Source organism: Adhaeribacter arboris (assembly GCF_003023845.1).
GTDB classification, from domain to species: Bacteria; Bacteroidota; Bacteroidia; order Cytophagales; family Hymenobacteraceae; genus Adhaeribacter; species Adhaeribacter arboris.
On the sequence record NZ_PYFT01000001.1, the window covers coordinates 3,335,644 to 3,393,314 of the forward strand.

Annotated in this window: 49 protein-coding genes, 2 tRNA genes and 3 rRNA genes (1 of these 54 running past the window's edge); 15 read left to right on the forward strand and 39 right to left on the reverse strand. The window is 41.3% G+C overall.

The features are described from left to right. The 4 genes from AHMF7605_RS13960 to murI form a co-directional block, all read right to left on the reverse strand. Window positions 1–935 carry the 5' portion of a complex I subunit 1/NuoH family protein gene (locus tag AHMF7605_RS13960; protein WP_106930283.1) on the reverse strand. Its footprint begins 169 nt before the window's first position, so only the first 935 of its 1,104 coding nucleotides appear in the window; the start codon lies at window positions 933–935; its stop codon lies beyond the left edge, outside the window. Between the two features lie 91 nt (window positions 936–1,026). Continuing rightward, window positions 1,027–2,247, reverse strand: coding sequence for a glutathionylspermidine synthase family protein (locus tag AHMF7605_RS13965; RefSeq protein WP_233219071.1), 1,221 nt, complete (start codon window positions 2,245–2,247; stop codon window positions 1,027–1,029). 17 nt (window positions 2,248–2,264) lie between these two features. Further along, window positions 2,265–2,879 carry a hypothetical protein gene (locus tag AHMF7605_RS13970; RefSeq protein WP_106930285.1) on the reverse strand — a complete coding sequence of 205 codons (615 nt, stop codon included), beginning with the start codon at window positions 2,877–2,879 and terminating at the stop codon, window positions 2,265–2,267. A 210-nt stretch (window positions 2,880–3,089) separates the two neighbouring features. Beyond that, window positions 3,090–3,905 (reverse strand): glutamate racemase, encoded by an 816-nt coding sequence (gene murI, locus AHMF7605_RS13975; RefSeq protein WP_106930287.1) that lies wholly within the window; start codon window positions 3,903–3,905, stop codon window positions 3,090–3,092. Window positions 3,906–4,145: 240 nt separating this feature from the next. Here murI and AHMF7605_RS13980 point away from each other — a divergent pair, with 240 nt between their 5' ends. Continuing rightward, window positions 4,146–4,550 carry an SPW repeat protein gene (locus tag AHMF7605_RS13980; RefSeq protein WP_106930289.1) on the forward strand — a complete coding sequence of 135 codons (405 nt, stop codon included), beginning with the start codon at window positions 4,146–4,148 and terminating at the stop codon, window positions 4,548–4,550. Window positions 4,551–4,692: 142 nt separating this feature from the next. Beyond that, on the forward strand, window positions 4,693–6,570 hold the full coding sequence (locus tag AHMF7605_RS13985) for an ABC-F family ATP-binding cassette domain-containing protein (RefSeq protein ID WP_106930291.1): 1,878 nt from the start codon (window positions 4,693–4,695) through the stop codon (window positions 6,568–6,570). Between the two features lie 136 nt (window positions 6,571–6,706). On the opposite strand, the gene AHMF7605_RS13990 is transcribed toward AHMF7605_RS13985, so the two are convergent. Next, window positions 6,707–7,387, reverse strand: a complete 681-nt coding sequence (locus AHMF7605_RS13990) for a hypothetical protein (protein WP_106930293.1) — start codon at window positions 7,385–7,387, stop codon at window positions 6,707–6,709. A 142-nt stretch (window positions 7,388–7,529) separates the two neighbouring features. Beyond that, window positions 7,530–8,282, reverse strand: coding sequence for a YebC/PmpR family DNA-binding transcriptional regulator (locus AHMF7605_RS13995; RefSeq protein ID WP_106930295.1), 753 nt, complete (start codon window positions 8,280–8,282; stop codon window positions 7,530–7,532). A gap of 220 nt (window positions 8,283–8,502) precedes the next feature. Here AHMF7605_RS13995 and AHMF7605_RS14000 point away from each other — a divergent pair, with 220 nt between their 5' ends. Then, window positions 8,503–9,966, forward strand: coding sequence for a DEAD/DEAH box helicase (locus AHMF7605_RS14000; protein WP_317046532.1), 1,464 nt, complete (start codon window positions 8,503–8,505; stop codon window positions 9,964–9,966). A 169-nt stretch (window positions 9,967–10,135) separates the two neighbouring features. Here the strand turns inward: AHMF7605_RS14000 and AHMF7605_RS14005 are convergent, their stop codons facing one another. From AHMF7605_RS14005 to AHMF7605_RS14020, 4 genes are all read right to left on the reverse strand, one after another. Next, window positions 10,136–11,074, reverse strand: a complete 939-nt coding sequence (locus tag AHMF7605_RS14005; RefSeq protein ID WP_106930297.1) for a 1,4-dihydroxy-2-naphthoate polyprenyltransferase — start codon at window positions 11,072–11,074, stop codon at window positions 10,136–10,138. A 14-nt stretch (window positions 11,075–11,088) separates the two neighbouring features. Next, a complete protein-coding gene (locus tag AHMF7605_RS14010; RefSeq protein ID WP_106930299.1) occupies window positions 11,089–11,703 on the reverse strand; it encodes a glutathione peroxidase in 615 nt (204 codons plus the stop codon). A 145-nt stretch (window positions 11,704–11,848) separates the two neighbouring features. After that, a complete protein-coding gene (argS, locus tag AHMF7605_RS14015; protein WP_233219080.1) occupies window positions 11,849–13,642 on the reverse strand; it encodes an arginine--tRNA ligase in 1,794 nt (597 codons plus the stop codon). Window positions 13,643–13,838: 196 nt separating this feature from the next. Beyond that, on the reverse strand, window positions 13,839–14,810 hold the full coding sequence (locus AHMF7605_RS14020) for an arginase (RefSeq protein ID WP_106930301.1): 972 nt from the start codon (window positions 14,808–14,810) through the stop codon (window positions 13,839–13,841). Between the two features lie 77 nt (window positions 14,811–14,887). On the opposite strand from AHMF7605_RS14020, the gene AHMF7605_RS14025 reads away from it, so the two are divergent. Next, window positions 14,888–16,285 (forward strand): type III PLP-dependent enzyme domain-containing protein, encoded by a 1,398-nt coding sequence (locus tag AHMF7605_RS14025; protein WP_106930303.1) that lies wholly within the window; start codon window positions 14,888–14,890, stop codon window positions 16,283–16,285. A 287-nt stretch (window positions 16,286–16,572) separates the two neighbouring features. On the opposite strand, the gene AHMF7605_RS14030 is transcribed toward AHMF7605_RS14025, so the two are convergent. After that, entirely contained in the window at window positions 16,573–17,088 is a 516-nt protein-coding gene (locus AHMF7605_RS14030) for a D-glycero-alpha-D-manno-heptose-1,7-bisphosphate 7-phosphatase (RefSeq protein WP_106930305.1), read from the reverse strand. 145 nt (window positions 17,089–17,233) lie between these two features. On the opposite strand from AHMF7605_RS14030, the gene AHMF7605_RS14035 reads away from it, so the two are divergent. After that, complete coding sequence (locus tag AHMF7605_RS14035; RefSeq protein WP_106930307.1) at window positions 17,234–17,965, forward strand: polyprenol monophosphomannose synthase; 732 nt, start codon at window positions 17,234–17,236, stop codon at window positions 17,963–17,965. Window positions 17,966–18,137: 172 nt separating this feature from the next. Further along, window positions 18,138–19,112, forward strand: a complete 975-nt coding sequence (locus AHMF7605_RS14040; RefSeq protein WP_106930309.1) for a TerC family protein — start codon at window positions 18,138–18,140, stop codon at window positions 19,110–19,112. A 189-nt stretch (window positions 19,113–19,301) separates the two neighbouring features. Here AHMF7605_RS14040 and AHMF7605_RS14045 read toward each other — a convergent pair whose 3' ends face one another. Next, a complete protein-coding gene (locus tag AHMF7605_RS14045) occupies window positions 19,302–20,522 on the reverse strand; it encodes a PQQ-dependent sugar dehydrogenase (RefSeq protein ID WP_106930312.1) in 1,221 nt (406 codons plus the stop codon). A gap of 404 nt (window positions 20,523–20,926) precedes the next feature. Continuing rightward, on the reverse strand, window positions 20,927–21,739 hold the full coding sequence (locus AHMF7605_RS14050; protein WP_146153586.1) for an alpha/beta hydrolase: 813 nt from the start codon (window positions 21,737–21,739) through the stop codon (window positions 20,927–20,929). A gap of 153 nt (window positions 21,740–21,892) precedes the next feature. Between AHMF7605_RS14050 and AHMF7605_RS14055 the strand changes: the two genes are divergently transcribed. The 5 genes from AHMF7605_RS14055 to AHMF7605_RS14075 all read left to right on the forward strand — a co-directional run bounded on the left by AHMF7605_RS14055 (window position 21,893) and on the right by AHMF7605_RS14075 (window position 27,043). Beyond that, complete coding sequence (locus AHMF7605_RS14055; protein WP_106930316.1) at window positions 21,893–22,597, forward strand: esterase family protein; 705 nt, start codon at window positions 21,893–21,895, stop codon at window positions 22,595–22,597. Between the two features lie 19 nt (window positions 22,598–22,616). Continuing rightward, window positions 22,617–23,636, forward strand: a complete 1,020-nt coding sequence (locus tag AHMF7605_RS14060; RefSeq protein WP_233219082.1) for an ATP-grasp domain-containing protein — start codon at window positions 22,617–22,619, stop codon at window positions 23,634–23,636. 164 nt (window positions 23,637–23,800) lie between these two features. After that, a complete protein-coding gene (locus AHMF7605_RS14065) occupies window positions 23,801–24,904 on the forward strand; it encodes a carboxylate-amine ligase (RefSeq protein WP_106930317.1) in 1,104 nt (367 codons plus the stop codon). Window positions 24,905–25,031: 127 nt separating this feature from the next. Further along, window positions 25,032–25,853, forward strand: coding sequence for a type 1 glutamine amidotransferase (locus tag AHMF7605_RS14070; RefSeq protein WP_317046533.1), 822 nt, complete (start codon window positions 25,032–25,034; stop codon window positions 25,851–25,853). Between the two features lie 2 nt (window positions 25,854–25,855). Then, window positions 25,856–27,043: a hypothetical protein gene (locus AHMF7605_RS14075; protein WP_106930319.1), complete on the forward strand. Its 1,188-nt coding sequence runs from the start codon at window positions 25,856–25,858 to the stop codon at window positions 27,041–27,043. Window positions 27,044–27,135: 92 nt separating this feature from the next. Here the strand turns inward: AHMF7605_RS14075 and AHMF7605_RS14080 are convergent, their stop codons facing one another. Beyond that, window positions 27,136–27,978 carry a phosphatase PAP2 family protein gene (locus AHMF7605_RS14080; protein WP_106930322.1) on the reverse strand — a complete coding sequence of 281 codons (843 nt, stop codon included), beginning with the start codon at window positions 27,976–27,978 and terminating at the stop codon, window positions 27,136–27,138. A gap of 332 nt (window positions 27,979–28,310) precedes the next feature. Between AHMF7605_RS14080 and AHMF7605_RS14085 the strand changes: the two genes are divergently transcribed. Next, window positions 28,311–29,033 carry a phosphatase PAP2 family protein gene (locus AHMF7605_RS14085; RefSeq protein WP_158267512.1) on the forward strand — a complete coding sequence of 241 codons (723 nt, stop codon included), beginning with the start codon at window positions 28,311–28,313 and terminating at the stop codon, window positions 29,031–29,033. A gap of 233 nt (window positions 29,034–29,266) precedes the next feature. Then, complete coding sequence (locus AHMF7605_RS14090) at window positions 29,267–29,536, forward strand: hypothetical protein (protein WP_146153587.1); 270 nt, start codon at window positions 29,267–29,269, stop codon at window positions 29,534–29,536. Window positions 29,537–29,620: 84 nt separating this feature from the next. Here AHMF7605_RS14090 and AHMF7605_RS14095 read toward each other — a convergent pair whose 3' ends face one another. Then, window positions 29,621–31,633 (reverse strand): biosynthetic peptidoglycan transglycosylase, encoded by a 2,013-nt coding sequence (locus AHMF7605_RS14095; RefSeq protein WP_233219090.1) that lies wholly within the window; start codon window positions 31,631–31,633, stop codon window positions 29,621–29,623. A 251-nt stretch (window positions 31,634–31,884) separates the two neighbouring features. Between AHMF7605_RS14095 and purB the strand changes: the two genes are divergently transcribed. Then, a complete protein-coding gene (purB, locus tag AHMF7605_RS14100) occupies window positions 31,885–33,234 on the forward strand; it encodes an adenylosuccinate lyase (RefSeq protein ID WP_106930328.1) in 1,350 nt (449 codons plus the stop codon). A 72-nt stretch (window positions 33,235–33,306) separates the two neighbouring features. Beyond that, complete coding sequence (locus AHMF7605_RS14105) at window positions 33,307–34,422, forward strand: glycosyltransferase family 9 protein (RefSeq protein WP_106930330.1); 1,116 nt, start codon at window positions 33,307–33,309, stop codon at window positions 34,420–34,422. Here the strand turns inward: AHMF7605_RS14105 and AHMF7605_RS14110 are convergent. From AHMF7605_RS14110 to ureA, 24 genes are all read right to left on the reverse strand, one after another. Beyond that, on the reverse strand, window positions 34,397–35,533 hold the full coding sequence (locus AHMF7605_RS14110; protein WP_106930332.1) for a glycosyltransferase: 1,137 nt from the start codon (window positions 35,531–35,533) through the stop codon (window positions 34,397–34,399). The genes AHMF7605_RS14105 and AHMF7605_RS14110 overlap by 26 nt on opposite strands. Beyond that, complete coding sequence (locus AHMF7605_RS14115) at window positions 35,526–36,512, reverse strand: glycosyltransferase family 2 protein (RefSeq protein WP_106930334.1); 987 nt, start codon at window positions 36,510–36,512, stop codon at window positions 35,526–35,528. The genes AHMF7605_RS14110 and AHMF7605_RS14115 overlap by 8 nt, the downstream gene beginning before the upstream one ends. An 8-nt stretch (window positions 36,513–36,520) precedes the next feature. Continuing rightward, window positions 36,521–37,057 (reverse strand): DUF4199 domain-containing protein, encoded by a 537-nt coding sequence (locus AHMF7605_RS14120; RefSeq protein ID WP_106930336.1) that lies wholly within the window; start codon window positions 37,055–37,057, stop codon window positions 36,521–36,523. A 25-nt stretch (window positions 37,058–37,082) separates the two neighbouring features. Continuing rightward, window positions 37,083–37,595 (reverse strand): DUF4199 domain-containing protein, encoded by a 513-nt coding sequence (locus AHMF7605_RS14125; protein ID WP_106930338.1) that lies wholly within the window; start codon window positions 37,593–37,595, stop codon window positions 37,083–37,085. Window positions 37,596–37,627: 32 nt separating this feature from the next. After that, window positions 37,628–38,917, reverse strand: a complete 1,290-nt coding sequence (locus AHMF7605_RS14130; protein ID WP_106930340.1) for a dihydroorotase — start codon at window positions 38,915–38,917, stop codon at window positions 37,628–37,630. Between the two features lies 1 nt (window position 38,918). Next, a complete protein-coding gene (locus AHMF7605_RS14135) occupies window positions 38,919–40,937 on the reverse strand; it encodes a BatA domain-containing protein (RefSeq protein WP_106930342.1) in 2,019 nt (672 codons plus the stop codon). A gap of 1,100 nt (window positions 40,938–42,037) precedes the next feature. Next, the gene (locus AHMF7605_RS14140) at window positions 42,038–42,283 is read right to left on the reverse strand and encodes a hypothetical protein (protein WP_146153588.1); all 246 of its coding nucleotides are present in this window, start codon (window positions 42,281–42,283) and stop codon (window positions 42,038–42,040) included. Window positions 42,284–42,476: 193 nt separating this feature from the next. Continuing rightward, window positions 42,477–42,588: ribosomal RNA gene (rrf, locus tag AHMF7605_RS14145) — 5S ribosomal RNA — on the reverse strand. Between the two features lie 123 nt (window positions 42,589–42,711). Further along, a 23S ribosomal RNA gene (locus tag AHMF7605_RS14150) occupies window positions 42,712–45,601 on the reverse strand. Between the two features lie 208 nt (window positions 45,602–45,809). Beyond that, window positions 45,810–45,883, reverse strand: a tRNA-Ala gene (locus AHMF7605_RS14155). A gap of 80 nt (window positions 45,884–45,963) precedes the next feature. Beyond that, window positions 45,964–46,037: transfer RNA gene (locus AHMF7605_RS14160), tRNA-Ile, on the reverse strand. Between the two features lie 197 nt (window positions 46,038–46,234). Continuing rightward, window positions 46,235–47,754 (reverse strand): 16S ribosomal RNA (locus AHMF7605_RS14165). Together the 16S, 23S and 5S rRNA genes with 2 tRNA genes alongside form the textbook arrangement of a ribosomal RNA operon. 1,037 nt (window positions 47,755–48,791) lie before the next feature. After that, a complete protein-coding gene (locus AHMF7605_RS14175) occupies window positions 48,792–49,301 on the reverse strand; it encodes a DUF2480 family protein (RefSeq protein ID WP_106930348.1) in 510 nt (169 codons plus the stop codon). Between the two features lie 21 nt (window positions 49,302–49,322). Beyond that, on the reverse strand, window positions 49,323–50,012 hold the full coding sequence (gene tsaB, locus AHMF7605_RS14180; protein ID WP_106933478.1) for a tRNA (adenosine(37)-N6)-threonylcarbamoyltransferase complex dimerization subunit type 1 TsaB: 690 nt from the start codon (window positions 50,010–50,012) through the stop codon (window positions 49,323–49,325). A gap of 240 nt (window positions 50,013–50,252) precedes the next feature. Next, window positions 50,253–51,023 carry an MBL fold metallo-hydrolase gene (locus AHMF7605_RS14185; protein ID WP_106930350.1) on the reverse strand — a complete coding sequence of 257 codons (771 nt, stop codon included), beginning with the start codon at window positions 51,021–51,023 and terminating at the stop codon, window positions 50,253–50,255. A gap of 91 nt (window positions 51,024–51,114) precedes the next feature. After that, entirely contained in the window at window positions 51,115–51,495 is a 381-nt protein-coding gene (locus AHMF7605_RS14190; RefSeq protein ID WP_106930352.1) for an SRPBCC domain-containing protein, read from the reverse strand. Window positions 51,496–51,532: 37 nt separating this feature from the next. Then, the gene (locus AHMF7605_RS14195) at window positions 51,533–52,234 is read right to left on the reverse strand and encodes an urease accessory protein UreH domain-containing protein (protein WP_106930354.1); all 702 of its coding nucleotides are present in this window, start codon (window positions 52,232–52,234) and stop codon (window positions 51,533–51,535) included. Between the two features lie 10 nt (window positions 52,235–52,244). Then, entirely contained in the window at window positions 52,245–53,054 is an 810-nt protein-coding gene (locus tag AHMF7605_RS14200; RefSeq protein WP_106930356.1) for an urease accessory protein UreD, read from the reverse strand. Next, a complete protein-coding gene (gene ureG, locus AHMF7605_RS14205; protein ID WP_106930358.1) occupies window positions 53,051–53,689 on the reverse strand; it encodes an urease accessory protein UreG in 639 nt (212 codons plus the stop codon). Before ureG ends, AHMF7605_RS14200 begins: the two co-directional genes overlap by 4 nt. Window positions 53,690–53,749: 60 nt before the next feature. After that, window positions 53,750–54,442: an urease accessory protein UreF gene (locus AHMF7605_RS14210; protein WP_233219098.1), complete on the reverse strand. Its 693-nt coding sequence runs from the start codon at window positions 54,440–54,442 to the stop codon at window positions 53,750–53,752. 7 nt (window positions 54,443–54,449) lie between these two features. Next, complete coding sequence (gene ureE / locus AHMF7605_RS14215) at window positions 54,450–54,965, reverse strand: urease accessory protein UreE (RefSeq protein WP_106930359.1); 516 nt, start codon at window positions 54,963–54,965, stop codon at window positions 54,450–54,452. Window positions 54,966–55,019: 54 nt separating this feature from the next. Further along, entirely contained in the window at window positions 55,020–56,741 is a 1,722-nt protein-coding gene (gene ureC, locus AHMF7605_RS14220) for an urease subunit alpha (protein WP_106930361.1), read from the reverse strand. Next, complete coding sequence (locus AHMF7605_RS30525) at window positions 56,738–57,112, reverse strand: urease subunit beta (protein WP_106930363.1); 375 nt, start codon at window positions 57,110–57,112, stop codon at window positions 56,738–56,740. Before AHMF7605_RS30525 ends, ureC begins: the two co-directional genes overlap by 4 nt. Before the next feature lie 15 nt (window positions 57,113–57,127). Then, on the reverse strand, window positions 57,128–57,430 hold the full coding sequence (gene ureA, locus AHMF7605_RS30530; RefSeq protein WP_106930365.1) for an urease subunit gamma: 303 nt from the start codon (window positions 57,428–57,430) through the stop codon (window positions 57,128–57,130). Window positions 57,431–57,671 lie beyond the last annotated feature (241 nt).

Below are 57,671 nucleotides of genomic sequence, written 5' to 3' on the forward strand. Positions count from 1 at the left end.
AAAAATCCCCAGCTAGTAGCTACGATAGTACCCGGAGTTCCGGTAGTCCAGGTGGCTAATTTTAACGGGCCCATATTGGGTAAAGGCGTATTCCAACTGCCTAAAAATAAAATAGTAGCTACCAGGCAAACCAGCACCATTAGGGTATATTCGGCTAAAAACAAAGCAGCAAACCGAAAACCAGAATATTCTACGTGAAAACCGGCCACTAATTCCGATTCCGCTTCCGGAATATCAAACGGCGCCCGATTACACTCGGCCAGCGAGGCGATGTAATAAATAACAAAACTGACGAGCAAAAACGGCATCCGGATTATGTTCCAGGTAGTAATTCCACCTACCGCCGTTACATCCACGTTTAAGGCTTTTAAGCCAAATAAATAATTCTTCTCGTTTTCCAGCCCGGCAAAATGATGGAGTAAAATTCCTTGCTGAAAACTTATTTCCTGCAAGTTCAGCGATTGGCAAATCATAACGGCGCTCAAAATAGCCAGCCCAGCTGGAATCTCATACGAAACAATTTGCCCCACCGACCGCATGGCACCCAGCACCGCGTATTTGTTATTCGAGCCCCAACCGGCCATGAGTAAGCCAATTACATCCAGTGACACGATGGAAAGTAAAAAGAAAATGCCAACCTCCGCGCCAGAAGAAATAATATCCGGCGAAACTGGCACCACGGCGAAACCGGCCAGTACGGCCGCAAAAATTATAATTGGGGCAATACGAAATAAATTTTTATCGGCGGTGGCAGGTACAATATCTTCTTTTTGCAGCAGTTTGAGTACATCCATTATAGCCTGAAACATGCCGTACGGACCAACTTCCGTTGGACCTAGGCGATCCTGAATAAAAGCCGCTACTTTACGTTCCGCGTAAGCCAGCGCAATTACCAGCCCCAAAATAACTACAATGCAAATAAGTAATGCCAGCATATTACTCCTACCAGAATAGCAGGCAAAGGTATTTCAAATATTATGAAATAAGAAACGCTTTATTACCGGATTGTTATGGACAGGATGTAAATTATCTGTTCACCTCCAGCAAATGCGGCAAAAATTGCGATAAATTGGTGATAATGCCTTTTTCGCGGCGCAGACCAATGGCGCAACCTTCTCCGGCCCAGAAAACACCGGACTGGTAAAAATTACCGGCCTCATCTTGCGGTAAATCTACCCAAGCCTGATATACTACCTTCTGGTTCCCGTACTCGCCTTCTTTCGTTTCCAAAATTCGCTGGTCTACTACTTGCACGTTCTGGCCTTCGCGGCCGAAAAAAGGTTTCCGGACGTATTTTCCTCTTATTGGTTCTAAGGAGGTCTCGAGTAAAAGGGGGTGGTTCGGATAAGCTTTCCAGAGCCAGGCCAGAAAACCTTTGCTTTGCCAGATCAAAGTATAGGCCGGATTAGCGACTACTACATTGCGGGTAAGAACCAAGCTGGCTAAATCTTCGGCGAGTTCCGGTTCTTCCCAGGCAATTTGCTCCCAGGGTAATAATTTAAAAATAAAAGGAAATTGCAACCACTCGTTTTTACCTACTTCGCCCCAAACGCCTCGTTCAGTTCCTTCAGTAGAAAAAGTCAATTCATCAATCGGGAATAAATAAGCATCAAAGCCGGCTTCCCGCGCCGCTTGGGCAATTACTTCGCAGTTGGTACGGTCTTCGGTGCTTTCGCCAATGTAAGTTAAGACCAGGTTGGGAGCTAAATCAGCACTTAAACTGCGCCAAGTGGCGAGTTGTTCCACCAAAGCTTCGTATAACCCCGAAGCTTGCGCCGCATCATTTTTACCGGCCGCGGCTAAACTGGCCCATTGCACTACTGCCGTTTCCGGAATAGAAGTAGCCGTATCGGCATTAAACTCCAGCAACTTGGGGCCTTGAGGAGTTTGCACTAAATCGAACCGACCATAAAGGTGCCAATGACGATCGTCGTTCCACGAAAGCCGGATAATTGGCCATAAATTTTCGGGAATATCTAAAATTCGCAGAAAGTCGTCGGGCAGATCATCTGGCACGGCGGCTACCATCATGTCGTATAATTGAGTAGCCGCATTGAGTAAAGCATCGGCTTCTGTTTCGGGTAATAATACGGCTTCACCGGGCAAATAATTAGCGCAACCTTCTTCCGTTACCCAGGTCCAACCTAAACCTTGCAGCACCGCATTTACATTACCTTGGTGGGTAATTACCCGTACCAAGTTATTATTTGAGTTCGATGGGGAAATTCCGGAAAGTAAAGTAGCCAAATTAAATTTTTAAAAGTTTAAGCCGAAAAACCACTCCGACGTCCGGAAAAATAACCGGACCGACCTTGCGGTGCCTGCGTTACGCTCCGGCTCCGAAACGCGCCGCTGCCGTAATAGCCTCCCCGACCGCCACTCTGTTGACGTTGCTGGTAAACACTGTTGCGCCAGCCGCTGGTACGGTTAAAGATCGAAGAATTAGCGTAATATGCCGGATTAGGCGATAACATCCTACCCGCCATGTACCCGATACCACTCCACATAAGGACATCCATCATCCCGAACCGATTCGTATTATTAGGATGCACCGAGGCGTACTCGTTCATGGCGCGTTGCAGCGGTTCGCCGGTAAGCGTATCTATTTTGCCATCGTAATGTTTTAAAATAGCCGCAACCTGACCTGCTCCGGCGGGACGTTCGTCGGTAACTTTCCAATTATTCGGGCTTGTTTCCGTCATTTCGGTAATAACGCCCTGGCTCAGGTTACTCGCCCCCGTCGACCAGTCACTGGAAGCTGTATCTTCGGCGGTATTGTTCGAGGAAGAATTACAACTGGCTAGTCCTAAACTGCTCGCGGCTGCCAAAATAAGCACGTTGCGCTTTAAATCCCCAATTATATGATAGCGTTTTTTCATGATATTTAGTCGATGGTAATTAGTCCACAGTCGATAGTCCACGAACATTTATTTTGTATACGTAAATTTTAACTTAATCAATACATATCTCCGCCTCTTTATTTACGTTGCCTTTTTCATCCTTGCTTAAATCTCTAGTCCATGAACCATGAACCAGCAATTCAACGGTGATTGAAGTCTGTGGACTATCGACCATAGACTGTGGACCAATTACTCCCACAGCGGGTAATGTTCCAGGTTTACTTCCCTTTCAAAAAATATTTTGGTAGATTCTTCAAAGGAGCGGGTAAAATCTGATACGTAAAATTCGTGTTCCTTTGCTAGTTTATCGGCGGCTAAATGGTTAGCTACCAGGAAAGTTTTCATGTGACCGGCTACTAATTCCGAGGCATCTACAATATCTACTTGCCCTTGGTAATACTCATTTATCTGATTTTTAATTAACGGATAATGGGTACAACCTAAAATAAGAGCTTCGATATTGGCCAAGGCCGGGTCAGAGAGATACTTAGCTATAACGCTCTCGCTGATATTGTTATTAAAAAATCCTTCTTCAATCATGGTAGCCAGCAAAGGCGTAGCCACCGATTGCAGGGATATATTTTTATCTAAAGCATCAATCTTCTTTTTATAAACATTAGAATGTACGGTTTGTTTCGTACCAATTAAGCCCACCGTTTTATTCGGGTACTTTTGCCCGATATATTCGATAACCGGATCAATTACGTTTAAAATTTTGGCTTTGCTGCCCACGTATTCCCGTACTAAATCATAAGCTGCCGCCGAAGCCGAATTACAGGCAATTAAAATAACTTTACACTTTTGCTGAATAAGAAGATTACAAATTTTAACGGAGTAAGCCTGAATAGCTGCCGTTGATTTATCACCGTAGGGTAAATGCGCGGTATCGCCGAAATAAATTAATTGTTCGTGAGGTAACAAGCGAGTAATTGCCTGGGCCATGGTTAAACCACCAATACCGCTGTCGTAAACCCCAATGGGTTGCTGTTTTAAATTTTGGCTCATAAAGCAAAATTACGGCAATTTGCGGAATTATCACTTGAATTACTCACGAGGCTGCAATCCGTAAAATATATAATTTATACACATACTTACGTATTTATACTTATATAACTTATTTTATACGTATAACCTTATAAATCTCTTTAACGCAATTTATTTTGCATTTTTAAACTTTAGCTTATTATAACCGTATATAAAACCAAATTGAAATAGTAGCTTTTTCCTAACAAACTAAACAAAACTATGAGAATCATACCAACCAGAATCCACGGAATTTTAGATTATTTAGTGGGAATTATTTTAATAGCTTCTCCTTGGGTGTTTGACTTTAATAACGGAGGCGCTGAAACCTGGGTACCCGTAATTGTAGGTATTATGGTGTTGCTGCAAACCATCATGACGGATTTTGAAGTAGGTATTATCCGGAAAATACCCATGGCTAGCCACCTGCGCATGGACTTATTTATTGGTCTGTTTTTAGCTGCTTCGCCCTGGATATTTAATTTCGACGAAGTTGTTTGGGAACCACACGTAATTTTCGGGGTATTCTCGATTTTAGCTTCTTTAATGACGCGCACCGTTCCTTCTACGGTAGTTAGTACTTCCAGAAATTCCGTAATGAACGACATGAACCAGAATCGGATGTAATTTTATTAGTTTCATTAATTGGTTTATTTTAAGAGCCGGCTATTGCCGGCTTTTTTTTGTTTCTGTATTTAGGGTTGGCTGATTAAGAAAAACCATTCCGTATAATCGAATGGCTTCCAAATCTTTCCGTTAAATTTGCATTATGAATTACTTATCCGCAGAAAATATTTCCAAAACATTCGCCGATCGTTGGCTTTTCCGGGAGCTAAACTTCGGTATTAGTAAAGGGCAGCGCCTGGCCCTGGTAGGCGTAAACGGTTCGGGTAAAACTACTTTATTAAATGTACTGGCCGGCAAACTAGCGCCTGATTCAGGTTCGGTGAGTGTCCGGAAAGAAATAAGAATTGGTTATTTAGGCCAGCAACCCGAGTTCGACGAAAATTTAACGGTACAGCAAACTTTGTTTTCGGGTCAGAACGAAATCATTGAAACGATAAGCCAGTACGAACGTTGTGTGCACCAGGATAACGCCGACCCCGACCAATTGCAGCGTTTAATGGAGCGCATGGAAGAATTACAAGCCTGGGATTACGAAGCCAAAGTAAAACAGATTCTGGGTAAATTTGGTATCACCGACCTGGAAAAAGAAATCCGGCATTTATCGGGGGGGCAAAAAAAACGAGTAGCTATGGCCCGGGTACTCATTGAAGAACCGGACTTGCTGATTATGGATGAGCCGACCAACCATTTAGATTTAGATACTATTGAATGGCTGGAGAACGTACTTTCGTCGCCGCAGCAAACTATTTTAATGGTTACCCACGATCGTTATTTTCTGGACAAAGTAGCCAACGAAATTGTAGAACTGGATCAAGGCAAATTATTTTCCTACAAGGGTAATTACGCTTATTTTATAGAGAAGAAAGCCGAACGTGAAATGCAACAGGACCTGGAAGTAGAAAAAGCCCGCAACCTGATGCGCAAAGAACTCGACTGGATGCGTCGCCAACCCAAGGCTCGTGGTACAAAATCTAAATCGCGCATTGATGCTTTCTACGATTTAAAAGAAAAAGCCAGCAGTAAAGTAACCCAGTCTCAGCTCGAATTGTCGGTAAAAACAACGCGGCAAGGCGGTAAAATCATTGAAGTCGAAAAGATTTCGAAGACCTACGGCGATAAAAAGATTGTTACCGATTTCTCCTACGTTTTTAAGAAAAAAGACCGGATTGGCATAATTGGCGAGAACGGCGCGGGTAAAACCACCTTCCTGAATATGCTAACCGGAAAAGTAAACCCGGATTCCGGCGAAATTGATCCCGGCCAAACTACCGTAGTCGGATATTATACCCAGGATGAGCTTACTTTTAAAGATGACCAACGGGTAATTGATATTGTAAAGGAAATTGCCGAAGTAGTAGAAATGGCGAACGGTGAAGTAATTACGGCCTCGCAGTTTCTGCAGCATTTTATGTTTCCGCCGGCGCAGCAGTATACTTTAGTGGGTAAATTAAGCGGGGGGGAAAAACGGCGCTTGCAGTTGCTCCGGGTACTCATTAAAAATCCAAACTTTCTGATTCTGGATGAGCCTACTAACGATTTAGATATTATTACGCTTAATATTCTGGAAGATTTTCTGTTACAATTTGGCGGCTGCTTGCTGATTGTTTCGCACGACCGGTATTTTATGGATCAATTGGTGGAGCACTTGTTCGTGTTTGAAGGAGAAGGTAAAATCCGCAATTTTCCGGGTAACTATACCGATTACCGCGAGTGGCTCGCTGAAAAGGAAAAAGAAGCCTCTAAGCCAATTGCCAAGTCACCCGGTGCTTCGTCGGCCGCCGTTGTTGCGCCAGCAAGCACCAAACGCAAAGCTTCTTATAACGAAAAACGCGAATACGAGCAATTAGAAAAAGAAATTCAGGAGTTAGAAACCGAAAAAGAAACCCTGGTAAACCGCATAAATAGTGGCACGGGTGATCATAAAAAAATAGCCGAAGATGCCGCCCGCCTGAAGCAACTAAACCAACAAATCGACTATAAATCGGAACGTTGGCTGGAACTCGCCGATTTAATGGATTGATATAAAAAGTAAAGCCGGAAAATTAGTTTTTCCGGCTTTACTTTTTAAACACCTTACTGTTTTTAATTCATTCTCATACTTTCAGGCAAAAACATTTAGTTTGAGGTATCAGGGGCAATACTAAAACAGATACTAGTTAGCCTTTAAAGTTATTATTTTCGTAGCTGAAGCTAAAACCTAATTTCTGACCCCGGCTTACCTGCTGGTTTTCCATTTTCTGCTTCACCGAAATCTTTTTAATATCTTCCAGGGCTGGCGCTATTAAATCGTTGTTCACGGAAGCAACCATGGCACTTTCTATGAATAAGCGTAAGGCTTTATTATCCACAATATTTTTGGCCATATCGGTATATTCCAAATCCAGTTCGCTAACGCCTTCCAGGTAAAAGTGATTTTCTACGTTAATCAGGATGCGGGCCAGTAAATAACCGGGGTCGTTCATCCGGTTATATTTAATCGAATCGGCCATGAAGTTATACGCCATAATGTGCCCGAAAAAACGCCGGCGAAAATCTTCTTCCACGTAATCGCTGCTCATTAATTCGTGATCATCCGGAAACGTAATAACATTTGAATGCATTACGAAAATGAGCAAATCGCCGGAAAACTTAATATGAAATTCAAATTCGTTGATATTTCGGTATTCAATTACCACGTTCGAATCTACTTCGGTAATTTTCTGACTTAATATTGCTACAATATCGGCGGCGGCCACCCGCATTTTTTCAAATACCTCTTGCGTATTCCGGTAAATGGTTTGTTTGGTAATTGATTTTTGCTTTAAGCCTTCAAATATTGCTTCGACTTTATCTTCCATATTCTTTCATTTTAGCCATTCCCGCTCCGGCAGAAACGTTACGTAAAATTTTAACTTCTTATGCGCAAATTTATTACTGATTATCTTAAATTCATTAATCCAAATTTGCAGCCAATTTTATGGTTTACCTCCTTATTCCATTTTACTCTTCTAGTTGCGCCAACTGCTCTTGATTTAACTCCAGGGTATGATATACTTTCTGCACATCATCATCGTCTTCGAGTACGTCAATTAGTTTAAGTACTTTTTTTAATGCTTCGTCGTCCAGAGCAATAGTTGTTTTCGGAATTCGCTGCAGTTCGGCGCTTTCTACTTCAAAAGATAAACTTTCCACTTTTTTCTGCAAGGCTCCGAAATCTTCCATGGCGCAATAAATGGTTATAAATTCATCTTCAAACAGCACTTCTTCCGCACCGGCATCAATTAAATCAAAAGTAAATTCTTCTTCGTCTAACGGATTCCCGGTTTGTTTTAATACAAATACACCTTTCCGGTCGAAGAGAAAATCCAACGATCCGGTTGTACCCAGCGCCCCGCCGTATTTATTAAATGCCGACCGTACACTGGCTACTGTCCGGTTTAAATTATCCGTCAGGCACTCTACACAAACCGCTACGCCATGCGAAGCATATCCCTCGTACGTAACTTCGGAGTAATTTGCCTCATCTGCCCCCGACCCTTTTTTAATGGCTCGTTCAATGTTATCTTTCGGCATGTTAACCGCTTTGGCGCTCTGAATAGCTAAGCGTAAACGCGGATTACCATCCGGGTCGGGGCCGCTTTCTTTTACTGCTACCGATATTTCTTTCACTATTTTCGTAAATATTTTGGAGCGTCTGGCATCCAAGGCTCCTTTCTTCCGCTTTATCGTTGACCATTTACTGTGTCCTGACATATTGCCTTTAACCTGTTTTTAATATTTAAACTTTGCCAATTTATTTAATAAACTTAGCAATGTAAAGAGGTTGTTGAAAGCTATTTATTATTACCAAGTTTACCTATTAATTACACAATTCTAAGTTCTCTGTAACGCGAATACTCCTTCATTTAAGCCATTAATGCCGCTAAAAATTACTATCTTTACTTTTTAAGACATAGAATTTGCTTGATATACAATGGATAATCAACCCGATAATCAACCTGTTGCAGAATCTACTTTTGATTCTTTTCAGTTACACGATGATCTGCTAGCTGGTATTGATGCCATGAACTTCCGGAAACCTACGCCTATTCAACAGGCCGCTATTCCGGTAATTCTGGAAAACCATGATTTAATTGCCTGTGCGCAAACCGGTACCGGTAAAACGGCTGCCTACGTTCTGCCTTTGTTAGATAGAATTTCGCACGCTAAGCACGACCATACCAGCACTTTAGTATTAGTACCTACGCGAGAGCTGGCCAAGCAGATTGACGACCAGATTGCCGGCTTTGCTTATTTTGTACCTGCTACCTCTATCGCCATTTACGGCGGCAACAAAGGCGAAAGCTGGGATCAGCAAAAAAAGGCAATTACCAGCGGTGCTGATATTATTATTGCCACTCCCGGCCGCTTAATTGCGCACATGAACATGGGCTACGTAAAATTTGATAAACTGGATTATTTGGTACTCGACGAAGCCGACAAAATGCTGGATATGGGTTTTATGCCTGATTTATTGCGTATTGTAAGCCAATTACCCGTTAAACGGCAAACTTTAATGTTTTCGGCTACTATGCCGCCTAAAATACGCGAACTGGCCCGTAAAATTTTACAGAATCCTACTGAAATTAATTTGGGAATTTCCAAACCCGCAGAAGGGATTGACCAACGCATGTATCTGACCTACGATAAACAAAAGCCCAAACTACTTGAACATTTACTGAAAGATTTAACTGTGCAGAGTATGATTGTTTTTACTTCCCGTAAATCGGCGGTAAACGATATTGCCCGGATTCTGCAAAAGATGGGACATAAAGCGGAAGGCATTACTTCTGACCGTACGCAGGAAGAACGCGAAGCTACCTTGCAAGGCTTTCGCAACAAACAATTTCAAATTTTAGTAGCTACCGATATTATGTCGCGTGGAATTGACATTGATAATATCAGTCATATATTAAATTACGATGTACCGCAAGATGCGGAAGATTACATTCACCGCATTGGCCGGACGGCCCGGGCGGCCACAACCGGTACTGCTATTACTTTTATCAACGAGAAAGATCAGGGGCGCGTAGTGCGCATCGAACGGCTAATTGAGCGGGAAATACCAAAACTAGAGAACCCCGAAGATATTGGACCCGGACCCGCCTTTGAACCAAATAAACATCGCGAAAGTAAACCACGAAATAAATCGAATTCTAAAAATAAACCAAAAACTCGCTCCCACGCAGCGAAGTCTCCGGATCAGCCTATCCGTAAGCCAAACGCAACCGCCCGAGTAGAATCAAAAGCACCTAAAATTAACCCAGAAATTGGAGCAGAAAGACCGAAAAAGCCTTTTGAACCAAAGAAACGTAATAGTAAGAGACGAGGTCCCAAACCAGAAGGTCAATCTCAAGCTTCTGACACTAACACATCCCTGAAGACAGCGGAGGAATAATTCTGGATAAATAGTACTTTTAATAAGAGTATTAAACTGGGGCAACATTAGCTTGGAAAGTTGCCACTTAAAAACACTAACCCTAAATAATGAGGCGGATTGTAGCTGCATAATCCGCTCGGTATACCTCAGGTTAATCCAAGAGTTAAGTATTATTTATTTCTCCTGATTACAATCCAATCAACTGCCCGAGGCCAAAAAGTAGTACAAAAAGCATGGTGCTTAAGGCCATTTGCTTGAGGTAAGGGTCTAGTTGGGCGGGTTGTTGTAATTGGTAAACGCGGGAGCCATTCCGGAAAAAAAGTGGTAGGGTAAGCAAAAACAAAAATTGCCAAGGGCTACGGTAGTGTTGCAGAACATAAACAACGGCACAAAGCAAACCGCTACCCAGTAATATCCAATGATAAATTCGGGCTCGCAGCGGACCTAAACGCACCGGAACCGATCGTTTCCCGGCCAGTTCATCCGAACGAATATCCCGGATGTTATTAATATTGAGTACCCCGGTCGAGAAGAAACCGAGGCTGGCGGCGGGTAAGAGCATAGCAGGTGAAAAAGCCTGTGTTTGCAAAAAAAACGTTCCGAGTACACCTATCAAACCAAAAAATATAAAAACGGCCAGGTCGCCAAACCCCGCGTAACCGTACGGATTGCCCCCAGCCGTATACGACACAGCCGCCCAAATGCATAGTAATCCTAAGCTCAGAAAAAGTAAAAATAAGTATAAGCCACTAGAACCAAAAGCAGTATATAAAAGCAAAATACCCGATAGTAAGCTTAAAAAGGCTGTTAAATAAATTCCTTTTTTCATTTCAGCGGCGGTAATTGCTCCTGCTTGTACCGCTCGTAATGGTCCTTCGCGGTGCTGGCTATCCGCACCGTGCCGCGAATCGCCGTAGTCGTTGGCCAGATTAGATAAAATCTGCAATAAAACCGTGGTAAAGGCGCACAAGAACACCACCAACCAGTTAAATTTCCCTTGTACGGCGGCTAAAAAACTCCCCATGCCAATACTCGCTAAAGCTAAGGGCAAAGTTCGTAGCCGGAAAGCAGCTATCCAGGCTTTAGCTTTGCTGGATGGGGTAACCGGAGGAGAAAAAGTAGCCAAACGAATACGGTGGTTTATTTTTGAATAGCAGCAATTAGTTCGGAACTAAGCGGCGTCACTTTCGACGGAAAGAATTGAACTACTTTTCCTTCTTCATTAATCAGGTATTTACAAAAGTTCCAGGATGGCGCCTCGTCGGTAACTCCGTTCAGCGATTTGTGCGATAAAAATTTATATAAGGGATGTTGGTTCGGTCCGGTAACGGTTATTTTCTCTACTACCGGAAAAGTAACGCCGTAATTTTTTTCGCAAAAAGTAGCAATTTCCTGGTTCGAGCCGGGTTCTTGGCCCCCGAAATCATTGGCCGGAAAACCAATTACCACTACTTTGCCCGCGTATTGATCATACAATTGCTGAAGCTCTTTGTATTGCGGCGTAAACCCACATTCCGAGGCTACATTCACCAGCAGCAATTTACGGCCTTTATATTCGTTCAGGTTAATTTCTTCGCCTTGCAAAGATTTAAATTTAAAATCATACACCGAAGGCTTATTTCCTTCTACCGGTGCAGTAGCAGCCGTTTCCATAATTGTTTCGTTAAGGTTAGCAGTTTGTTCTTTTGCGTTAGTCGCTTGTTGCTGACAGCTAAATAATGCGGACAGCAATAAAAGTATACCGGTGTATTTCATATTTGTTTAACAATTACCTGAACGTTTTTCTTTTTAAAGGAAAAAATAATTCTAACAGAAAAAGGAAAGCTTCTGAATTCTTTACAATAAGCCGGACTTTCTTTCTAAAGTTAAATTTTTAGAGTCCTATATCAAGTGTCTAATCCTACATCCGCTCAGGAACTTCAATGCCCAGCAGGAGCATAGACCGTTTAATAGTTTGAGCTACCATTTTAGATAAAGTTACCCGGAAGCTCAGTACGGCCGTATTGGTTTCCTGGAAAATAGATACTTCGGTGTAAAAACGATTATAAGCTTTGGCTAACTCGTACGCGTATTGCCCTACAACGGAAGGAGCGTACAAATTAGCCGCTTCTTGTACCACGTTCGGGAAGGCGGCCAGTTGCGTAATTACCTCCCGTTCCGTTTCATGAAAAGTTACTGCTTCGGCATAGGCAGTTGCATCCGTTGGAATATTCAGTTCCGCTGCTTTCCGTAAAATAGCCGCTATCCGGGCGTGGGTGTATTGAATAAAGGGCCCCGTATTGCCAATAAAGCTGATGGATTCTTCCGGATTAAACAGCATCCGTTTCTTTGGGTCTACTTTCAGCAGAAAATATTTGAGTGCACCCATCGCCAGTACATGATACAATTGCTGGGCTTCGGCGGCGGTAAAACCTTCAATCTTGCCTAACTCATCGGTTTGTTTGCGAGCCGTTTCTACCATTTCGGCTACCAGCTCGTCGGCATCTACTACGGTACCTTCGCGCGACTTCATTTTGCCCGACGGTAAATCTACCATGCCGTAAGATAAATGGTAAATACCATGGGCGTAAGGTTTTTCCAGCTTCTTAAGAATAGCTTGCAGCACCTGCATGTGGTAATTTTGCTCATCGGCAATAACGTAAATAGACGAGTCGTAGCCAAAGTCCTGGTATTTTAGTTCGGCGGTGCCTAAATCCTGGGTAATGTATACCGAGGTACCATCGGCGCGTAGCACTAATTTTTCGTCCAGCCCTTCGGCGGTTAAATCTACCCAAACCGAACCGTTTTCTTTTTTAAAAAATACGCCTTTGGCCAAGCCTTCGTCTACGGAAGATTTACCCAGTAAATAGGTCTGGGATTCGTAGTAAAATTTATCGAAATCAACGCCAATATTCTGATAAGTTTCGGCAAAACCTTCGTACACCCAGCCGTTCATTTGCTGCCAGAGTTGCATCACTTCTTCGTCGCCTTGCTCCCATTTTTGCAGCATTTCCTGCGCGTGCCGCATTAAAGGAGCTTCTTTTTTGGCTGCTTCTGCTTCCATACCACTGGAAACCAGTTCATCTATCTCCGATTTATAAGCTTTATCAAACAGCACATAATACTTACCCGCCAGGTGATCGCCTTTAATGCCGGAAGATTGAGGGGTTTCGCCTTGACCGTACATTTGGTAAGCCAGCATGGATTTGCAAATATGAATACCCCGGTCGTTCACCAAGTTTACTTTTACCACCTCATGCCCGTTGGCTTTTAATATTTCGGCTACGGAGTAACCTAAAAAGTTATTGCGCAAATGCCCCAGGTGCAAAGGTTTATTCGTATTGGGTGAAGAATACTCCACTACCACTTTGCTTTTTTTGTCTTTGGCATATCCAAAATCAGCATCGGTAGCTAACTGGCGGAAAACTCCGGCCCAAATTGCATCGTCTATTTCTAAATTTAAAAAACCCTTTACTACATTGTAATTGTATACTTCGGTAGTATTTTCTTTCAGGTATTTACCTAATTCTACTCCAATAATATCCGGGGTTTTGCCAATACTTTTAGTGTAAGGAAAAGTAACAAAGGTAAAGGTACCGGCAAATTCTTTACGGGTGGGTTGTAACAAAATAGACCCCGGCCCTACTGTTAAATTATATAAATTTTGAAATGCCTGACTAATATTTTCTTTAATAATCTGTTCTAATTCAATCATAAACGAGTGGTACGTTTTAAGTAAATTTAAGAAAGTAAAGCGCCAACCATAAATTGTATTCTGTTACTTCTTTGTTGTTCCGGAAAAATCTTTGTTTAAATCAATTTCAAAAAGCGCCGATATTATTTATAGCAAATGGCTTACATCTCTAATTCTTCCGGTTATAAAGGTAGCAACAAAGCCTTCGAAAAAGCACTTAACCTAAATTTTCTGTTAGCTCCGATTGATTTAGAATTGCCTCGGTGGCAGCTTCCAGTATGCGGAAAGCGTTTTTAGCCATGGTATTTTTAATGTCCAGCATGGGGTTAATCTCCACCATCTCAAAACAACAAACTTTGGGGCTTTGGCATAAAGTATAACACAGCTCCTGTGCCTGAGTAACCGTGAGGCCAATGGCGACAGGAGTACCGGTACCGCGCGAAAATTTAGGATCGAGGCTGTCTACATCAAACGACACATAGATGATATCGCAATCCCGTAAGCGTTCTAATACCTCTTGGCCTACTTGCACCGGGCCTTTCGCGTTAAACTCATCGTATTTATAATTTTTTATACTATGCTCCCGCATGAGGGTATTTTCGGGCTCTTCCGTGGAACGCACCATAACATAAACCAAATGTTCTGGCTTGAGCTTAGGCCCCTCTCCCCCAATTCTTTTCAGAGCATTCCAGAAAAAAAGCGTTTCCGGGTCAGGATTATTTATCTGGCAGCATAGATTGTCTTCGTTTAAGGCAATACCCAAAGGCATGCCGTGCATGTTACCGGAAGGAGTGGTATACGGCGAATGGCTATCCGCGTGAGCATCAATCCAAATGACACCTAACGTTTTATCCCGATTAGCCGCTTTAATACCGGCAATAGTTCCGGCAGCATTAGAATGGTCGCCGGCTAAAACCAGCGGAAACATGTCTTGCTCCATGGTTTGTTTTACCGTGGAGGCTATACTTTTTTGCACCGTTAAAACCGAATCGATGTATTTAGCGAAGGGAAATAAATTACGGTCGAAAAGTACATAATTTAAGTTAGCAACTTCCGTAGAATTGAAACGCTTAAAGTAATCGGATTGTTTATTCAAGCAGGCTACTTTCAGGGCATCCACGCCCATGCTCGCTCCACGCGTGCCGGCTCCGATTTCTGAACGTACCTCAATGAGTTTAATGTTTTTCATTTGTTAACACAACAATCTTTTGCAAAGATGGTAAAATACAAACAATTTTACATCGCCCGCGAAGACTTAAACCAAGCATGGATAAATACATCGATTTAATTAACCAAACATTTGATTTTCCCACCGAAGAATTTCACGTAGAAGATGACCAGATGATTTTTAACGGCATTCCGCTGCTCGAAATCATTAAAGAATACGGCACTCCGCTCAAACTCACTTATTTACCCAAAATCAGCTCTCAAATTCAGAAAGCCAAAAAGCTTTTTAAAGAATCCATAGAAAAGCTCAATTATAAAGGTACGTACACCTATTGCTATTGCACCAAATCTTCGCACTTTTCTTTTGTGCTCGAAGAGGCTTTAAAGAACGATATTCACATTGAAACTTCCTCGTCGTACGATATTCCGATTATCCGGGCATTATACGAAAAAGGCAAGTTGGGTAAAGACCGCTACGTAATTTGTAACGGCTTTAAACGGGAACTGTACAAAAGCTACATTGCCGAACTGATTAACGATGGTTTCTATAATGTAACCCCTATTCTGGACAACTTGTCGGAGATTGATTACTACAAAGAGCACGTAAACGAAAAATGCCGTTTGGGCATTCGGGTAGCATCCGACGAAGAGCCGAAATTTGAATTTTATACGTCGCGCTTGGGTATCCGCTACAACGATGTGGTAGACCTTTATTTAAATAAAATTAAGGACGATCCCAAATTTGAGCTTAAAATGCTGCACTATTTTATTAACAGCGGCATTAAAGATACTTCGTATTACTGGTCGGAACTGAGCCGGTTCGTACACAAATACTGCGAATTAAAGAAAGTTTGCCCCGAACTGGACAGCATTGATATTGGCGGCGGTTTCCCGATTAAAACCTCTATTCAGTCGGAGTACAATTACCGGTACATGGTAGAAGAAATATTGCGCACTATTCAGCGCATTTGCCAGGCCGAAGGTGTACCGGAGCCTAACATTTTTACCGAGTTTGGTATTTTTACGGTAGGCGAAAGCGGCGCGAATATTTATTCTATTCTGGATTTAAAGCTGCAAAACGATAAAGAATTGTGGTACATGATTGATGGCTCGTTTATTACCAACTTGCCGGATTCGTGGGCCTTGAGTCAAAGGTATATTTTACTGGCCATAAACCACCTGCACAAAGATTACCGGCGGGTACAGATTGGCGGCCTTACCTGCGACAGCCAGGATTACTACAATTCAGAAACGCACTCGTTCCAGGTGTTTTTACCCATTATTGCTCCTGACGAGAAAGAGCCCTTGTATATTGGCTTTTTCCATACCGGCGCTTACCAGGAATCATTGAGTGGCTACGGTGGTATCAAGCATTGTCTTATTCCTGCTCCCCGGCACGTTATCATCGATCGCGATGACAATGGGCATCTGAAAACCAAGATGTTTGCCGACGAGCAAGACAGTGATTCGATGTTAAAAATATTGGGTTACAAATAATAGAAAAAATATTTTAGCGTTTATTTTTATGGAACACTAATTGCTTTATTTTTGTACTATAAAAGGAAACTTAAAAGATATACATGAAAAAGTTATTTGTTATTGGTGCCGTTTGTATAATGGGCTTTAGCTCCTGCAGATCTATGCCTTGTCCGGCTTACTCTAAAGCGGATCCTGCAAAAAGCTCCCCCATAGTAAAGGCTCATACAGCGGTAGGCAAGAACAGAATCTGATCCGCGTAAAGTCTTTTTATTAAATATGAAAGAACCGGTTTAGGCCGGTTTTTTTTATGCTTGGGCTATAATAAACCGGGCTGCTTCCCAGAGATTTTGCTGCTGCCGGACATAAGTTTCGGGTGCATGTGGCCCTACTAAAATACCCTTTACGCCTACTTTTCCGGCCGCTTGCATGTCGCGCAATTGATCACCGACTAACCACGACTCGGTTGGAGAGATATTAAATTTAGCAATTGCTTTTTCCAGCATCAATGAGTCGGGTTTACGGGACAACGATGCCGAAATAGCCGGATGGCTGGGCGCATAATAAATAGCATCAATAAGGTAATTGCCATTTTGCAGTAATTTCTGGTGGCAGGCTTCCATTTGTGCCCGGGTGAACAATCCTTTAGCCAAACCTCCCTGGTTGGTAACCACAATTAATAAAAAGTCTCTTTGCTTCAATAAGGCTAGCGCCTCCGGCACTTTTTCTTCTAAGATAAAATCTTCGGGCAAATAAGTGTAATCGCCGCGTTCTACGTTCAATACTCCGTCGCGGTCCAAGAAAACGCATTTTTGTTTAGTCATTGCAAAATTTCACGAGTCAATTGGTTTAAAGGTAAGTCCTCATGCTTAGGACACGATAAAACCAGAACTGCAAAAATAGGCCGTTAAAATTTAATCAAATACTGCAAATTCCGTTTCCTAGTGATTTTGTTATCTTTGCCGCACCATGAAGAATTCGCTTGTTATTATTCCTACCTACAACGAAAAAGAAAACATTGAAGATATTATTCGCAGCGTATTTTCCCTTATTACTCCTTTTCACATTTTAATTATCGACGACAACTCTCCCGATGGCACGGCTACTATTGTAAAAAGCTTGCAGTACGAATTTAAAGATCGCTTATTTCTGGAGCAGCGCACGGGGAAGTTAGGTTTAGGAACCGCGTACATTCATGGCTTCAAATACGCCTTAACGCACGGCTACGACTATATTTTTGAAATGGATGCCGATTTTTCGCATAACCCCAATGATTTACCCCGCCTGTACGATGCTTGCCACCGCGAAGGCTACGATGTGGCGATCGGCAGCCGCTACATACAGGGAGTAAATGTGGTAAACTGGCCCATGAACCGGGTTTTAATGAGCTATTTTGCCAGTGCCTACGTACGGTTAGTAACGGGCATGCCCATCCAGGACGCTACTGCTGGTTTTAAATGTTATCGTCGGAAAGTGCTTGAAACCATTAACCTCGATGAAATCCGGTTCATCGGGTATGCCTTTCAGATTGAAATGAAATTTTTGGCCTATAAGTTTGGCTTTAAAATAAAAGAAGTTCCCATCATTTTTACCGATCGCACCAAAGGCACTTCAAAAATAAGCAAAGGCATTATTACAGAAGCTTTTTACGGCGTATTAAAAATGAAAATTAACAGCTACTTCCGTTACTTTAACCGCTAAGGCCGGATATTTCTTTACCTTTTGTATAAGTTTGTGGCCGATTAATTTTAACTTTCATTTTTTTAAACTTGTCATCAAATTTAAGGTTTAAGAAAACAGCAAGCTTTCGGAGAACTGGCAAAGATTGGTTAGGTACCGCTGAATACCAGTAGCAATTACGAACAAGAATTTAATGGCCACTAACAATATCTATTTCTGGATCTTATTCAATGCCTTCATATTATTATTGCTGGGCCTTGATTTATTTGTTTTTCACCGGAAAACGCACGAAGTAAAAATTAAAGAAGCTCTAGGGTGGAGTGTTTTTTGGATTGTTTTAAGTCTTTCTTTTAACGCTCTAATTTATTATTGGAAGGGGCCCACTGCGGCTCTGGAATTTTTAACGGCCTACCTCATTGAAAAATCGCTCAGCGTAGACAATCTATTTGTTTTCATTATGATTTTTTCTTACTTCCAGATTCCGGTGCAATTTCAGCACAAGGTACTATTCTGGGGTATTTTAGGTGCCTTGGTTTTACGGGCTACCTTTATTTTAGTGGGAGTGGCCTTACTGGCTAAGTTTCATTTTATTATGTACCTGCTGGGAGCATTTCTGGTGTTTACCGGCATTAAAATGGCCACTACCGAACAAGAAGAAATTGATCCTAAAGCAAACCCGGTGGTAAAATTTATCAGTCGTTACATTCCGGTTACAAATACGCTGGTAGGTGATAAGTTTTTTGTAAAATACGACAAAACCTGGTTTCTGACACCTTTATTTATAGTATTGATAATGGTAGAAACTACCGATGTGGTTTTCGCCGCCGATTCCATTCCGGCAATTTTGGCCGTTTCACGCGATTCTTTTATTGTGTATACCTCTAATGTATTTGCCTTATTAGGCTTGCGGGCTTTATACTTCGCATTAGCCGGTATCATGAAGCTATTTCATTACCTGCATTATGGTTTATCGCTTATACTGGTATTTATTGGCGCCAAATTATTACTCTCTGACATTTACAAAATAGATATGGTTTGGGCTTTGGTAATAGTAGCCGCGATTCTTGCCGGATCCGTGCTCTTATCCCTGTTATTACCCAAAAAAGGAGATGAAAAAATACCTATTGTGATAGAAGAAGACCAGGAGAAAAATAGTACTAAACCATAAATTGAAATTTTATAGTTCTTAATAGCGTAAAGATTTAATATACATTTTGATTTTGATCTAACTTATTCGCTAAAGAATATAAAAGTATTGCGATTAGAGGGATTATACTACTATAGCTGTAAAAAATAAACCCGGTGCTTTTTAGTGTTCCGGGTTTATTCTTAATTTTTATCAACTAACTCTATTATATTACGGTTGGTAGTTTACCCGGTAAATAACACCGTTGGTATCGTCTGAAACCAAGAGAGATCCATCTGAGTGGACGGCGACACCTACCGGACGAGCAAAGTGCGCTTTATTACTATTAACTAAAAAACCAGTTAAAAAATCATCAAACCGAACAGGTTCCCCGTTCTCGAAATGCAGCCTTACCACACTATAACCCACCGGAGAACTACGATTCCAGGAACCTCGCATGGCTACAAACGCATCGTTTTGGTACTCGGCCGGAAACTTGGTAGCCGTATAAAAAACCATTCCTAGGGGTGCTGCATGTGCCTGGTAAGTAAGCGTTGGTAACGTAGTTTTTTGCAAATACTGCTGATAAGTAGTATCTCCTTCCGGGCGGTCACCGGGGTTATATTTACCTTCCCCGTAAATGTAAGGCCAGCCATAATCAGCCCCTTGTTTTATTTGGTTTACCTCTTCTTTTTGGTCGTTGTCGCCTAACCAATCAATTCCATGATCCATGCCCCACAATACTCCGGTTTGCGGATGCCAGCCAAAACCAATTGTATTCCGTAAGCCCTTTGCAAAAATTTTCCGACCTGATCCATCAGGATTGGCCTGCAGAATAGTGGCATTTTCTTTATTAGGTTCGGGACACGAATTACAAGTACTGCCTACCGTAATATATAATTTATCGTCTGGCCCGAAAGCAATAGTACGGTTGGGGTGCTGACCGCCATCCGGCAGATCATCCATTAATAATTCCGGAGAACCTAGCGTACCATTGGCGTTTATATCTGCCCGGTATAGTTCCCGAACAGCTACTAAATACATCTGGGTTCCGCGGATAGCCAACCCGTGCACTTGCTTAATATTAGCCACAGCCTGTTTATTTTCTGCTACTCCATCACTATTGGTATCTTGTAAGAGCATTACTACACCGGCTTCCCGATCGGTAAAATACACATTACCATTGCTACTTACAGTCATCATACGGGGTTTGCCTAAATTGTCGGCAAACTTGTTAACCTTAAATCCGGCGGGCACTTTTAATTGTTGCACATTTTCGTCGGTAGCAGGTACTAAGGCAGGCTTAAAAACATAACCATTTATCTGGGTGGTAGTTGGGTCTTTGTCTGTTTCGGGGATCATGGCGTCCCAAAAATTATCATCATCGCTGCAGCTTAAAACCAAGCCTGTAAATCCAACAAGTAATAAAATTAATTTTGTCCACGTTTTCATAACTTTTTAATCATAAGTACACTTACTTTTTTAATAAACCTTTCAGAATAAACATTTTTAAAATTACCTAACGGGAACTTACTTTAATGGTTAAATTTTACTTGAAAAAATTAAGGTAGAATTATCTTCCGACTGTAAAAGCAGCTAAGAATTAGATTTCTAATTAATTATTGCTAGAACTAGCAAACGAGAGAGAGTTAGGTAAGCGTTTAAACTTTTTGGAAGAATCAACTATAAATTATAACAGCAAGTGTTTTTTGATTCTAAAGGAATTTAGTAAACAACAAAGCCTGGAGGATTACTAAACACTCTTTCCGTAATGTTTAGTAATCCTCCAGGCTTTGTTGTTTACCCTTATCTTTTTTAAAAAACCAGAGATGAAGAATTGAAAGAAATTTATAATTCTACTTTTCGAACGCCCAGCATAGAAATTCAGGCATCATTTTCCCCCAGGTAGCTACGTCGTGTTTACCGCCGATTAATTCAACGTAGCGCACATCTTTCCCTTTCTGATAACCCTTTTGATACAGTTCGTAAATCAGGCTAGTGGAGTCATCAATAGAGTCAATAATACCGTTTTGATTACGATCCGATCTTTCATCCTGCGTTCCGGCCTGAAACCAGAACTTTAAACTTGGTTTGTCAGTACTTTTTCTGATTAGTTTATGCGCTATCCGGTGTTTATCGGGCTGGGCACTAGTAAATTCTTTACTTCGCCACCAGAAGGAGCCGGAAAAAGCGCCTATTTTCGAAAAAATACCGGCTTCGTGCCAGCCAATATCCAAAGCCGAGAGAGCTCCTAAAGAAAAGCCTGCTATAGTATAACTGGCAAAAGCCGTATTAGTAGTTTGGGTATAAATAGCCGGTAAAAGTTCCTGCGTAATAAATTGACGATACGCCAAAGCGGCACTGCCGCGGCCTTTAAAGTCCGGCTGTCCGGAAATACCATATTCCTGCAGCCGGTTGCCTGCTTTTATGCCTACCGTTACTATGGGTTGGATATCTTTTTTCTGATACATATTAAGCAAAATCTGATCGTACTGCATCGCTGCCAAATCTTGCCCATCGTTTATTAAAAGCAAATGTAAGGGTTCCGTTACATCTGCTATTTTGGGAGTATAAACCACACAGGTTACCTCCCGATCTAGAATAGCCGATTTTAATGTCCATTCATTTACAGAAATGCGTACATCGGCTTTGGTAAAGTTTACTAACATTATTATTTTAAGGTAATTAATAAAAAACAAAATTAACTAATTTAAACTTAATTAGTATAAGGGAATTGTACTTTATCCTTTTGCAGCGTTTCTAATTAAAAATATTATATTTCTTCAACTAAATGCTTAGATAACCAGCAAGCAGAGTAATTTATGAATGAACAATATCACAAATGGTATTCGCAGCAGCTAAATGCGGACATAGAAATGCTGGTTTTCGGCGACCGAGGGTATCCCGTTATTCTTTTCCCTACTTCTATGGGTAGGTATTACCAGAATAAAGATTTTAAATTAATTGAAAGTGCGGCTTGGTTTATTCAGGAAGGTCTGGTAAAAATTTACAGCATCGATTCTATTGATGCGTACAGTTGGTATAATAAAAATATTCACCCGGCCGACCGTGTCAGGAACCACATGCGTTACGATCAGATGCTCTACCACGAGTTGGTACCAAGGGCCCAGTACGAAACTGGCGTAGGTAAAGTATGCGTGGCGGGCTGTAGTTTCGGAGGGTACCACGCCGCAAACTTTGCTTTTAAACATCCCGATAAAACCAGTCATTTATTTAGCATGAGTGGCGCTTTTGATATCCGGGACCAGTTGGATGGCTTTTACAACGACGATGTGTATTACAATAACCCAGTAGATTTTGTATCACATATTTCCGATCCGGCTGTCTGGCAATTAAAAATAATTTTGGGTACTTCCGACCACGATATTTGCAAAGATGCTAATATTAATTTATCCGGTATATTAGCCAGGAAAGAGATTCCGCATTGGTTGGATATCCGGCCAAATGCGGTGCATGACTGGCCTATTTGGCGGGAAATGTTTCCGCATTATTTATCTTTAATCTAACACTTAAATATAAGCCACTATGAAAAAAATAGGTATCCTTTTCGGGCAGGAAAACACTTTTCCGCAAGCCTTCGTGGATCGTATCAATAAAAAAGCCGTTAAAAATATAAGCGCGGAGTTCGTAATAATCGACAAAGTTATTCAAGGGGAGGCCTTAGGGTACGACGTAATTGTAGACCGGATTTCGCAGGATGTGCCTTTTTACCGGGCTACGCTTAAAAATGCGGCAATATCGGGCACCGCCGTAATCAATAACCCTTTTTGGTGGAGTGCCGACGAAAAGTTTTTTAATAATGCCTTAGCCGTAAAAATTGGGGTGCCGGTTCCCAAAACAGTTCTTCTACCTTCTAGGGATATGCCCGAAAATACGTCCGGCAATTCGTTCCGGAATCTGGAATATCCTTTGGACTGGGAAGGTATTTTTAATTACGTAGGTTTTCCGGCGTACATGAAGCCCTACGATGGCGGTGGCTGGCGCGATGTGTACAAACTGCACGATCCGGAAGATTTTTTTGATAAATTCAACCAAACCCGGCAACTAGTAATGATGCTGCAGGAAGAAATTATTTTTGATGATTACTTCCGGTGCTATTGCGTGGGCGGACAACACGTCCGGATTATGCAGTATGAGCCCCGAAATCCGCATCACTTGCGCTACGAACACGGCAAAGCGCCGGCGGCTAAAAAAATACTGAGCCAGGTAAAGGAATACGTTCTTAAACTAAACCAATACCTGGGCTATGATATGAATACGGTGGAATTTGCCATTCGCGATGGGGTTCCTTATGCCATTGATTTTTGCAATCCGGCGCCGGATGCGGATTTGGCAAGTGTAGGCGAAGAAAACTTTGAATGGATTGTGGAAACAATGGCGACCTATGCCATTAATCGGGCGAAAGCTCATAAATCAGGTCAGGACAATTTAACCTGGGGGCAGTATATTAAATCCGCCAGTGCTAAAACATCCTTAATTCCAGCGCTAACACCGCAGGAAGCACCTAAAACATCTAGCTTAAAAACTAAGACCAGCTCGGAATAAATTTATCAAGCTTTATTATATCTCTGATTTATCGGAACAAACCAACAAGTTCTAATTTTTCTATTTTGCGGGGATATGGATGGCTCTATTTCCTCATTTAGCGATTAAGTAAGCACCGAAAATTTCAACTAAAGTAAGTATACTCCTTTACTAAATCCATACTCATGAATAAATTCACCCTCGGCGTAGAAGAAGAGTTTATGGTAATTGACCCCGTAACGCGGGAACTCATTTCGCACGAACAAAAAATTGTAGAAGCCGCGCAAAGAGTGCACGAAGACCAGGTAAAAGCCGAAATGCACCAAGCCGTAGTAGAAGTAGGCACGCACATTTGTAAAAATACCGCCGAAGCCCGCACCGAAGTTACCAAATTAAGGAAAACAGTAGCCTCGCTGGCCGGAGAATTAGGTTTTCGGATTGGTGCAGCCGGCACGCATCCTTTTTCGCAGTGGGAGCATCAGCTTATTACCGATCATCCCCGGTACGTCGAAATTGTAGATGAATTGCAGGATGCCGCCCGCTCAAACCTGATTTTTGGTCTACATGTGCACGTAGGTTTTCAATCGCGGGAAATGGCTATCCATATTGCCAACCAAGTGCGCTATTTTCTGCCGCATATTTATGCTTTATCCACGAATTCGCCATTTTGGGAAGGTCGCAATACCGGTTATAAATCTTATCGCACCAAGGTTTTTGATAAATTCCCGCGCACTGGCATTCCGGATTATTTCCAGAGTGTTGAAGAATACGATAATTACATAAAATTACTGGTTAAAACCAATTGCATTGACAACGCCAAAAAAATCTGGTGGGACGTGCGGGTGCATCCTTTTTTCGAAACCATTGAATTCCGAATCTGCGATTGTCCTATGCTAGTTGACGAAACCATGGCTTTTACCGCCTTGTTTCAAGCTCTTTGCGCGAAATTGTACAAAATACGATTACAAAACATGAAATTTATTACCTATAACCGGGCTTTAATCAACGAAAATAAATGGCGAGCCGCTCGTTACGGGATAGATGGCAAGCTTATTGACTTTGGTAAGGAAGTAGAAGTAAACACCCGTTCGTTAATTTTAGAATTATTAGATTTTGTGGACGATGTAGTAGACGAACTAGGCAGCCGCGACGAAATCAACTACGTTACGCATATATTAGAACACGGTACCGGTGCCGACCGTCAGTTGCAAGTTTACCAAAAGAACCAAAACTTTATGGATGTGGTTGATTATATTACGTCTCAAACTTTAAAAGGAGTAGATGTTTAAGTAATAGTTTATAATTAACCAGCTCTGCCATAGCAGATAAAAAACCCCGATTTAGCTAATAAGCTAAATTTTTAAATTTAATTTTTACCATGTAAGCATACCGCTTATTTTAATCAGAATAAAAACAGTGTCTATAAAAATTGCCATTCTTGACCTTTACGCCGGCCATCCGAACCAAGGTATGCGTTGTATACAAGATATTTTACAACGTTACAGTCTCCGGAACCAAATTCCTCTGGTTTACCAGGTTTTTGATGTCCGAGCAAATAATGAAATCCCGAGTACTGATTTTGATATTTACATTTCCAGCGGCGGCCCCGGTAGTCCATTAGAAAGCGAAGGTTCTGTTTGGGAGAATAATTATTTTAATCTAATAGAAAAATTAGAGAATATTAATCGTAACCCTAACCGTGTCGACAAGAAACACGTTTTCTTTATTTGTCATTCGTTTCAGCTTATTTGCCGCAAATATCAACTAGGTAAAATATCCAAAAGAAAATCTACTTCCTTTGGTATATTCCCTATTCCTCGAACAGCCGACGGGCAATTCGAAGAGCTTTTTAACGGTTTAGGAGACCCTTTTTTTGCGGTAGACTCCCGCGATTGGCAAGTTATAGAGCCCAACGAAGAAAAGTTTGAAGCCATTGGCGCCAAATTGCTAGCCTTAGAAAAAGACCGTCCGCATGTAAATTTAGAACGTTGCCTTATGGCGATTCGCTTTACCGATTATTTCTTTGGTACTCAGTTCCATCCGGAAGCGGATCCGGTAGGCATGAAAGAACATTTACTGACTGAGGAAAAGAAAAATCAGATAATAGAAGTTCATGGAGCCGAAAAGTATTGGGAAATGCTACAATTTCTGGATGATCCGGAAAAGCTGGAACGCACCCAAAACCAAATTATACCTGCTTTTTTAGACCAAGCCATTCACGCGTTGCAGGAGGCCTGATAATGATAAAAGAAACCAGGGAGGTGTATAATGCAGCTTTCACCGAAACTGCCTACCAGCAATTACTTGCCGAATTAAATAAAAATTTACCTCGCAAGATTGAGTTCCGGATTGCCGAAACGCCGGTGTTTTTACCATTGGCATTTAAAGAAAAGCTGGTACAAGCTGGTAATGAATTGGTAGCTACCATAAGAAAAGAGAATTTCAAACAGCTTACCGAAAGATCTATTCCGGATAACTGGCGGGTAGCTCACGAAAAAAGGCATCCGCATTTTTTAACGTTCGATTTTGCCGTTTGCCGCAATGCGACGGGTGAGCTTACGCCTAAGTTAATTGAGTTACAAGGGTTTCCTTCGCTTTACGCGTTTCAGGCAGAACTAGCCGAACAGTTTCAAAAGCATTTTCCGGTAACGAGGGACTTTACACCTTACTTTTACCATTCCGATCAAAAAAGTTATTTTGAACTTCTCCGGCGAACTATTATTGGTACTAGTTTGCCGGAAGAGGTTATTTTATTGGATATTAATGCCGCCGAACAAAAAACAGCAGTAGATTTTTATCTTACCGCTAAGCATTTAGGTATAGCTATAGTGGCACTGCACGAATTAAAACAAAGAGGAAGTCAATTTTATTATAGTCGCGATGGCATCGAGCATCCAATAAAAAAAATCTACAATCGACTTATTTTTGACGAAATAGAAGACAAAAATATAGCTTTCCAAAACGTACCCGACTTATTAACTACGGATCAACTGGAATGGGTAACCCACCCCAATTGGTTTTACCGGATTAGTAAGTATACCATGCCTTTTTTGGAGAGTGAATTTGTTCCGGCCACTTATTTTTTATCCGAATTAAAAACGATACCAGTAGACCTTCAAAATTACGTTCTCAAACCACTTTTTTCTTTTGCTGGTCAAGGGGTGTTAATTGATGTTTCCGAAGAAGATATAAAGGCTATTCCCGATCCGGAAAACTGGATATTACAGGAAAAAGTAATATATGAACCCGCCATTGAAACGCCAGACGGATCAGTGAAATGTGAAATCCGGTTGATGTACTTATGGCCCGACGAGGAGGAAGAGCCTGTTTTAGCTATTTGTTTAGCTCGGTTAAGCCGTGGTAAAATGATTGGAGTGCGGTATAATAAAGATTTTAACTGGGTAGGCGGAACCGTTGGCTTGTTTTAAAGCAGTTTATTTTAACCAATTCTCCTAACTCTAATCGATATATTTTCTTACCTCTACCCTGGTTCTTCTTGCTGAAAACATAAGTATAAGACTTATTTATACGCCAGTGGAACCCGTTTTCTGACGCCTTTCAGCATTAGAGAATTCCTGCTTTTAGCCGATTCCAGATTCATGGAAACATGTATAGCGGGCACTCCATACAAATAAGTCGGCGCAAATACAATAGTAGGTTTACGTCCCCAACGGTTTCGGTGCGACAAGTAAGCCAAATGCGACGACAAGATACCAACTCCTGCTCCCGCAAACACATCTGATTGCCAATGTTTATTATTTAACATGCGCAACGCTCCTACTCCCGTGGCAATAGTATAGGCGCCAATACCAAACCATTGGCTCCGGTGGCGCAGTTCCGAATGAATAATAGAAGCAGCCAGAAAAGCGTGCGCCGTATGCCCGGAAGGAAAAGAATAGGAATTTTCGCCGTTCGGGCGTTCTTGTTTGGTAATACTTTTAAGTCCAAAAACCAGAACGGCATTAATGGCCTCTGCTTTTAGAATTAAAATTCCCGTATTTAAATAATCATGGTTTCCCTCAAATTGTAAAGTGTAGGCTAGAGCTAATTCCACAAAAGGAGCAAATATTAAATAATCATCTACTTTGGTTTTAAAGTTTGGAAAATGGCGCTGCAAATCTCTTTTTGCGTCGTAGCTACTGTAAATACCATGATCCTTCATGGTACTAACGCCATAGCCAATGAGTACCGCCGGCACAATAGATGCCCGGAAACCTTTAGATTTAAAAAAAGAAACTTTTGTGGGAGCAAGCGTAGAATCTTGGTATTTTTTTAAAGTATCTGTATCCTGCGCCTGCAGTTGCGTACTTAGTAAGCTTAAAAATAAAGACAAAGTCAACCACCAATGAGTAACAGATTTCATAAATCTTAGTTAAGTAGGTAAGATAATACTAGTAAATCTTATTAATTCGCAAAATTGCGCGTAAGGGTTGCCCTATATTAATTACGAATAACAAAATCTAAATAGTATGTCACCCATGAGTTTTCCGAAGTTATAACTACTTCTGCCCATACGGAAATAATTAACTATACTTTTAATTCGCTTAAATAAGTCATTAAAAGTGCCTAAAGCTTAAATGACTAAGAGCTTTATCAAACAATTGTTTTGTGCAGATAAATTAAATCAAGGCCATGTTATACAAAATACCTTTGCTTCTATCTAAAAAGATAAAGAAATTTTTTCAATCACCTTTTATGCAGCGGTTGAAGCAAAAGTACCCTTGGCTTTTTGCTTTTATCCGGAATAGGTTTAGAACGGGTGATTTCTTTGGGCTTCCCTTTACTATTTTGTTCACCTTAACCGTAATTAATTTATCTATGCTTTCGGAAATAGCCGAAAACGTTGTTAATTCTCAAAAAGTTAAAAACCTAGACATACAAGTTTCAGGAGCATTTTTCAATCTTCGTACTCCTTTTATCAGCTTAGTATTATATTATTTTACTCAGCTAGGCTCCGTTTACGGTGTAACTATAATTACCTTGTTAATGAGTATTCTTTTACTTTGGAAACAACGCTTATATCAGCTTTTAGCGCTTTTAATTTCTGTTTTGGGTAGCGGCATTTCCATGCATTTTTCGAAGCTTTACTTTCACCGGGAACGACCACTTAACCTGGCTTATTATACCACCGAAAGTTCCTTTTCCTTCCCGAGCGGGCATTCTACCAGTGCTATGGCTTTGGTAGGAGTTTTATGTTATATTGCCTTATTAGAAATTAGAAGTAAAAGAATCCGCGCGTTTGTTTTTATTACGGGTATTTGCTATATTTTACTTATAGGATTTAGTCGGATTTACCTGGGGGTTCACTTTTTAACCGACGTAGCCGCCGGTTTTTTGCTGGGTTTTTTGTGGGTATTATTAGCGATAGGATTAATGGAATATTCGGCTCTTAAACAATTTAAACTATCCCGAAGTTAACAGTAAAGAGAGTAAATTTTAATTCTTTTAATTAACTGAGTACTCACAGCTACTGACTCCTAACAACAATGAAAGGCTCCATAAAAATCTTTTATCTAGGTTGTACGTATAACTTAAGCTTATTAGAAATACTCTTTACATCCCTTTTAGAAGATCAGGATTTACTGCTATAAGTAGAAATATCTGATATAACGTATTTTACGCACTCATTTACCGTATATCTATTTTCCAGCTTGGTCGTAACTGCCAATATGACCCTCGATGATTTTCTTATTCAACCACTTGATTGGCGTGCCCATTTTGTGAGCCTGGAAGGAATATATCTGGCTACCAGGAGCGGGTGTAAATTTGATTTTAACTTATATTATGTTACCGACTTTTTTGTAGAAGTCTGGTACGCGAAAGGGAGCCACGAGGTAGGCTTAATCAGGGGCTTTACCGATATTGCCTGTTTAACAACCTACTTAGATGAAATTAATATTACCGATATTCAAAAGCAATAATCATTTTATCCAGGTAATTGTTTTAAGCTAACGGCATTCAGAAATTCTTTCTCCTCTCTCCTATTAAAGTAGCCCGTTTAATCGTTAATCTAACAAATCAATGGGAGTAACTAAATCAATTTGCAGCGAATCTACGGCTGTGGTATCCGGTTGCGGAGTAGCTGTTACAATTAAATCGCGGGCCCGACCGGCTAAATTTACGTGCGGGTACAAATTATCGTAATCTTCGCGCGAAATTAGCCCCCGGCGCAGCATAATTCCGGAGATAAGTTTAAAAAAGTAACGCGGCCGGCTTCGTAAATTCCCGTAAGCATCGAAAGAATACCGGTAGGCCTTGGGCCGAGGAATGATACTCGTAAGAAATAAACTTTCGGCTAAGTTAAGCTCAGACGGATATTTTTCGAAAAAGAACCGGGAGGCTTCTTTCACGCCGTACACGTTTGGTCCCCATTCAATAATATTTAAGTATACCTCGTACATGCGTTGTTTAGAGGTAATCCGATTATTTTCGATGAGCCACACTATTAGCATTTCTTCTACTTTGCGGGCAACTGTTTTTTTGCGCGTCAGAAACACGTTTTTAACTAATTGCATCGAAATAGTACTGCCGCCCCGGGTAAAATTCTTTTCCTTCAGGTTGGTAATCATTGAATGCCGGAATGCTCCTTCGTGAAAACCTTTGTGTTTAAAGAAGCCGTAATCTTCGGAAGTAAGAATACTATTTTTTAAGTAATTAGAAATTTGATTATACGGAGTGAAATTGGGGTTTTGTGGGCCAACAATAAAAGTACGCAAGGGTTTACCATACTCGTAAACGGTATGTTCAAATGGCTGATTCATCTCGCGCAGGTCGGTTTTACCGTATTGCAAAATAGTAAAGTTTTTACCCTCTAAATCGGAATTAAACCTTAAACTATCTATCTGCGCTAAATCCACATAAAAGTTCATTTTGTAGGATAAATACCCTTGAGCCTTTATCCCTTCCAGGGCTTCAAACATACCTTTCGGTAAAGATTGAAAAAAGTCGTTGGCTTCGGTTTGAGCCGAGTAAACTTTTAAGGCAACGCGTTTAGAAGGTTTTGTAATGAAGCGAGCTTGCGGATAGACTACCATTTTATTAACCGTTACCCGCGAGAGAGTATCCAACGAATAATAATTTTCGCCAATAGTAACTACGTAGTCAATTGCTCCTTTATCTATTTGCACATCACCATCGGCTATTTTGGGGTGATTTACTAACAGTTTATTCATCCGACCTTCCCCTTTAATTGTGAGTCGGTTTTTTCGGTAAACTTTATCGGTTAAACTAACTTTGAGCGAGTCAAAAGAAAGTTTGGCGCCGTATTTATCTTTTATGTATGGAATCCGGATTCCGGCCGTGTCGGTAGTGTAAAGGTTAGCCGAAAGTTGGTAATCATCCGGGTTAATACTACCATCTACGTGCATTCTATTTATTAAAGAGTCGGTTTGCACCGTTAAAGAGGTGCTAATATCCCCATCCTCCACGGTAAGTAAAGGCATATCTACCCGAATGTTGCGCTTTTCACTTTCGTAAGTAACTAACAAATTCCGGAATGTAACGGCATCTGGTACATTTTCAAAAGCCGTTTCAATTACGCGGTTTAATATTTCGCCGTAATTACGTCCTTGAGTGGTATCTCTGGGAGCAGCAGGGGTTTTCTTCCGGATTAAGAAGCCATAATTATTTTGATTTTTCGTCTTCCGGGCCGTTAAAAAGGCATTAGCAATTTTAAGGTCGCTAAATACAACATGGCCTTTAAAAATGGTCCAAAGGCTAATTTCTGCGTCTACACTATCGGTGGTAAATAAAGTATCGGCACCTTTGGGTATTACAGCAATATCCCGCATTATTACGGTTTTCACCCCTACGTAATCGGCTTTACCTATTACTAAGTCTACCGGATACTTGCGCTCAACCCGGGTAATCACTTCTTTTACAACAAATTGCAAGATATTCCGGCGGAAAATAAATACTACAGTAAGAGTAATTAGTAACATTACCGCGGCTACGGCAGCTACTTTTCCGGCTATTTTAGCGCCTTTACTATTTAAAAATGCTTGTATCTTCGGGTTCAACGTAGCAGAATTTAAGACAAATTAACAGAATAACGTTATTCTGGGAGTTAATACTATGAGCAATGCTAAGTTTAGTTCTGGCACTTTCCTGTAAACGTAAAATACACGTTTAAAGGTTAAACCTATCAGAATATTAACCGCTTGACCAGCCCACAAAAGTAACGCCATTTCTTTAATTTTAGCATCTTTTGCAGCTTTACAGCCACGTTTATTTAAATTATCGTGCGTATCTTTGACAAAAATACGAAAACATGAAATTGCAATCGCTTACTGCTCTTTCCCCAATTGATGGACGCTACCGGCGACAAACTGCCGAATTGGCACCTTTTTTTTCTGAATTTGGGTTAATAAAATACCGGGTCCAAATTGAGATAGAGTATTTTATTGCATTATGCGAATTACCTTTACCTCAATTGTCGGCCGTAAACAATCAGGTATTTACCGGTTTACGCCAAGTATACCAAAACTTTTCGGTAGAGGATGCCGCTGCAATTAAAGAAATAGAAAAAACGACGAACCACGATGTAAAAGCTGTAGAATATTTTATTAAAAATCATTTCGATCAACTCGGCTTAGGAAACTACAAAGAATTTATTCATTTTGGCTTAACGTCACAGGATATTAATAATACGGCTATTCCGCTTTCGTTAAAAGAAGCAGCTGAGACGCATCTTTTGCCGGCTTTAAATCAAATTGTGGAGGCATTGCAGCAAATGGCGGATACCTGGAAAAATGTTTCCTTATTAGCTCGCACGCACGGACAACCCGCCTCGCCAACCCGATTGGGCAAAGAAATACAAGTTTTCGCGGAACGGTTGCAAGTTCAATTAGCGCAGTTAAAATCCATTCCTTATTCGGCCAAATTTGGCGGCGCTACCGGCAACTTTAACGCTCATTTTGTAGCGTATCCGCAAATAGACTGGCTTACTTTTGCGAACACCTTTGTAAACGAAACATTAGGATTAAGCCGCAGCCAATACACCACCCAGATTGAACATTACGATAATTTAGCCGCTTTTTTCGACGCCGTTAAGCGCTTAAGCACCATTTTGATTGATTTTTCCCGGGACGTTTGGCAATATATTTCGGTAGGCTATTTTAAACAGAAAATTAAGGTGGGCGAAGTAGGTTCTTCGGCTATGCCGCACAAGGTAAACCCGATAGATTTTGAAAACGCCGAAGGTAATTTTGGCATAGCTAACGCGCTATTAGAGTTTTTGGCGGCTAAATTACCCATCAGCCGCTTACAACGCGATTTAACCGATTCTACCGTATTGCGCAATTTGGGTGTGCCCCTGGCTCACACGATTATTGCTTTAAAGTCTTTACAAAAAGGAATAGGTAAATTAGAACTGAACGAATTGGCATTGCAGCAAGATTTAGAAGAAAACTGGGCCGTAGTAGCCGAAGGTATTCAAACAATATTGCGTCGCGAAGGCTATCCGCAACCTTACGAGGCATTAAAGGCGCTTACCCGAGTAAAGGAAAAAATTACCGCTCAAACCATTAGTTGTTTTATCGATACCTTGGAGGTAAACGAAGCTGTAAAAACAGAATTAAAAGCCATCACTCCGTTTAACTATACGGGTATTCTGTTTTAACCTGCTTGTTAAGGGCCTACTCCTATGAGCATTACTTTCTAATTTTTATTTTTCAACCACTAACTAAGCAGCATGTCTGTTTTAAATGGCGTAAAAGTTAATACCGATTGCATTTATTTCCGGGGCGATGTGCCGTGTAAACCCAATAAGGAATCCGGTTATATATGCGGCGATTGCCCAGTTTATACCCCTATTCAAACGCGCATTCTTATAATTAAATTAGGCGCTATTGGTGATGTTATTCGCACTACCCCCTTGCTCCGGAAAATACGGGCTACTTACCCGCAGGCTAAAATAACCTGGCTTACCCATACGCCAGCCATTCTTCCTAAAAACGAAATAGAAGAAATTCTGAAGTTTGACTTAGCGGCCATTTTATACCTGCAAAACACCCATTTTGATATTTTATTTAATTTAGATAAAGACAAAGAAGCTTGCGCCTTACACGATACCATTCAGGCAAAACAAAAATTTGGCTATACTTTAAAAAACGGCGTAGCTTATCCCACTAATAAGTTAGCTAATCATAAATATTTAACGGGTGTTTTCGACCAGGTAAGTCTGGAGAATAAAAAGTCGTACGTTGAAGAAATTTTTGAATTATGTGGGTGGCAGTTTAACTACGAAGAATACATTTTTGATACCCACGAGGACAAAGGTTCTACCTGGCGCTTCGACCGGAACAAGCCTCTAATTGGTTTAAATACCGGTTGCGGTGACCGCTGGACAACCCGGTTATGGTCAGATGAAAAATGGTTGGAATTGATTTATTTGCTCCAACAGGAAAACTTTACAGTGGTTTTGCTAGGCGGCGAACAGGAAGATACCCGCAACAAACGACTCAGCGAAGCTTCCAACGCTACTTACTTAGGTTATTTTAAGTTAGAGCAATTTATTAATTTAATGTACCAGATGGATGTAATTGTAACGCAGGTAACCATGGCCATGCACATTGCTATTGCCTTACGCAAGAAAATGGTTTTGCTAAATAACATCTTTAACGCACACGAATTTGAATTATACGGGCGAGGCGTGATAATCCAACCCGATAAAGATTGTGTTTGTTTTTACCGGGGTACCTGTAAATTTGGAACCTCGTGCATGGAAGATTTACCGGCCGCAAAAGTTTGGCAAGCAGTGAAAGATACGCTTCAAACAGATGTTACACCTGTGCCGCCACTTGTTTAAGCGTTTGCACCATACTTTCCCAGGAAAACTGTTTTTTTAATTCACTTACCTGTTCAGTAAAAAAGGCCTCACGTTTATTTTCATAGAAGTCTAGAATAGCAGCAGCAATAGCTTCTGAATCAACGGGAGTAACATACCCGGCTTTACCATTTGGAACCAGTTCGGCCAATCCCCCTACATTGGTTACTAACATAGGCTTATTGAAATAATAGGCAATCTGCGAAACGCCACTCTGCGTAGCGTGTTTGTATGGCTGAACTACTAAATCTGAGGCACCAAAATAATATCGAACCAGGTTATTCGGAATAAAATCGGTCGCGCGGATAATTCTATCTTCTAATTGATATTGCTGAATCAATTGATTATACGGTTCGGAGCTTTCGTAAAATTCGCCGGCAATAATCAGTTTTAAATTTTTATGTTGGCTTAGCTTTTCGTTGGCAAAGGCTTCTAATAATAAATCCAGTCCTTTATAAGCCCGAATAAAGCCGAAAAATAAAATATAGTGGTAATCTAGGTTTAAATTCAAGAAACGCTGCGCTTCTGATTTTTCAAGAAGTTCACCAAAATTATCGTACAAGGGATGTGGATGGTATGCTTTTATTTTGGCAGGCTGCATTTTTTTTAAATCGTCCAGTACCGCTTTCGACATAGTTACAAAGCCTTGGCATGCTTGCAAAAAATATTTAGTAAAGGGCAAGTCGCCGGGCCGCTTTTCGTGCGGAATAATATTATCGGTAATAGCTAAAATCTTAGTGTATTTATTTAGAGCGACCAACCGGGCAATAGTGCCTAGTGCGGGTCCCATAAAAGGTAACCAAAACCGAAAAATCAGAATATCTGGCTTTTGATGACGTACATAATTACCTGTTTTTACCCACGAGATGGGATTAATGGAATTTATAAGTGCTTTAATCTTTAAATCAGCGGGAGGAACTTCATCGGAATATTGGGTTTTACCCGGGAAAAGAAAACTGGGATACTGTAAACTAAAAGTAACAATTTCTACTTCATCACCGGATTGCTGAAAAGCCCTAGTTAACCGTTCATTATAAGTAGCTAACCCACCCCGCAACGGATGAGCCGGCCCAATAATTACTATTTTAGACATGCGTTGGCTTTAATCCAATCTGATCGCGAATAAGGTATTCGTTTTTACGGCTTCCCGTAAGCGAAATCATTTCGGCCAGGAAACCCGCTAGAAATAATTGTACCCCAATAATAAGAGCCACTAAAGCAAGGAAAAATAAAGGCTGAGCTACTACATCGCGGGAGCGCTGGTGCAGGTAAAACGAGTTGTATATTTTATCACCTATCAGCCACATGGTAATAAAAAAACCGATGAAAAAAGATAAAGTACCCATAGTTCCAAAAAAGTGCATGGGCCGTTTTTTAAACTTAGAAACAAACGTAATCGATAGCAAATCGAGAAAGCCGTACACGAAACGTTCTAAGCCAAATTTAGTAATACCGTATTTCCGTTCGCGATGCTGTACTACTTTTTCTCCTATTTTTTTAAAGCCATTCCACTTAGCAATTACCGGAATATAACGGTGCATTTCGCCGTAAACATCAATACTTTTTACTACCCGTTGATCGTAAGCTTTTAGGCCACAGTTAAAATCGTGCAGAGGAATACGCGAGATTTTACGGGTTACACCGTTAAACAACTTCGTCGGAATAGTTTTAGATAAAGGATCGAAGCGCTTTTTCTTCCATCCCGAAACCAGATCATATCCTTGTTCCGTAACCATCCGGTATAATTCGGGTATTTCATCCGGGCTATCCTGTAAATCGGCATCCATGGTAATGACAACTTTACCACGCGTTTCTTTAAAACCCACATGTAAAGCCGCCGATTTACCATAGTTCCGATTAAACCGAATGGCTCTGATAGCTGGGTTTAGAGCAGAAAGATCTTGAATAACCGCCCATGAATTATCCGTACTACCGTCGTCTACTAAAATTAGCTCATAAGAATAGCCGTGCGAAAGCATCACACGGCTAATCCATTGGGTAAGTTCCGGTAAGGATTCTGCTTCGTCCAGAAGCGGTATCACTACCGATATATCTAAATCGGGTTGCTGCATTAAAATTTTTATTCAAATTCCGGCCGAGTACGTTTTATCAAAGCCGAAATAATTAACGATAATAAAAATCCAAAAAATAAGCCTGCTAAAATAGCAAACACTACTATCATTTCAGGAGTCATCATTTTATCGGACATGGCAACTGCTTGGTCTATTTGGTCATCGTTCATGCCTTTTTTTTCTAATTCAGACACTTGCATCTCCCGCATTTTATCAATAAAGCCAGTATCAATAAATTTCACATAGATGTAGGTAAATATTCCTCCTAAGGCACTAGACACTGCAGTCACGAGGGTACCTATTCCTAAGCCTTGACCATACGACATGTAATTGTTATTCTGGCGTTTAAATTCTCGCATGGCCAGCACAATTGCCGCTATTAAAATAAGAAATGAAAACCAGCTTAAGGCTTGATTGGTAAAAGCCAGATCGGTTATGTTTAAAATAAGTGAATAAACAATAGATATAATCCCGAAGATTACTCCGTAACGTAGAGCAATAGCATTTTTAGAAGGACTCACCGATGTGGTAGAATAATTTTCCATAATAGTATACAGTAGTTTAAATGCCTTATTTTCGGTAAAATGTAGCAGATACCAAGGAGAATAAAAAACCGATCAGTAACATTTTTAGAAAATTATCTAAAACTAGAGAGGTAATGGTGATTTGGTTGAGCTTGGTATAATTTAAATCGTACACTTGCTTGCCGTTGGGCAGACTAAGAAACTGACTTTTATTCTGCTCCATCATAGTCTTCATTTCCTGAATATGCCCTCGAATCGCTTCAGAACCAATTATCAAAGAAAATATATAAATAAATATGCCAAAGGTAACAGCTGCTATTAAGGAGGTTAGCCAACCCAATTTCAAACCTTTGAAAAATCGTAATTCAGGATCAAATTTTCTTTTAAAATAAGCAGTGCCCGTAAATAAAAATACCGGCAGGATGAATAAAGCATAAAAGGCTTTTTGCCCGTATGGGTTACTTCCTGATAAATAAACTACTAGGATTACTAAAAAGCTAGCTCCTGCCGCTAATACACCAAATCGTAAAGCTGTTTTTATAGCTGCTTGATCTAACATTTTTGCAAGTAAATTCTGAGCACTAATTTTTATTATAAGGAAGAATAATCGGGATTTAGCACTAGTTGGTTTTTATGGATAATACCGTAAACTTGGCCCTGTAAGGTACGACCTAAAAAAGGGGTATTCTTGCTTTTAGACGCCGTGTTAGCTTCAGTAGGTATCCAGGCCTGATTAGGGTTAAATAAAGTTAAATTAGCTATTTCACCGACTTCAATATCTGGAATTTCTTTTCTGAGAATAGTACGTGGCGTATAAGCCAGTTTTGAAATTACCTGGTCTAAACCAATTACCGGACTTAAGTAAGTATTGGCTACGGCAAATGCTGTTTCTAAACTTGCAATTCCAAATTCGGCCAAATCAAACTCCAGATTTTTAGATTCAGTATCTTGCGGTCGATGCGCCGAAACGATGGCGTCGATTGTACCATCGGTTAGCCCCTGCAATAAAGCCTCTCTATCTTGGTGAGACCGAAAAGGTGGATTTACTTTATAATTAGTATCAAATGGTAATAACTCCTCATCGATAAAGGCTGTCTGAAAAGCAGCCATATCACAAGTAACAGCCAACCCTTCCCGTTTAGCCTCCCGGATGATTTCTACTGCTTCTGCCGAAGAAATTAAAGTAAAGTGCAAACGCCCGCCAGTATACCGAAGCAGTTTTATATCCCGGGAAATAATTACTTCTTCGGCCAGAGCGGGTATACCTTTTAAACCTAATTGGGTACTCATAATGCCCTCGTGCATTAAACCGTGTTGCGTAAGGCTGCTATTTTCCGGTTTCTGTATAATAAGCCCATTAAAATACTGCACGTATTGCAAAGCTTTTACTAAAACATCCGCCTGCTGCACAGGCTGTAAACCATCCGAAAAGGCAATAGCTCCGGCAACATGCAGATCAATCATTTCCGTAAGTTCCTTTCCTTGAGCATTTATAGTAATTGCTCCTAAAGGATAAAAACTTACCGGTAATAGTTGCGAGCGATTCTGAATATAACCAACTGAATTTTTGGTTTGGTATACGGGCTCCACATTAGGTAAGCAAACAACCTCGGTAAAGCCACCCTTAACTGCCGCTAAAGCGGCGCTTTGTAAATCTTCCTTGTGTTCAAATCCTGGATCACCTATCCAGGCATTCATATCTAACCACCCCGTTGAAACGTGTAATCCGGTTTGAGCAATTATTTTTGTTTGGGAATCAGGCGTTGGCAAATTTTGCCCAATGGCAGTTATTTTGCCATCTTCAATTAATATATCGGTAGTATTCTGGTGAAATTTTGAAGCGGGAGCAATTACTTTAATTGATTTCAGTAATACCTGCATGTTAAAAATATCGGATTAGTAAAACTTCGGTGAACATAAAAACCAGACACAATATTAGACAATATTTCCATAGAGGTATGCCTAAATTTTCGGTGGTGAATTCTTTTTTTAAGTCTAGTTCACTTGCAGCATTTACAACATGAATATTTTTCTGTCCGGCAGTAAAATTTTGAAGTTCTTGAACGGTAAACTGTTTTAAATAGGATTCCCGTTTATCAAAATTAAAAGCTAATTTAGTTAAAACTGTATCCTTTTGGGTTAATTCATAAAATCCGGCTTCGTTCGCTTCTACTGGCACCCCTAAAACTAACTCATTTTTGCGAACCTGTTGCTCCGGAATAAAAGAAATACTATCCTTGCGTAGTTGTACTATTTGGTCAGCCGACATATTTTGCTTTAAAGGCACTGACAGAATCCGGTTACTCATGGAGTAAGCTAAAGGTTGCTGCTGACGGGAACTAAGCATAGCTATTTTATACATTACCGGCACAAAAAGCGCATGATTCTGAAAATCAGAATAGGCATCTGTTAAAGGAGAAGCAAACATATACACTTGTCCACTACCAATTCTAAAAGAAGATAAAAAGCTTCCTCCTTCTTTAAACGATAAAATATCGCTGCCTGACCGGTTCCAGTGCCAAAGCCTGGTAGCTTGGGGCAAAATAGTATTGCGATTTTGCTCACTAAATATATTCTGAAAAAAAGGACTGCGGATCTCCGGATAAGCGAGTAAGCTCTTGCTTATCCCTTGTTGATTTTGTACTAGCTGTACATTGCTTAGCTGTAATTTAGCCAGTAAGCTTTGGTAAGAACTATAATCAAGTTTATCCGCGGGTATAATAAGTACATTCCCACCATCCTGAACGAAAGCTCGCAAGTTGTCCGCCAAAGGTGCATCTATTTCTTTAATGCTATTCAGAATAATTAAATCAGCCTGGCTTATTTGTTTATAGTTAATGCTGTTTATAGATGATGTTCCATACTGAAAAATATTTTCGTTCGTAAATAGGTTATTTCCAATTAAGCTACTCGCATTTATTTCTAGGATCTTTATACTTTCGGAAGGTTTTAAATTGAAGTAGTAAGTATCGTCAAAGGTTACCGGAAAATCTTCAATAACTATTCTACAATTCGCGATTTTATTATTACTTAATCGATAATTTAAAGTAAAAGGTACTGTACGAGCCGGTGGTACATCCAAACTTAAAGCTGAAACTTGTTTATTATCAATAAAAAATTTAACCTGACAACCTTTTCTTTCTGTATTACCCACATTGCGTATTCTTACTTGCAGAGTATTTTCTTCGTTCTGCCTAATAAATACGTCTTCGCTATATACGGTATCAATAAATAAATTATCTTCATTCAAGCTTTGGACCGGAACCAAATAATATTCATTTGTATTATCGGCTAATTGGAAGGAGTTAGGTTTGAAAACTGATTTTTGGAAATCAGAGAAGATAAATCCTTTAAAGGGTTTTCTGTCTTCTTCTTGATTAAACCAGGAAAATATAGAAAGTAACGAACGCGAATTTACCGACTCTTTAACTAACCCAATTTGTTTTAGATAATTTGATTTATTTAAATCTATATAAGATAGTTTAGTATTTGTACTTAATTGAAAGGAAGTATTAATATTAAAAAATTTAGTTAGATCGTTTGCTTGGTCCAGGGCTGTCTGTAATAAAGAATTATTCCCAACTTTAGCTTCGTTCTGCATACTCGATGAATTATCAACAAACACTTTAGCTCGGTTGGTAGATAAGCTAATTTTATTTCCGTTTGATTGATAAGGTTGGCTAAACAATAAAACTAATGAAGCTATAAATAAGATGCGCGCTAATAAAATAAGCCATTGCTTTAATTTTCTATGACTAGCAGTAATATTTTTTACCTCTTTGATAAAAGTTAGATTAGTAAAGAATACGCGTTTAGCTCTTCTTAACTGAACTAAATGTATAATAATAGGTATACTGATTGCGAAAAAACCATATAAAAAATTAGGAAACAGAAAACTCATCACTTATTATTTTAAATATGAACAAATATGTAATAAGGATATTTATATGTGATAAGGATATTTATAACTACCTTATAATAACTTACAATTTAAAAAAATTTCTTCTTACAATTATTACTTAACCTTCTACTAGTTTATCATAGCACATTCTTTTTTAGTTTATAACGAAGTTTTTTGAGGCATGTTGAAAAAGTCGGAGGGTTAATTCTCTTAATGGTTAGAATACAACTATTCATATTTAACGGAACTTAAATGTTTTAAATAGGAAGTCCTTTTTATTAGTTTGTGATGCATTTTAATATACTAACATAAATTTATTTTGGGCCTTTATTCCCTCCTGCATTAGTTAAGCTTTAAAGTAACTAATACTCTGGCTCCATAAAAGCTTATCATCCGCATTATCCGCTTGGCTATTCTGTATAGGCTTCTTATTTGTCATTAATTTTCGGAAAAATTACCATTGTATTGTTTGCCGGGCGGAGTGGCTAATTAATTCTTTCTTAAAGGAGCGATCCTGGTACGATTTTCTAAATTAGCTATCCTAGTTACGATTGTCAGTCAACTATTCAGTGGGGGGATTAGTTATCCAGACTGCCAGATACAGAAGATTACATTTTGCCAGCACAATATAAGTGTATCTGTCTCTTAAATCTTTAATTGTTAGAGTAAGGTTTGCAGATCGGTTATACATTTTCTTTTCCTTCTATTGCTTTCCCTTACTGATGGTTCCGTTGACAATAGAGTAGGTTTTGCCAATACCCATTGACTCGGCTCCTGAATTTAATCTTCCGTTTTAAATCATCTATCGAGCCTAACTCTTAAAATTAACATCGTACTTACGAGCTGTTCTTTCATCTATTTTTGCTAAGCAAGCAAATTAAATGTTCATATTATACCGAATAGTAGTAAGGTATTTCCCTAGTAGCTTTAGTATAATTGACAGCATTAATAATGTACTTATAGGCGGTAAGAGACGCAACTTGTTCTTTAGCGTAGGCGTTTATGGTATTAGTCAGCCCCGCTTCGGGTTCCTCTTTAAAGTTGTGAAAAGCCATCTTTCCTGTCGCGCCAGAACCTTTCTAGCGGGTTTAAGCTCCGGATTAGCAGAAGGCAGGTACACCAACCGGATCTTCTCCGGCCCCTGCTACTGCTTGGCCCGCTTTATCTAAAAAGATCATCTTATCCACCGCAAACTCTTGCAAGAAGACTTCGAAGAAGAGCGTGTTGACCTGGGGAGCGTACAAGGCCTGCCACCAGGCTTGCCCCAAGGAGCGGTTTTCGGCTCGCATCCACTTTAGCAACTCGGTGGCACTCTCCTGGATTTCTAGCTTTTTTACTCTCCCCATACCTCAACAACAGCTTCATGTTCTTCTTACTAAGTAGTATAATTAGAATATTTCGAATTAGATGGAGTATTTAGCAAGAGTAGTTCGATAATCTTGCCAGAACAGGGGATAGAATAGCAAAGCGGTTAAGTTGTTACATGGAAGTAAACAAAAGCAAAAAAGCCCTTCTTGAGGGAAGGGCTGGGTAAAAAGGGGTTGGCGGTTACCTACTCTCCCGCATGTGATTGCAGTACCATTGGCGCTACGGGGCTTAACTTCTCTGTTCGGAAAGGGAAGAGGTGAACACCCGCGCTATAACCACCATTATCTTACTGCTCGGCTTTCCCGAGCGGGACTACTGAAGTAGTTCCAATATCTTTAAAGTTACTGTAACATAATTGGGCAAGAGAAAATGCTAGTCGTAAGCTTAGACGTAAAGTAAATTTGTTTTCAGAAAGTTTACGGGTAATTAGTACGGCTCAGCTGTGGTATTTCTACCTCTACACCTGCCGCCTATCAACGTGATCATCTTTCACGACCCTTCAAAGAAATCTCATCTTGAGGTGAGTTTCGCACTTAGATGCTTTCAGCGCTTATCTCATCCAAGCGTAGCTACCCGGCGCTGCAGCTGGCGCCACAACCGGTGCACTAGAGGCTTGTCCAACCCGGTCCTCTCGTACTAAGGTCAGGTCCTCGCAAATTTCTTACGCCCACAACAGATAGGGACCGAACTGTCTCACGACGTTCTGAACCCAGCTCGCGTGCCACTTTAATCGGCGAACAGCCGAACCCTTGGGACCTTCTCCAGCCCCAGGACGTGACGAGCCGACATCGAGGTGCCAAACCTCCCCGTCGATATGAGCTCTTGGGGGAGATCAGCCTGTTATCCCCGGCGTACCTTTTATCCTTTGAGCGATGGCCCTTCCATGCGGAACCACCGGATCACTATATCCTACTTTCGTACCTGCTCGGCTTGTCGGCCTCACAGTCAAGCACCCTTCTGCTATTGCACTCTACGCACGGTTACCAAGCGTGCTGAGGGTACCTTTGAAAGCCTCCGTTACTCTTTTGGAGGCGACCACCCCAGTCAAACTACCCACCAAACACTGTTTCCCTTTCGAGATTAGGCTCCAAATAATTCAAGGGTGGTATTTCAACGTTGTCTCCACGATGCCTAGCGACACCGCTTCTTAGACTCCCACCTATCCTACACATGAATTATCCAGAGTCAATGTTAAGCTATAGTAAAGGTGCACGGGGTCTTTCCGTCCCGTTGCGGGTACTCGGCATCTTCACCGAGACTACAATTTCACCGAGCTCACGGCTGAGACAGCGCCCAGATCGTTACACCATTCGTGCAGGTCGGAACTTACCCGACAAGGAATTTCGCTACCTTAGGACCGTTATAGTTACGGCCGCCGTTTACTGGGGCTTCGATTCAGAGCTTCGCCTTGCGGCTAACCCCCCCTCTTAACCTTCCAGCACCGGGCAGGTGTCAGGCCTTATACTTCATCTTTCGATTTCGCAAAGCCATGTGTTTTTGTTAAACAGTCGCCTGGGCCTTTTCACTGCGGCTTCTTGCATTGCTGCAAGGAAGCGCCCCTTCTCCCGAAGTTACAGGGCCATTTTGCCGAGTTCCTTGGCCGTGATTCACTCGAGCGCCTGAGGATGCTCTCCTCGACTACCTGTGTCGGTTTACGGTACGGGTAGCTTCATAGTAAACGCTTAGCGGGTTTTCTTGGAAGTCGGATTAGGGTCATATCGCCGCCCCCGAAGGGTTGGCGTACTATCAGCTTTCAGCTAATTCGGCGGATTTACCTACCAAACCAATACCTACGGCCTTCAACGTACTATTCCGTCAGTACGCAGACCTTTCACTCCTCCGTCACCACATCACTCTATGAAGCTAGTACGGGAATATTAACCCGTTGTCCATCGACTTAACCTTTCGGTGTTGCCTTAGGACCCGACTAACCCTGAACCGATTAGCGTTGTTCAGGAAACCTTAGTCTTACGGCGTGCAGGTTTCTCACCTGCATTATCGTTACTTATGCCTACATTTGCTTTTCTCATCGCTCCAGCACCCATTACCAGGCACCTTCTTCGCCGATGAGAATGCTCCCCTACCACAGAATTACTTCTATCCATAGCTTCGGTACTATACTTGATGCCCGATTATTATCGATGCCCTGTCGCTCGACCAGTGAGCTGTTACGCACTCTTTAAATGAATGGCTGCTTCCAAGCCAACATCCTGGCTGTTAAAGCAACTGGACCTCCTTTGTTCAACTTAGTATAGATTTAGGGACCTTAGCTGATGGTCTGGGTTGTTTCCCTCTCGGCGTGGGACCTTAGCACCCCACGCCTCACTGCCGTGTATATTTTATAGCATTCGGAGTTCGTCTGGATTCGGTAGGATGTGACTCCCCCTAGTCCAATCGGTAGCTCTACCTCTATAAAACTCTAACCACGACGCTGTTCCTAAAAACATTTCGGGGAGTACGAGCTATTTCTCAGTTTGATTGGCCTTTCACCCCTACCCTCAACTCATCCAAATCCTTTTCAACGGAAACTGGTTCGGTCCTCCATGTGGTGTTACCCACACTTCAACCTGGTCAAGGGTAGATCACAAAGTTTCGCGTCTACCCCCTCTGACTATGCGCCCTATTCAGACTCGCTTTCGCTGCGGCTCCGATTGTCTACAATCTTAACCTTGCCAGAGAGGAGTAACTCGTAGGCTCATTATGCAAAAGGCACGCCATCAGTCCACAAAAGACCTCTGACCGCTTGTAAGCGTATGGTTTCAGGTTCTATTTCACTCCTTTATTCAAGGTTCTTTTCACCTTTCCCTCACGGTACTGGTTCACTATCGGTCTCTCAAAAGTATTTAGCCTTACCGGATGGTACCGGTGGATTCAGACGGGATTTCTCTGGTCCCGCCCTACTCAGGATCCCACTAGGGCTAAAAAGCTTACGCTGACGGGGCTATCACCCTCTCTGGCTTACCTTTCCAGGTAATTTAGCTTCCTTTTTTAGTCCCATCTCGTGGTCCTACAACCCCGTAGTTGCCGTAACAACTATGGTTTGGGCTCTTCCGTGTTCGCTCGCCACTACTTACGGAATCATTATTATTTTCTCTTCCTCCGGGTACTTAGATGTTTCAGTTCTCCGGGTTTGCTCACTTTGCAGTGTGACTAGTCTTCAACTAGCCGGGTTGCCCCATTCAGAAATCTCGGGATCACTTCGTATGTGCCAATCCCCCGAGCTTATCGCAGCTTATCACGTCTTTCCTCGCCTTTGAGAGCCTAGGCATCCCCCATACGCCCTTAGTAACTTTCTAAAAAATTTACTCTTTACTCGTATCTAGTCTACTCTAGTTTTTCTCTTGCCATTATGTCAAAGAACTTTACTTTAAGCTGCAGGTTATAAGTTACAGGTTGCAAGTTACCAATCACTGGATACTCGCTTCTAGCTGCCTTTAAACTGTTTCTTAAATTAAGAAGTAAAGACCTATTGTCCTTACTAGGTATAATCATTTCAATTAAGTGTGGAGAATAACGGAGTCGAACCGTTGACCTCCTGCGTGCAAAGCAGGCGCTCTAGCCAGCTGAGCTAATCCCCCTTTTTAAGTTAAGTTTTCAGGTATAAGGTAAACGTTTTGCAACTGGACACCTCTAACCGGCAATCTGTAACTTCTAAGTGTGGGCCTGCCTGGACTCGAACCAGGGACCTCTACATTATCAGTGTAGCGCTCTAACCACCTGAGCTACAAGCCCTCTTCTTTTCGTTGAGTTGCAAGCTCCGGCTTTCTTTGCGTTTAGTCCTGCTCTGTTTCCTCTGCTGCTCGCTTCGCTTACACGCGGCATTACTGCCACTTCTTACTTTTACCTACTAACCTGTTGTTAGTAGAAATACTTTTTGAATAAGGGATAGAGAATAGTAAACCTAATCAAGAGGTAACCATCAGCTCCAGAAAGGAGGTGATCCAGCCGCACCTTCCGGTACGGCTACCTTGTTACGACTTAGCCCCAGTTACCAGTTTTACCCTAAACGGCTCCTCATTGGTTACCGTCTTCAGGTCTCCCTGACTTCCATGGCTTGACGGGCGGTGTGTACAAGGCCCGGGAACGTATTCACCGCGTCATTGCTGATACGCGATTACTAGCGATTCCAGCTTCATGAGGTCGAGTTGCAGACCTCAATCCGAACTGAGAACGGTTTTTTGAGATTGGCATCTTATTACTAAGTAGCGACCCTCTGTACCGCCCATTGTAGCACGTGTGTAGCCCTAGGCGTAAGGGCCATGATGACTTGACGTCGTCCCCACCTTCCTCACTGCTTGCGCAGGCAGTCTCTCTAGAGTCCCCACCATGATGTGCTGGCAACTAAAGATAGGGGTTGCGCTCGTTGCGGGACTTAACCCAACACCTCACGGCACGAGCTGACGACAGCCATGCAGCACCTTGCTTTGTGCCCCGAAGGGAAGCCTCATCTCTGAAGCAGTCACGCGCATTCTAGCCTAGGTAAGGTTCCTCGCGTATCATCGAATTAAACCACATGCTCCACCGCTTGTGCGGGCCCCCGTCAATTCCTTTGAGTTTCACCCTTGCGGGCGTACTCCCCAGGTGGATAACTTAACGCTTTCGCTAAGACGCTGGCCGTGTATCGCCAACATCGAGTTATCATCGTTTACGGCGTGGACTACCAGGGTATCTAATCCTGTTCGCTCCCCACGCTTTCGTGCCTCAGCGTCAGTTACAGTCTAGTAAGCTGCCTTCGCAATCGGTGTTCTGGATAGTATCTATGCATTTCACCGCTACACTATCCATTCCGCCTACCTCGTCTGTACTCAAGCCTAGCAGTATCCATGGCAGTTCAACAGTTGAGCTGTTGGCTTTCACCACGGACTTACTTGGCCGCCTACGCACCCTTTAAACCCAATAAATCCGGACAACGCTTGCACCCTCCGTATTACCGCGGCTGCTGGCACGGAGTTAGCCGGTGCTTATTCACCAGGTACCGTCAGTTCCCTTCGCAAAGGTATTTTCTTCCCTGGTAAAAGCCGTTTACAACCCAGAAGGCCTTCATCCGGCACGCGGCATGGCTGGGTCAGCCTTGCGGCCATTGCCCAATATTCCCTACTGCTGCCTCCCGTAGGAGTCTGGTCCGTATCTCAGTACCAGTGTGGGGGATCATCCTCTCAGAACCCCTAGTCATCGTTGCCTTGGTGAGCCGTTACCTCACCAACTAGCTAATGACACGCATGCCCATCTTTTATCGCCGTAGCTTTAACTGTCTTCAGATGCCCTCAAACAGTGTTATGCGGTATTAATCCGAATTTCTTCGGGCTATCCCCCAATAAAAGGTAGGTTGCATACGCGTTACGCACCCGTGCGCCACTAATCTAGGTATTGCTACCTAGACCCGTTCGACTTGCATGTATTAGGCCTGCCGCTAGCGTTCATCCTGAGCCAGGATCAAACTCTCCATTGTAGAATATAATTGTAGAGTATCGCTACTCAATTTGTCTCGCTGGATGGTTGCCTGCTCTTTCTTTTAACATAAGACCCTCTCTCCTATTGAAGAAGAGATTAAGCACTTATGCGGTTTGCTATTCTCTATTCTCACTCATTCAAAGAACTTCTGTTAACCACTTTCTGGTTAACGCTAGCACCTTCTGGCAAATTAATACCCGGAAGATGTTTTACTTGTTTTATTTAGCTTAATTCTCGGTTAAAGTAGCTTCTTTTTATTTGGGAGCACAAAGGTCGAAATCTCTTTTCTTCTTTCCAAATCTAAAGCAAAATATTTTTTAATCTTTTTTCGCTCCTCCTTGCTGGCCGAACACTAAACCTAAACTACTTGCTAAGGTTATTCGTTCCCACCCCTACTCTTTTTGCACTCTCTTTTTCCCTTCGACCTGTTATCGATTTGGGAGCACAAAGGTCTGAATCCTTTTCCTTCTTTCCAAATGTAAAGCAAAATATTTTTACCTTTTTCTTGAGCGCCTAAGGCCTATTCACAACCTTTTTCAATAGTGCTTTGGTTCTTACTGCCCACTCTTCTTTGTCTTGCTTCTTCCGACCGACTGTCGAATGGGGAGGCAAAGGTAAGAAGCACTTTCTACTTCTCCAAAAAAAGAATAAGTTTTTTACCCCTTTTTTCTTGGCCTGGCTTTTTTACCGGAACAGAAGACAAAGGTACGGCTCGGGGGCTTACTTTCCAAACCGCAACCCAACTTTTTTTCTACCTTTCTCTTTCTGCCGCCCTAGCTGGCGGCTGGTAAGACCCCCTGCCTTCCCCGGTGTTCTGGTTCGCCTCCCTCCCCTGCTTTTAGCCGGTGCAGCTTTGGCGTTGAATCCCCTTTTCGGCTTCGCTGCCCAAAGATACGCGCCCCCTTTTTACTTTTCCTAATCCTACAACCCCTTTTCCCCTCCCCCATCCACTAATCCCCTGAAAACCTGTAAGAAAATTTTTCTGTTTTGATGCCTTCTTCTCCCTTGTTATATCCTATTCCTTGCGCGAAGTACTTAATCTTTTGGCTTCTTATATATAGGAACAGTACTACATGGTTCACCGTACATAACACTGCTTGTTACAGGTAATAATTTACGCATTACTTCTACATAAGCATAGGTTGGAACGGGTAGGTTGCTACAACCCTTAATTACTACTTTAGCATTTTTATATTCTTCAGGATCTATTCTGGCGATAGCATCCTGAAATAATGTTTGTTCTAAACTATCAAGATTGCCAAATACATATCGGTGAGCGAACTTTTCTAATTTACTAGCTAATAACATATAAGCCCAGGTAGGAACTATAGCATCTGCTGAGTTAATTATCGCTACATTCTTTCCAGTATACACTGACCAATTATTCTCTTTAATAAATGCACGAAAATCTTTTTCCTTTAAGATAAGACCCATAAAAAGATTTTCTTTTATGTCGTACACTACCCGTTCGCCGGGGTGAATAAATTCTTCTAAGTTTAAAGTTAAGAGTGAACTCTCGGCAACTTTATTTATTATACCTTCCATTAGTTACTTAATTATAGATTATTAACTCTTATTACTTGCAGTAATATAAACCTCTTTCAAGTAAAATGGTTCGTAATAAGCAACATCTTCAAACTGGTGGTTTTTATATTTGTTGTAAGCTAATACCCCAATAGGTTTAGCAGATAGAGATACATTTGCATGAAATAGAGTACGTGGCGAATTCTCAATTAATTTTTGAAACTTACTAGCTCCACTGCCGAGAAAAATTACAGGATTTTGGGAGATAAAATCTTCAAAGGATTTATTAGTTAAGATTACCGGACTAACCGGAAGTAGTTCTTGCAAATCGCTGTTAAGTAAACAACAGTAAACTTCCATTCTTCGCGCATCTAGCATGGGGCAATACAAATAATACTCGGGATTTGGAATTACTTGTATTAAACTATAAGCTAAGGCATACAATGTTGATACTTCTATTAAAGGAATATCTAACGAATAACACAAACCTTTAGCAATAGCACTGCCAATCCGTAAACCCGTATAAGAACCTGGTCCTCCGGAAACAGCAACTGCTGATAAATCTTGAAGAGTAAGGCTACAGTTTTCCAGTATTTGACTTATAATAACTGTAGTATGGGAAGAATGCGATTTTTCTAACTGTAATTCAGTGAGTGCTAATAATTCCTGATTTTGATATAAAGCGACGGAACAAATTGCAGAAGATGTTTCAAGCGCCAGAATAAGTGCCATTAAGTTACTTATTTGCGTAAAAGTTAATTTGTACAAAGATACAGCTGCTAAACGCAGGAAACAAAGCAATACTCTTCCACTTTACGTCTATACTTTTTATCGTTTCATTATCTTCATCGAAGTTATTCAAGCAGCCTCATCATCTAGTATAAAATTCTCTTTTATTTTAAGACCCTCATTTAAGAAAATAGAAGGATTTTATATAAGTAAGGCTCAAGCCTGAGCATTTGCTTGTACACGTTAGGAAGAAACAATAGTATAAACCGCCGTTTCAGCATAGCGAGAAGCCACAATCACTTCTGTACCATCAGCATTACGATCAAATAATTCTTTTACCAACTCCGGACAGTTATTATTTTTAGAAAGGTGGGATAACAGCACATGGCTCATAAAGGACGATTTGTATCCCGTAAATAAATCTAAAGCCTGTTTGTTGGAAAGATGGCCTTTGGAGCTACGAATCCTGTTCTTTAAATAATAAGGATAATAACCATTATCCAGCAGTTCATCATCGTAGTTGGCTTCTAGAAAAACAGCGTGACATTGTTTGAAATGTTGGATAACGTGTTCGCAGGCAAAACCTATGTCGGTAAATACCCCTACTTTGATATTATGAAAGGAAATAATAAAACTATGCGGATCGGAAGCATCGTGCGATTTGGGAAAAGCAGTAATTAAAAGCTCGCCAATAAGAATAGGCTCATAACCTATTAAAGGAATGGTAAACAGCTGCTCAGCATCTAACCGGGAATGACGGAGAGTAGCGGGGGTAATAAAAACCGGCAATTGATATTTGCGGGCCAGAACTGATAAACCTCGGATATGATCCGAATGCTCGTGAGAGATAAAAATTGCCCTCACTTTACTCATAGACAGACCTAGCCGACACATCCGTTTCTCGGTTTCGCGACAAGAAATACCCGCATCTACTAAAATAGCATCCCGGTCATTACCAACATAATAGCAGTTACCGTTACTTCCCGAGTTTAAGGAGGTAATAAATAAAGACATAAAACTTATAAAAATGGCTTTGCCGATTAATTCGGTAAATCAATTATTAAACAAAATAAAATAGTAGAAGAAAACGGAGCTGATTTAAATTTTAATCTTCATAAAAATCCTGCAAAGCTCCGAAATAACTAGTATCCCAACCGTCGGTAATATCGGCATAATCTTCATCCGGAATATTGGTATGTCTTACTTCTACCGAGGTTACTTGTTTATGAGGGTGCAGCTTAATAGTAACAATAGATGGTTCTGGTTGTTCCCCAAAATACCACTGTTGTTCAATTTTCCGGCCTGCTTCAAAAGATAGATTGCGACCTACAATACTGCCGTCCCATAACGAAAATTCCGAACCAGGCTCAGTAGACATCTCGGCTTTATCGCCAGTCCAGAGTTGCAAGGTAGCCGGATTAGTTAAGGCTGCATAAACTTCTTCGGGAGGAGCCGCTAAAATGTAGTATTTTTTAAAATCTTTCATTAATTGAATAAACAAAATTAACCATTAATCAGTGGTATTACCATCCTAAAAATAACATACCCGCTCCGCAAAATAGTATGGCAAAACCACCAAGCGCGTGAATATATTTTTCCAATTTAGCGCTACTTAAGAAAGTAACTCCATAGCAACCGAGTAATACCATGGCTACCATAGTTATTAAGGTAAATAAAGTAAAAATACTCACCAACCAGATTATACCAGCCGTAGAATTTCGTGCGGCCGGATACGAAAGTAACGGAATCAATGGTTCGCAGGGGCCTAAGATAAAAATAATAAATAATACCCAGGGAGTTACTTTCTTTCTATCCTGCGGATATACAATTTCGCCGGAACAGTGTTCGTACACGTAAACTGAACCATCGTCGTACGCATCAAAATGTTTATGGGGTCGGTTAAGATAAGCTTGTCGAACTCCCCAAAGAGTATAAATAATGCCGAAAGTTAATAAACCCCAACCTGCTAACCCACCTCGTACTTGCTCCAGCCAGCTCAGTTTAGAAAGAGACCAACCCAATCCAATACCTACTAAACCTAACAGAATGGAACTGCCTACGTGTCCTAGTCCACAAACTATTGTACAAAAAATAGTTTTAGGTACCGACCAGTTTCTAGCCTTTGATAAGGCAATAAATGGTACATAATGGTCAGGACCAGTAATGGTATGAATAAAGCTGATAGCAACGGCCGTAACCAGCAATAGTTGAAAATCTGCATTCATAAACTAGAATTTAATAAAAATTCACGGGTTCCGCCTTGCTAATCACTGGTGTTTGCAGTAAAGAACTTATTTCTTGTAGTCCCTGAAAAAGCTGTTCGCCGCTTGTTCCTAGTAATCTTATCAGTAAACCATGTGCAGCTATTTGCGACACTCCTCCTGTTAAATTAATTTTATCAGCTAAGTAATCGTGAATACTATCTATTAAGGATGATTCTAGTGCGGATTTTGGCAGGTAGATGAGGGTACCTTGATGCGTGAATTGTTCCCATTGCCCAAGCGTTTGCAAAGGATTTTTAGCCGGAGTAAGAAGCAATTGGTCTTTAAAGATAATTCGGCCATTCCGGTAAACTTCGGTAAGATTATGTAAAAAAGTGAACTTAAATATTTCACCGGATAATTTTCGACCGCAGGTGATTATTTCGCCCCAAATAAGACTAGCTCCTTCAGCCATATAAATTCGGTTTAAACTTCGGAAAACTGAATTTTCATGGGGAACTATAGGATGCGGAATGAAATGTAAAAAACTATCAGCGGCCAAGTTTATTACCATTGTTTGAGTAGCCCCTTTTTCCATCCGAAACAACCGTTGATAGGATTGGGTTTGCAAATGAAGCCAACAATTTTCGTTAAGATTAATTTCCAGTTGGTAATTATCTCCATCTAAAACACCAGGCGAGGAACTCCGAATCATTAAATAAAGAGTTGGGTCTTTTTTATCTTCTCCTACCGGAGCCAATTTAAAAGGCTGTGTACAATAAGCTTGCTGCAAATAACTTTTCCTGAGGCGTTGCGCAACAGTAATTTTCAGTTCACTAATCATTCCGCCTTAGTTGTAGGAGCCAAATCCTCAAGCAATGCGTATTTTTTTATCCAAGCGATAACTTTGTCCAGACCATATAAATTCATCAGGTTGGTAAAAATAAAAGGCAGTCCAGGCCGCATACGCGAGGCATCCCGTTCCATTACTTCCAAGCTGGCTCCTACATAAGGCGCTAAATCTATTTTATTAATGAGTAACAAATCTGAACGAGTGATACCTGGCCCACCTTTGCGCGGAATTTTATCTCCTTCGGCTACGTCAATCACGAAAATGGTAACATCAGCTAACTCCGGACTAAACGTTGCTGATAAGTTGTCCCCGCCGCTTTCAATAAAGATAAGGTCTAAATCCGGAAATCGGCTGGCTAATTCATCTACCGCTTCCAGGTTCATGCTGGCATCTTCGCGAATTGCGGTGTGCGGGCAACCACCGGTTTCTACTCCAATAATTCTTTCTGCTGGTAACAGGCTATTTTTGGTTAAAAATTCAGCATCTTCTTTTGTATAAATATCATTGGTAATGACACCCACACTGTACGTTCCAGCAAACTGACGCGACAAACGTTCAATCAAAGCTGTCTTACCTGACCCTACCGGACCAGCCACTCCTATTTTTACATATTTGCGTTCCTTCATATTATTCTTCTATTTTCTACTTTGATAATACTCCATTTACAACCTAAAACTTAAAAATTTTTAAGACATGTAGAGCCGGGAGTAAAGTCTTTCGTGCTGCATACTCCGGATATCAAAACCTACCGTGCACACGCCAACTAAGGAACGGTCTAAAACCAAATTCTGCGCTACTAAATTTTTAATTATGTTGTGCAAACCAAAAAGTATCTCCTGACCTTCCATTTGTCCCAACGGAATAAGCTTAACGCAATTAGTAACTAAACCAGCGGCCGCATTATAATAAAATGCCGTTAAAGCCTCCGGAAGAGTTATGGATAAAGCTTTGGCGTATAAACCAAACATCAGACTATAATGTCCAAGCGCCCGGTTTTGAGCAATTGCCTCTTCGTAGGCCGTAGCCATTTCACAATAGGTTAATCGTTGAAATATTTTGAGTAGCCGGATACCTAATTTCTGACTAGCCTGCCGGATTTCCCGGGGACCTTTTATTGCAGTACATTCGTCATCTAAAGAAAGAAGCTCGGTAAAATTATTGGCAACTGCAGCTAGATAAGCTAAATGCACAAAAGCAGCATCGTTGTAAAATATATTTTGCATAAGCATATTCTGGACAAACTCGGTAGCTGTTTTCGCATCCCGTACCAACTCCAACTGGACGTAGGTCTCCAGCCCATACGAATGACTATAACCACCAATAGGCAGCATGGGGTCGGCTAGTTGCAATAAAGCGAGCAAATTGCTTACTTCCGTCACGTTATTTTTAAGATTTAATCGTCAGGTTCAGAATCTTAGTAAACAAAGTTTGGCTGCTCGTGGATTCTGAAGTGTGCGCGTGTGGTTGTACGTTGGCTTTGAGCATATTTAAAAGTTTACGTTTCTGAATTTGCGGTTCGTAACCGGTAGTTGCTAATAAACGAAACAAGGGCGCTTCGTAAGGCACTAATACTTGGTTATCTTGAATAAACAAGGGCAAGTGCTTATTACCGATTTCGTAACAAATGGTGCCCATTTGCAGCAAATTCATGGGAGTTACCACAATTGCCTCACAAGGTAAAATAGAAACTACTATGGCTGTATCCGAATCTTGCCACAAAATATCGCCGTCTTGTAATCGCTGCCCTTCTTGCCACAACTTTACGGCTACTTCCCGACCAGCTTCTGTTTCTTTGCGCAAGATTCGTTTGGTAATTTCAAACCATTCCAGGTACAAGTACTCGGGTTGTTTACCAGCCAATGGAGTTTCCGCCGTATTTCCCAGTGTTTCTTTTATCAGCATAAGAATTAAAAATCGGTACTAGGTTTTAAAAATCCTGCTCTCATTCAGCAAAATTTAAAAAAGAAAATACCGTTGAGCCAAGGCTACTTCTTTTAAAGGTTCGCAGGTAATTTTTTCGCCGTTTACCCGTACTTCGTAGTTTTCCGGATTTACTTCAATGTTAGGAGTTTGGTCATTATGGATTAGATCTTTTTTACTAATGTTCCGGCAATTACTCACCGCCAGCACCATTTTCTGTAAACCGTATTCGGCTACAATACCTTTATCTAAGGCAATTTGGGAAACAAAAGTCGCGCAGGTTTTAAAAAGCGCTTTGCCGTGTGCGCCGAACATTTTGCGGTATATAACCGGTTGTGGGGTGGGAATTGAGGCATTTGGGTCGCCCATTTTGCTGGCGATAATCATTCCGCCTTTAATAATCATTTCGGGTTTAGCTCCGAACAAAGCGGGTTTCCACAAAACCAAATCGGCCATTTTACCAATTTCTACTGACCCAACGTATGAGGAAATGCCATGCGTAATAGCCGGGTTAATGGTGTATTTAGCCACGTACCGCTGGGCCCGGAAATTATCGTTTTCTTTTGATTCATCTTCGGGTAAAAAGCCACGCTGTTTTTTCATTTTATCGGCAGTTTGCCAGGTACGAGTAACTACCTCCCCTACCCGCCCCATGGCCTGCGAGTCCGAACTCATCATGCTAAAAACACCTAAATCATGCAAAATATCTTCAGCAGCAATGGTTTCGGGCCGGATACGGGAATCAGCAAAGGCAACATCTTCGGGCACATTTTTATCTAAGTGATGGCAAACCATGAGCATATCCAGGTGCTCATCGATAGTATTAACAGTATATGGCCTGGTGGGATTAGTAGAAGAAGGCAAAATGTTCGGAAAAGATGCGGCCCGAATAATATCAGGAGCATGGCCGCCACCCGCGCCTTCGGTGTGGTACGTATGAATTACTCTTCCGTTAATGGCTTGTAAAGTATGTTCCAGAAAACCCGATTCGTTCAGCGTATCCGTATGAATGGCAACTTGCACATCGTATTTATCGGCTACTTTTAACGACGCATCAATCACCGCTGGGGTGGCGCCCCAATCTTCGTGAATTTTTAAACCTAAAGCCCCGGCTTCAATTTGTTCTTCTAAAGGAGCTTCGGTGGCGCAATTGCCTTTTCCCAGAAAGCCTAAATTCATGGGAAAATCTTCGGCGGCTTCGAGCATTTTTTGAATGAACCATTTACCGGGAGTTACAGTTGTGGCACTGGTGCCATCGGCCGGCCCGGTGCCTCCGCCAATCATGGTGGTTACGCCGCTGTATAAGGCATGTTCTATTTGCTGCGGACAAATAAAATGAATGTGCGAATCAATGCCGCCAGCAGTCAGAATCAATCCGGCGCCACCATGTACTTCGGTAGAAGCTCCAATAACCATATCTGGGTGAACCCCGTCCATAATATCCGGATTTCCCGCTTTACCAATACCCGCAATTTTACCGTCTTTTATACCTAAGTCAGCTTTTACAATCCCCCAGTGGTCCAGAATAATAACGCTGGTAATCACCATGTCGAGCACTCCTTCGGCGCGGGTAGCCGTACTGGATTGCGCCATGCCGTCGCGGATAGTTTTTCCGCCCCCAAACTTATTTTCCTCGCCGTAAACGGCGTAATCTTTTTCTATCTCAATTATAATCTCCGTATCACCAAGCCGTACTTTATCGCCGGTAGTTGGGCCATACATGTTGGCGTACTTAATTTTATTAATCTTCAGGCTCATAATCCTTTAGTTGTAAATTTACCTTGTTCCGCCTTAGTCAAGCTTTGTTGCTTTATTTCTAAACTAGCAATAGAGCCATTTACTAAATTATTCATGCCAAAAGCCTGTTGGTTACCTGTCAACTCTACTAAGGTTACTTCTTTTTCTTCGCCGGGCTCGAAGCGCACCGCCGTACCTGCCGGAATATTTAAGCGCATTCCAAAAGCTTTCTCCCGGTCAAAGGCCATCAAAGGATTTACTTCAAAAAAATGAAAATGCGAACCAATTTGCACCGGCCGATCGCCGGTATTTACTACTACCAACGTTTCAGTCCGGCGGTTAACGTTCGCTTCAATCTCCCCTTTTGGAATAAAATACTCTCCTGGAATCATAATTTTTACTTTTTATTAGCGAATAGGATGGTGCACCGTTACTAGTTTCGTGCCATCCGGGAAAGTAGCTTCTACCTGTATTTCTTCAATCATTTCCGGAATGCCTTCCATTACTTCCTCGCGTCCCAAGATAGTAGCCCCATATTGCATAAGATCAGCCACCGTTCGGCCATCGCGCGCCGCTTCCTGTACGCGACTGCTAATCAGCGCAATGGCTTCCGGATAATTTAATTTTAATCCGCGAGCTTTCCGTTTTTCAGCTAATTCACCTGCTAAAAACAATAATAATTTTTCGGTTTCACGAGGAGTTAAATGCATAAAATAGTAGACGTAAAATAATTTAAAAATCAGGTAAACTGAATAACATTCAAATCAACATTAAATAAACAAATTAAACAAACCACCTTAATTTCTACCCATCTAAAAAATAAAAACATTAATTTTTATAATATACGCCTATTTCTTAAAGGTAAATTGTTAAAAATGATACATTTTATAAAAAACCACCTTATTTTTGCAACCTAATACCACTAATAAACATATAAGATATAACACTGAG

Coding starts and splice junctions, on each gene's coding strand:
- AHMF7605_RS13970 (WP_106930285.1), bottom strand. CDS start 2,879: ATGAAAAAACGCTATCATATAATTGGGGATTTAAAGCGCAACGTGCTT.
- murI (WP_106930287.1), bottom strand. CDS start 3,905: ATGAGCCAAAATTTAAAACAGCAACCCATTGGGGTTTACGACAGCGGT.
- AHMF7605_RS13980 (WP_106930289.1), top strand. CDS start 4,146: ATGAGAATCATACCAACCAGAATCCACGGAATTTTAGATTATTTAGTG.
- AHMF7605_RS13985 (WP_106930291.1), top strand. CDS start 4,693: ATGAATTACTTATCCGCAGAAAATATTTCCAAAACATTCGCCGATCGT.
- AHMF7605_RS13990 (WP_106930293.1), bottom strand. CDS start 7,387: ATGGAAGATAAAGTCGAAGCAATATTTGAAGGCTTAAAGCAAAAATCA.
- AHMF7605_RS13995 (WP_106930295.1), bottom strand. CDS start 8,282: ATGTCAGGACACAGTAAATGGTCAACGATAAAGCGGAAGAAAGGAGCC.
- AHMF7605_RS14000 (WP_317046532.1), top strand. CDS start 8,503: ATGGATAATCAACCCGATAATCAACCTGTTGCAGAATCTACTTTTGAT.
- AHMF7605_RS14010 (WP_106930299.1), bottom strand. CDS start 11,703: ATGAAATACACCGGTATACTTTTATTGCTGTCCGCATTATTTAGCTGT.
- argS (WP_233219080.1), bottom strand. CDS start 13,642: ATGATTGAATTAGAACAGATTATTAAAGAAAATATTAGTCAGGCATTT.
- AHMF7605_RS14020 (WP_106930301.1), bottom strand. CDS start 14,810: ATGAAAAACATTAAACTCATTGAGGTACGTTCAGAAATCGGAGCCGGC.
- AHMF7605_RS14025 (WP_106930303.1), top strand. CDS start 14,888: ATGGATAAATACATCGATTTAATTAACCAAACATTTGATTTTCCCACC.
- AHMF7605_RS14030 (WP_106930305.1), bottom strand. CDS start 17,088: ATGACTAAACAAAAATGCGTTTTCTTGGACCGCGACGGAGTATTGAAC.
- AHMF7605_RS14035 (WP_106930307.1), top strand. CDS start 17,234: ATGAAGAATTCGCTTGTTATTATTCCTACCTACAACGAAAAAGAAAAC.
- AHMF7605_RS14040 (WP_106930309.1), top strand. CDS start 18,138: ATGGCCACTAACAATATCTATTTCTGGATCTTATTCAATGCCTTCATA.
- AHMF7605_RS14045 (WP_106930312.1), bottom strand. CDS start 20,522: ATGAAAACGTGGACAAAATTAATTTTATTACTTGTTGGATTTACAGGC.
- AHMF7605_RS14050 (WP_146153586.1), bottom strand. CDS start 21,739: ATGTTAGTAAACTTTACCAAAGCCGATGTACGCATTTCTGTAAATGAA.
- AHMF7605_RS14055 (WP_106930316.1), top strand. CDS start 21,893: ATGAATGAACAATATCACAAATGGTATTCGCAGCAGCTAAATGCGGAC.
- AHMF7605_RS14060 (WP_233219082.1), top strand. CDS start 22,617: ATGAAAAAAATAGGTATCCTTTTCGGGCAGGAAAACACTTTTCCGCAA.
- AHMF7605_RS14065 (WP_106930317.1), top strand. CDS start 23,801: ATGAATAAATTCACCCTCGGCGTAGAAGAAGAGTTTATGGTAATTGAC.
- AHMF7605_RS14075 (WP_106930319.1), top strand. CDS start 25,856: ATGATAAAAGAAACCAGGGAGGTGTATAATGCAGCTTTCACCGAAACT.
- AHMF7605_RS14080 (WP_106930322.1), bottom strand. CDS start 27,978: ATGAAATCTGTTACTCATTGGTGGTTGACTTTGTCTTTATTTTTAAGC.
- AHMF7605_RS14085 (WP_158267512.1), top strand. CDS start 28,311: ATGCAGCGGTTGAAGCAAAAGTACCCTTGGCTTTTTGCTTTTATCCGG.
- purB (WP_106930328.1), top strand. CDS start 31,885: ATGAAATTGCAATCGCTTACTGCTCTTTCCCCAATTGATGGACGCTAC.
- AHMF7605_RS14105 (WP_106930330.1), top strand. CDS start 33,307: ATGTCTGTTTTAAATGGCGTAAAAGTTAATACCGATTGCATTTATTTC.
- AHMF7605_RS14110 (WP_106930332.1), bottom strand. CDS start 35,533: ATGTCTAAAATAGTAATTATTGGGCCGGCTCATCCGTTGCGGGGTGGG.
- AHMF7605_RS14115 (WP_106930334.1), bottom strand. CDS start 36,512: ATGCAGCAACCCGATTTAGATATATCGGTAGTGATACCGCTTCTGGAC.
- AHMF7605_RS14120 (WP_106930336.1), bottom strand. CDS start 37,057: ATGGAAAATTATTCTACCACATCGGTGAGTCCTTCTAAAAATGCTATT.
- AHMF7605_RS14125 (WP_106930338.1), bottom strand. CDS start 37,595: ATGTTAGATCAAGCAGCTATAAAAACAGCTTTACGATTTGGTGTATTA.
- AHMF7605_RS14130 (WP_106930340.1), bottom strand. CDS start 38,917: ATGCAGGTATTACTGAAATCAATTAAAGTAATTGCTCCCGCTTCAAAA.
- AHMF7605_RS14135 (WP_106930342.1), bottom strand. CDS start 40,937: ATGAGTTTTCTGTTTCCTAATTTTTTATATGGTTTTTTCGCAATCAGT.
- AHMF7605_RS14140 (WP_146153588.1), bottom strand. CDS start 42,283: ATGGGGAGAGTAAAAAAGCTAGAAATCCAGGAGAGTGCCACCGAGTTG.
- AHMF7605_RS14175 (WP_106930348.1), bottom strand. CDS start 49,301: ATGGAAGGTATAATAAATAAAGTTGCCGAGAGTTCACTCTTAACTTTA.
- tsaB (WP_106933478.1), bottom strand. CDS start 50,012: ATGGCACTTATTCTGGCGCTTGAAACATCTTCTGCAATTTGTTCCGTC.
- AHMF7605_RS14185 (WP_106930350.1), bottom strand. CDS start 51,023: ATGTCTTTATTTATTACCTCCTTAAACTCGGGAAGTAACGGTAACTGC.
- AHMF7605_RS14190 (WP_106930352.1), bottom strand. CDS start 51,495: ATGAAAGATTTTAAAAAATACTACATTTTAGCGGCTCCTCCCGAAGAA.
- AHMF7605_RS14195 (WP_106930354.1), bottom strand. CDS start 52,234: ATGAATGCAGATTTTCAACTATTGCTGGTTACGGCCGTTGCTATCAGC.
- AHMF7605_RS14200 (WP_106930356.1), bottom strand. CDS start 53,054: ATGATTAGTGAACTGAAAATTACTGTTGCGCAACGCCTCAGGAAAAGT.
- ureG (WP_106930358.1), bottom strand. CDS start 53,689: ATGAAGGAACGCAAATATGTAAAAATAGGAGTGGCTGGTCCGGTAGGG.
- ureE (WP_106930359.1), bottom strand. CDS start 54,965: ATGCTGATAAAAGAAACACTGGGAAATACGGCGGAAACTCCATTGGCT.
- ureC (WP_106930361.1), bottom strand. CDS start 56,741: ATGAGCCTGAAGATTAATAAAATTAAGTACGCCAACATGTATGGCCCA.
- AHMF7605_RS30525 (WP_106930363.1), bottom strand. CDS start 57,112: ATGATTCCAGGAGAGTATTTTATTCCAAAAGGGGAGATTGAAGCGAAC.
- ureA (WP_106930365.1), bottom strand. CDS start 57,430: ATGCATTTAACTCCTCGTGAAACCGAAAAATTATTATTGTTTTTAGCA.